This is a genomic window from Micromonospora sp. NPDC005367 (assembly GCF_040606825.1).
In the GTDB taxonomy this organism is placed as follows: Bacteria; Actinomycetota; Actinomycetes; order Mycobacteriales; family Micromonosporaceae; genus Micromonospora.
The window spans coordinates 1-53,591 of record NZ_JBEXFP010000047.1 but is presented as its reverse complement, the minus strand read 5'-3'; the positions used below and the strand labels follow the sequence as shown (position 1 = coordinate 53,591).

At 73.1% G+C, this 53,591-nt stretch carries 51 protein-coding genes and 1 other RNA gene; 16 read left to right on the top strand and 36 right to left on the bottom strand.

Features of this window, described 5'->3' with window-relative positions; translation table 11 throughout:
* Window positions 1-150 precede the first annotated feature (150 nt).
* Both ABZS42_RS25885 and ABZS42_RS25880 read left to right on the top strand, forming a co-directional pair.
* The gene (locus tag ABZS42_RS25885) at window positions 151-537 is read left to right on the top strand and encodes a PadR family transcriptional regulator (RefSeq protein ID WP_355149465.1); all 387 of its coding nucleotides are present in this window, start codon (window positions 151-153) and stop codon (window positions 535-537) included.
* Window positions 534-1,520, top strand: a complete 987-nt coding sequence (locus ABZS42_RS25880) for a hypothetical protein (protein ID WP_355149464.1) — start codon at window positions 534-536, stop codon at window positions 1,518-1,520. Before ABZS42_RS25885 ends, ABZS42_RS25880 begins: the two co-directional genes overlap by 4 nt.
* 51 nt (window positions 1,521-1,571) lie before the next feature.
* Here the strand turns inward: ABZS42_RS25880 and mptB (ABZS42_RS25875) are convergent, their stop codons facing one another.
* Together mptB (ABZS42_RS25875) and mptB (ABZS42_RS25870) are read right to left on the bottom strand one after the other, a co-directional pair.
* Complete coding sequence (gene mptB / locus ABZS42_RS25875) at window positions 1,572-3,215, bottom strand: polyprenol phosphomannose-dependent alpha 1,6 mannosyltransferase MptB (protein WP_355149462.1); 1,644 nt, start codon at window positions 3,213-3,215, stop codon at window positions 1,572-1,574.
* 13 nt (window positions 3,216-3,228) lie between these two features.
* Window positions 3,229-4,644: a polyprenol phosphomannose-dependent alpha 1,6 mannosyltransferase MptB gene (mptB, locus tag ABZS42_RS25870; protein WP_355149460.1), complete on the bottom strand. Its 1,416-nt coding sequence runs from the start codon at window positions 4,642-4,644 to the stop codon at window positions 3,229-3,231.
* Window positions 4,645-4,688: 44 nt separating this feature from the next.
* Between mptB (ABZS42_RS25870) and ABZS42_RS25865 the strand changes: the two genes are divergently transcribed.
* Entirely contained in the window at window positions 4,689-6,338 is a 1,650-nt protein-coding gene (locus ABZS42_RS25865; protein ID WP_355149458.1) for a hypothetical protein, read from the top strand.
* 37 nt (window positions 6,339-6,375) lie between these two features.
* Here ABZS42_RS25865 and ABZS42_RS25860 read toward each other — a convergent pair whose 3' ends face one another.
* Entirely contained in the window at window positions 6,376-9,528 is a 3,153-nt protein-coding gene (locus ABZS42_RS25860) for a bifunctional [glutamine synthetase] adenylyltransferase/[glutamine synthetase]-adenylyl-L-tyrosine phosphorylase (RefSeq protein ID WP_355149456.1), read from the bottom strand.
* Window positions 9,528-10,295, bottom strand: a complete 768-nt coding sequence (locus ABZS42_RS25855; protein ID WP_355149454.1) for a type 1 glutamine amidotransferase — start codon at window positions 10,293-10,295, stop codon at window positions 9,528-9,530. Before ABZS42_RS25855 ends, ABZS42_RS25860 begins: the two co-directional genes overlap by 1 nt.
* A 209-nt stretch (window positions 10,296-10,504) precedes the next feature.
* On the opposite strand from ABZS42_RS25855, the gene ABZS42_RS25850 reads away from it, so the two are divergent.
* A complete protein-coding gene (locus ABZS42_RS25850) occupies window positions 10,505-11,380 on the top strand; it encodes an LD-carboxypeptidase (protein ID WP_355149470.1) in 876 nt (291 codons plus the stop codon).
* Between the two features lie 40 nt (window positions 11,381-11,420).
* On the opposite strand, the gene ABZS42_RS25845 is transcribed toward ABZS42_RS25850, so the two are convergent.
* Together ABZS42_RS25845 and ABZS42_RS25840 are read right to left on the bottom strand one after the other, a co-directional pair.
* On the bottom strand, window positions 11,421-11,942 hold the full coding sequence (locus ABZS42_RS25845) for a hypothetical protein (RefSeq protein ID WP_355149452.1): 522 nt from the start codon (window positions 11,940-11,942) through the stop codon (window positions 11,421-11,423).
* Window positions 11,943-12,048: 106 nt separating this feature from the next.
* Window positions 12,049-12,309 (bottom strand): hypothetical protein, encoded by a 261-nt coding sequence (locus ABZS42_RS25840; protein WP_355149450.1) that lies wholly within the window; start codon window positions 12,307-12,309, stop codon window positions 12,049-12,051.
* Window positions 12,310-12,551: 242 nt separating this feature from the next.
* Between ABZS42_RS25840 and ABZS42_RS25835 the strand changes: the two genes are divergently transcribed.
* Window positions 12,552-13,058: a hypothetical protein gene (locus ABZS42_RS25835; RefSeq protein ID WP_355149448.1), complete on the top strand. Its 507-nt coding sequence runs from the start codon at window positions 12,552-12,554 to the stop codon at window positions 13,056-13,058.
* Window positions 13,059-13,279: 221 nt separating this feature from the next.
* Here ABZS42_RS25835 and ABZS42_RS25830 read toward each other — a convergent pair whose 3' ends face one another.
* The 4 genes from ABZS42_RS25830 to glnA all read right to left on the bottom strand — a co-directional run bounded on the left by ABZS42_RS25830 (window position 13,280) and on the right by glnA (window position 19,282).
* Window positions 13,280-13,660: a VOC family protein gene (locus ABZS42_RS25830; RefSeq protein WP_355149446.1), complete on the bottom strand. Its 381-nt coding sequence runs from the start codon at window positions 13,658-13,660 to the stop codon at window positions 13,280-13,282.
* Between the two features lie 43 nt (window positions 13,661-13,703).
* Window positions 13,704-17,057, bottom strand: a complete 3,354-nt coding sequence (locus ABZS42_RS25825) for an AAA family ATPase (RefSeq protein WP_355149444.1) — start codon at window positions 17,055-17,057, stop codon at window positions 13,704-13,706.
* A 139-nt stretch (window positions 17,058-17,196) separates the two neighbouring features.
* A complete protein-coding gene (locus ABZS42_RS25820; protein ID WP_355149442.1) occupies window positions 17,197-17,889 on the bottom strand; it encodes a YafY family protein in 693 nt (230 codons plus the stop codon).
* Between the two features lie 43 nt (window positions 17,890-17,932).
* Window positions 17,933-19,282, bottom strand: a complete 1,350-nt coding sequence (gene glnA, locus ABZS42_RS25815) for a type I glutamate--ammonia ligase (protein ID WP_355149440.1) — start codon at window positions 19,280-19,282, stop codon at window positions 17,933-17,935.
* A 248-nt stretch (window positions 19,283-19,530) separates the two neighbouring features.
* On the opposite strand from glnA, the gene ABZS42_RS25810 reads away from it, so the two are divergent.
* The gene (locus ABZS42_RS25810) at window positions 19,531-21,291 is read left to right on the top strand and encodes an NAD+ synthase (protein ID WP_355149438.1); all 1,761 of its coding nucleotides are present in this window, start codon (window positions 19,531-19,533) and stop codon (window positions 21,289-21,291) included.
* Window positions 21,292-21,422: 131 nt separating this feature from the next.
* On the top strand, window positions 21,423-22,268 hold the full coding sequence (panB, locus tag ABZS42_RS25805; RefSeq protein ID WP_355149436.1) for a 3-methyl-2-oxobutanoate hydroxymethyltransferase: 846 nt from the start codon (window positions 21,423-21,425) through the stop codon (window positions 22,266-22,268).
* Window positions 22,269-22,316: 48 nt separating this feature from the next.
* On the opposite strand, the gene ABZS42_RS25800 is transcribed toward panB, so the two are convergent.
* The 5 genes from ABZS42_RS25800 to ABZS42_RS25780 form a co-directional block, all read right to left on the bottom strand.
* Complete coding sequence (locus ABZS42_RS25800; protein ID WP_355149434.1) at window positions 22,317-22,760, bottom strand: VOC family protein; 444 nt, start codon at window positions 22,758-22,760, stop codon at window positions 22,317-22,319.
* Window positions 22,761-22,788: 28 nt separating this feature from the next.
* A complete protein-coding gene (gene npdG, locus ABZS42_RS25795) occupies window positions 22,789-23,487 on the bottom strand; it encodes an NADPH-dependent F420 reductase (protein WP_076468125.1) in 699 nt (232 codons plus the stop codon).
* A gap of 137 nt (window positions 23,488-23,624) precedes the next feature.
* Window positions 23,625-25,055, bottom strand: coding sequence for an RNB domain-containing ribonuclease (locus tag ABZS42_RS25790; RefSeq protein ID WP_355149432.1), 1,431 nt, complete (start codon window positions 25,053-25,055; stop codon window positions 23,625-23,627).
* 222 nt (window positions 25,056-25,277) lie between these two features.
* Window positions 25,278-25,976 (bottom strand): histone, encoded by a 699-nt coding sequence (locus tag ABZS42_RS25785; protein ID WP_355149431.1) that lies wholly within the window; start codon window positions 25,974-25,976, stop codon window positions 25,278-25,280.
* An 82-nt stretch (window positions 25,977-26,058) separates the two neighbouring features.
* Window positions 26,059-26,262, bottom strand: coding sequence for a hypothetical protein (locus ABZS42_RS25780; protein ID WP_355149429.1), 204 nt, complete (start codon window positions 26,260-26,262; stop codon window positions 26,059-26,061).
* 236 nt (window positions 26,263-26,498) lie between these two features.
* Here ABZS42_RS25780 and ABZS42_RS25775 point away from each other — a divergent pair, with 236 nt between their 5' ends.
* The gene (locus ABZS42_RS25775) at window positions 26,499-27,002 is read left to right on the top strand and encodes an NUDIX domain-containing protein (RefSeq protein ID WP_355149427.1); all 504 of its coding nucleotides are present in this window, start codon (window positions 26,499-26,501) and stop codon (window positions 27,000-27,002) included.
* Between the two features lie 57 nt (window positions 27,003-27,059).
* Here ABZS42_RS25775 and ABZS42_RS25770 read toward each other — a convergent pair whose 3' ends face one another.
* Window positions 27,060-27,443 (bottom strand): VOC family protein, encoded by a 384-nt coding sequence (locus ABZS42_RS25770; RefSeq protein ID WP_355149425.1) that lies wholly within the window; start codon window positions 27,441-27,443, stop codon window positions 27,060-27,062.
* A 27-nt stretch (window positions 27,444-27,470) separates the two neighbouring features.
* Between ABZS42_RS25770 and ABZS42_RS25765 the strand changes: the two genes are divergently transcribed.
* Window positions 27,471-27,890 (top strand): hypothetical protein, encoded by a 420-nt coding sequence (locus tag ABZS42_RS25765; RefSeq protein ID WP_355149423.1) that lies wholly within the window; start codon window positions 27,471-27,473, stop codon window positions 27,888-27,890.
* 49 nt (window positions 27,891-27,939) lie between these two features.
* On the opposite strand, the gene ABZS42_RS25760 is transcribed toward ABZS42_RS25765, so the two are convergent.
* The 4 genes from ABZS42_RS25760 to rnpB form a co-directional block, all read right to left on the bottom strand.
* A complete protein-coding gene (locus ABZS42_RS25760; RefSeq protein ID WP_355149421.1) occupies window positions 27,940-28,425 on the bottom strand; it encodes an FBP domain-containing protein in 486 nt (161 codons plus the stop codon).
* A gap of 66 nt (window positions 28,426-28,491) precedes the next feature.
* Complete coding sequence (locus ABZS42_RS25755; RefSeq protein ID WP_355149419.1) at window positions 28,492-28,701, bottom strand: hypothetical protein; 210 nt, start codon at window positions 28,699-28,701, stop codon at window positions 28,492-28,494.
* Window positions 28,702-28,769: 68 nt separating this feature from the next.
* A complete protein-coding gene (locus ABZS42_RS25750; protein WP_355149417.1) occupies window positions 28,770-29,204 on the bottom strand; it encodes a VOC family protein in 435 nt (144 codons plus the stop codon).
* A 62-nt stretch (window positions 29,205-29,266) separates the two neighbouring features.
* Window positions 29,267-29,681, bottom strand: an RNA gene (gene rnpB, locus ABZS42_RS25745) — RNase P RNA component class A.
* 250 nt (window positions 29,682-29,931) lie between these two features.
* Between rnpB and ABZS42_RS25740 the strand changes: the two genes are divergently transcribed.
* Entirely contained in the window at window positions 29,932-30,693 is a 762-nt protein-coding gene (locus tag ABZS42_RS25740; protein WP_355149416.1) for a sulfite exporter TauE/SafE family protein, read from the top strand.
* A 78-nt stretch (window positions 30,694-30,771) separates the two neighbouring features.
* Here the strand turns inward: ABZS42_RS25740 and ABZS42_RS25735 are convergent, their stop codons facing one another.
* Window positions 30,772-32,004, bottom strand: a complete 1,233-nt coding sequence (locus tag ABZS42_RS25735; RefSeq protein WP_355149414.1) for an MFS transporter — start codon at window positions 32,002-32,004, stop codon at window positions 30,772-30,774.
* Between the two features lie 53 nt (window positions 32,005-32,057).
* Between ABZS42_RS25735 and ABZS42_RS25730 the strand changes: the two genes are divergently transcribed.
* A complete protein-coding gene (locus ABZS42_RS25730) occupies window positions 32,058-32,531 on the top strand; it encodes a MarR family winged helix-turn-helix transcriptional regulator (RefSeq protein WP_355149412.1) in 474 nt (157 codons plus the stop codon).
* Window positions 32,532-32,602: 71 nt separating this feature from the next.
* On the opposite strand, the gene mctP is transcribed toward ABZS42_RS25730, so the two are convergent.
* From mctP to ABZS42_RS25685, 9 genes are all read right to left on the bottom strand, one after another.
* Window positions 32,603-34,252, bottom strand: coding sequence for a monocarboxylate uptake permease MctP (gene mctP, locus ABZS42_RS25725; protein ID WP_355149410.1), 1,650 nt, complete (start codon window positions 34,250-34,252; stop codon window positions 32,603-32,605).
* Window positions 34,252-34,494, bottom strand: coding sequence for a DUF3311 domain-containing protein (locus ABZS42_RS25720; RefSeq protein ID WP_355149408.1), 243 nt, complete (start codon window positions 34,492-34,494; stop codon window positions 34,252-34,254). The genes mctP and ABZS42_RS25720 overlap by 1 nt, the downstream gene beginning before the upstream one ends.
* A gap of 306 nt (window positions 34,495-34,800) precedes the next feature.
* A complete protein-coding gene (locus tag ABZS42_RS25715; protein WP_355149406.1) occupies window positions 34,801-37,257 on the bottom strand; it encodes a M14 family zinc carboxypeptidase in 2,457 nt (818 codons plus the stop codon).
* Between the two features lie 114 nt (window positions 37,258-37,371).
* Window positions 37,372-37,452, bottom strand: coding sequence for a putative leader peptide (locus ABZS42_RS25710; protein WP_355149468.1), 81 nt, complete (start codon window positions 37,450-37,452; stop codon window positions 37,372-37,374).
* Between the two features lie 84 nt (window positions 37,453-37,536).
* Complete coding sequence (locus ABZS42_RS25705) at window positions 37,537-38,757, bottom strand: bifunctional RNase H/acid phosphatase (protein WP_355149404.1); 1,221 nt, start codon at window positions 38,755-38,757, stop codon at window positions 37,537-37,539.
* A 5-nt stretch (window positions 38,758-38,762) separates the two neighbouring features.
* Window positions 38,763-39,500 carry a C4-type zinc ribbon domain-containing protein gene (locus tag ABZS42_RS25700; protein WP_355149402.1) on the bottom strand — a complete coding sequence of 246 codons (738 nt, stop codon included), beginning with the start codon at window positions 39,498-39,500 and terminating at the stop codon, window positions 38,763-38,765.
* The gene (locus ABZS42_RS25695) at window positions 39,497-40,363 is read right to left on the bottom strand and encodes a Nif3-like dinuclear metal center hexameric protein (protein ID WP_355149400.1); all 867 of its coding nucleotides are present in this window, start codon (window positions 40,361-40,363) and stop codon (window positions 39,497-39,499) included. Before ABZS42_RS25695 ends, ABZS42_RS25700 begins: the two co-directional genes overlap by 4 nt.
* 79 nt (window positions 40,364-40,442) lie before the next feature.
* Window positions 40,443-41,015 carry a flavoprotein gene (locus tag ABZS42_RS25690; RefSeq protein WP_355149398.1) on the bottom strand — a complete coding sequence of 191 codons (573 nt, stop codon included), beginning with the start codon at window positions 41,013-41,015 and terminating at the stop codon, window positions 40,443-40,445.
* A gap of 16 nt (window positions 41,016-41,031) precedes the next feature.
* Window positions 41,032-42,261 carry a helix-turn-helix domain-containing protein gene (locus tag ABZS42_RS25685; protein ID WP_355149396.1) on the bottom strand — a complete coding sequence of 410 codons (1,230 nt, stop codon included), beginning with the start codon at window positions 42,259-42,261 and terminating at the stop codon, window positions 41,032-41,034.
* Between the two features lie 246 nt (window positions 42,262-42,507).
* Between ABZS42_RS25685 and ABZS42_RS25680 the strand changes: the two genes are divergently transcribed.
* Together ABZS42_RS25680 and ABZS42_RS25675 are read left to right on the top strand one after the other, a co-directional pair.
* Window positions 42,508-43,179 carry a bifunctional DNA primase/polymerase gene (locus ABZS42_RS25680; RefSeq protein ID WP_355149466.1) on the top strand — a complete coding sequence of 224 codons (672 nt, stop codon included), beginning with the start codon at window positions 42,508-42,510 and terminating at the stop codon, window positions 43,177-43,179.
* Window positions 43,180-44,199: 1,020 nt separating this feature from the next.
* Window positions 44,200-44,457, top strand: coding sequence for a DUF3040 domain-containing protein (locus ABZS42_RS25675; RefSeq protein WP_076468156.1), 258 nt, complete (start codon window positions 44,200-44,202; stop codon window positions 44,455-44,457).
* Between the two features lie 72 nt (window positions 44,458-44,529).
* Here ABZS42_RS25675 and ABZS42_RS25670 read toward each other — a convergent pair whose 3' ends face one another.
* The 3 genes from ABZS42_RS25670 to ABZS42_RS25660 all read right to left on the bottom strand — a co-directional run bounded on the left by ABZS42_RS25670 (window position 44,530) and on the right by ABZS42_RS25660 (window position 49,223).
* Entirely contained in the window at window positions 44,530-45,432 is a 903-nt protein-coding gene (locus ABZS42_RS25670; RefSeq protein ID WP_355149394.1) for an SWIM zinc finger family protein, read from the bottom strand.
* Window positions 45,429-48,521, bottom strand: coding sequence for a DEAD/DEAH box helicase (locus ABZS42_RS25665; RefSeq protein WP_355149392.1), 3,093 nt, complete (start codon window positions 48,519-48,521; stop codon window positions 45,429-45,431). Before ABZS42_RS25665 ends, ABZS42_RS25670 begins: the two co-directional genes overlap by 4 nt.
* A 180-nt stretch (window positions 48,522-48,701) precedes the next feature.
* Window positions 48,702-49,223 (bottom strand): DinB family protein, encoded by a 522-nt coding sequence (locus tag ABZS42_RS25660; RefSeq protein ID WP_355149390.1) that lies wholly within the window; start codon window positions 49,221-49,223, stop codon window positions 48,702-48,704.
* A gap of 81 nt (window positions 49,224-49,304) precedes the next feature.
* On the opposite strand from ABZS42_RS25660, the gene ABZS42_RS25655 reads away from it, so the two are divergent.
* Window positions 49,305-49,511, top strand: a complete 207-nt coding sequence (locus ABZS42_RS25655) for a hypothetical protein (protein ID WP_355149388.1) — start codon at window positions 49,305-49,307, stop codon at window positions 49,509-49,511.
* Between the two features lie 67 nt (window positions 49,512-49,578).
* Here ABZS42_RS25655 and ABZS42_RS25650 read toward each other — a convergent pair whose 3' ends face one another.
* The 3 genes from ABZS42_RS25650 to ABZS42_RS25640 form a co-directional block, all read right to left on the bottom strand.
* On the bottom strand, window positions 49,579-50,721 hold the full coding sequence (locus tag ABZS42_RS25650; RefSeq protein WP_355149386.1) for a polysaccharide pyruvyl transferase family protein: 1,143 nt from the start codon (window positions 50,719-50,721) through the stop codon (window positions 49,579-49,581).
* A gap of 69 nt (window positions 50,722-50,790) precedes the next feature.
* Window positions 50,791-51,288 carry a GNAT family N-acetyltransferase gene (locus ABZS42_RS25645; RefSeq protein ID WP_355149384.1) on the bottom strand — a complete coding sequence of 166 codons (498 nt, stop codon included), beginning with the start codon at window positions 51,286-51,288 and terminating at the stop codon, window positions 50,791-50,793.
* A 17-nt stretch (window positions 51,289-51,305) separates the two neighbouring features.
* Window positions 51,306-51,923: a TetR family transcriptional regulator gene (locus ABZS42_RS25640; protein ID WP_355149382.1), complete on the bottom strand. Its 618-nt coding sequence runs from the start codon at window positions 51,921-51,923 to the stop codon at window positions 51,306-51,308.
* A 77-nt stretch (window positions 51,924-52,000) separates the two neighbouring features.
* Here ABZS42_RS25640 and ABZS42_RS25635 point away from each other — a divergent pair, with 77 nt between their 5' ends.
* Together ABZS42_RS25635 and ABZS42_RS25630 are read left to right on the top strand one after the other, a co-directional pair.
* Window positions 52,001-52,594 (top strand): dihydrofolate reductase family protein, encoded by a 594-nt coding sequence (locus ABZS42_RS25635; RefSeq protein WP_355149380.1) that lies wholly within the window; start codon window positions 52,001-52,003, stop codon window positions 52,592-52,594.
* A gap of 164 nt (window positions 52,595-52,758) precedes the next feature.
* Window positions 52,759-53,502 carry an SDR family oxidoreductase gene (locus ABZS42_RS25630; RefSeq protein WP_355149378.1) on the top strand — a complete coding sequence of 248 codons (744 nt, stop codon included), beginning with the start codon at window positions 52,759-52,761 and terminating at the stop codon, window positions 53,500-53,502.
* Window positions 53,503-53,591: the final 89 nt, after the last annotated feature.

The following is a 53,591-nucleotide window of genomic DNA, read 5'->3' as shown; positions in this document are numbered from 1 at the left end:
CTACAAGAAGAACCCTCGCGGGAAGTTCGAACTCAGCCTCCGCTTGCCGAGGGACCCTCAGCTGACCGGCATTTAGGCGTTCGCACTCGGTACACCCCGACTTCTATATAACGGGCACCGGAATACCTTCGCGTCCGATACATTGAGGCGGTGGACACACCACTACGCGAACCCACCTTCCTGATCCTCACCGCGCTGGCCGCCGCGCCGCTGCACGGCTACGGCCTGATCCGCGAGGTCGCCGCCCTCTCCGACGGCCGCGTCACGCTGCGCCCCGGCACCCTCTACGGCGCGCTCGACCGGCTGGTCGACGCCGGCCTGGTCGACGTCGACGGGGAAGAGGTCGTCGACGGCCGGCTGCGCCGCTACTACCGCCTCAGCCCGGCGGGCGAGGCCACCCTCAGCGCCGAAACCGAACGGCTTCGCCGCAACGTGGCGGCGGCCACCGAACGGCTACGCAACCGGGCCACCGATCCCGGCACACCGCGTCGCGCCGCGGGCACCGGCACGCCACGTCTCGCCGGAGGGGCCGCATGAGCGACCTGGAGCGCCGCTACCTGCGCCTGCTGCGCGCCTACCCGGCCGACTACCGCCGCTCGCGCGGCGCGGAGATCGTCGGGACGTACCTCGACCTCGCCGGCCAGGGACAGCGCTGGCCCTCCCCCGCCGACGCCGCGGACCTGCTCCGCGGCGGCCTGCGCCAGCGGCTGCGGGCCGCCGGGGCCGCCGACCTGATCCCGGGGGTACGCCTCGCGGCCCTGTTCGCCTTTCCTGCCGCGACCGCCGTGGCGGGCACCTGGGCGACCGCCGAGACCGCCGCGCCGACCGTGGACTGGGTTGCCTTCGGCCCGTTCGCCACTGTCGGCGTGGCCTGCTGGATCGCGTGGCTGCTTGCGGCCACCGTCGCCGCCGTCGCACCCGTCCGGTGGGCGCGGGTCGCCGTGGGGCTCGCCCTGGCGGTCACCGTGGCGGTGGTGCCGGTCGGCGCGATCGCCGACCTGCCGCGGCCGCCGCTGTTCGTGCTCCTGCCCCAGATGGTCCTGGGCCTGCTGGCACTCGCCCTACCCCCGGACGGCGGCTGGTGGCTCCGGCTGCCGCCGCTCGCGGTCGCGGCTGCGGCCGTGGCCGCGACGGCACACGAGTTGGGTGACTGGTCCTACCGCTGGGGTGACCCGGGAACGGCACTGACCACCTCCGCCCCGGCTGTGCTCGTGGTGGCCATGCTGGTCGCGGTGGCGCTGGTGCTCGGTGGCGACCGGCGGGGTTTGTGGTCCATGCTGCTGCTCATCGCCCCGGTCGGTCTGCTGGCGCTGCGCCCCCTGGACTTCCTGACCGGGAAGGTGCTCGGCTGGAACCCGCAGGACAGCGTTACGTTCGCCGTGACCGCCGGATGGGTCGTCGCGCTGAACCTCACCGTGTTGTGGCTCGCGCTGGCCGCCGGACGCAAGCGCGCCTACCGCCCGACGATCGCCCTACCGGCTCCCCACACCTGCCCCACCTGCGGAGGCACCGGCAGGTGATCAAGAGGTTGGCGGTGCCGTCGAAGATCGAAGACGCCGCCAACCTCTTGATCAACGAGACGGGGCGTCGGGGCGGGTCGGGGTCGGGCGGGTCGGGGTCAGGCGGGCCGGGGTCAGGCGGGTCAGGGCCAGGAGGGTGAGGGCGAGGGCGGTCATCGTGATCGCGCCGGGGGCCTTGGTGAAACGGGCCAGGTTGGTGCCGTCGGGGAGGGTGAGGAACGCTGCGACCGCGCTGGGCAGCACGAACCAGCTGGTCCGCGTCGCGAGGTAGCGCCTCCACGTGTCCGCCCGCGCCGGGACGTCCGGAGAGTGCTCGCCGCCCGCGCCGATCGCGAGCAGCGCCAGCGGCCAGGTGGCGTACCAGGGGTGGAAGACCGGGGCCAGCACCACCGTGGCGGCCAGCGCCAGCCCGGCGGCGTACAGCGTCACCCGGGGACGGGCCGCGGCCAGCCGGGCCACCCGCTGCCGGGCGTCGTTCAGGCGGCGCAACGCCGTCCACGCGCGCCACCAGAGCGCCACCAGCAGCGCCGCGAGCAGCAACAGCGCCACCGCCCGGGCCACCGGCACCGCGTCGGGGTCCCGGCCGAACAGGGCGCCCGCGTAGTCGACGACGAAGCCCACCGCCGTCGGCAGCGAGGTCCACTGCTCGGAGTCACCGCTGTGGCTCAGCCCGCCGACCCAGCCCAGCCCGAGACCGGACAGGAGCGAACTGCCGGCCAGCGCCGCGAGCACCCCGCCGGCCAGCCAGCCGCCGTCGCGCGCCAGCGCGCGTACGGTGTACCGGCCGTGCACCGCCGCCAGCGCGGCGTACGGGAGCACGACCACCGCGGTCGCCTTCACGGCCACGGCCAGCCCCAGCAGCACCCCGGCGACGAGCAGCGCGCCCGGGCGACCGGGCAGGCGGACCAGCACCAGCAGCCCGAGCAGGAGCAGCCCGAGCATCACCGCGTCGTTGTGCGCCCCGGCCAGCAGGTGCACGCCGACCAGCGGGCAGGCCAGCAGCAGCCACGCCGCCCGGCGGGCCGGTACGCCGGCGGCCCGGGCCAGCCCCGGCAGGCAGAGCGCGGCCAGCAGCACCCCGGCCAGCGCGAAGAGCCGCAGCAACACGATGGTGCCGGTCAGGCCCCCGCCCAGCGTCACCGCCAGCGCGGCGAGCAGCACGAAGACCGGGCCGTACGGGGCGGAAGTGTCCCGCCAGATCGGCGATACCGCGTCCACCCATGGGCAGCCCGCCGCGGCCACCCCCGTGACGTACGGGTCGGCACCGTGCGCGTACGCCCAGCCCTGACAGGCGTACGAGTAGACGTCCCGGCTGCCCAGCGGGGCGGTGACCAGCAGCGGCAGCGCCCAGAGCCCAGCGGTGCGGTACGCCCACCCGGTCGACGGCGCGCCCCGCCGCAGCGCCCACCACGCGCCCACCAGCAGGGCGGTGCCGACCAGCCAGGCGCCGAGCACGAGCGGCCCGTGCCGGCCCTGCCAGATGGTGACGGGGGTGACCCGCAGCAGCGGGGCGGACGGCAGCGCCCCACCGAGATACCCGGCGATCGCGAGCAGCAGCGCCCCAGCCAGCCCGGCGTAACGTGCCGCGCGCGCCCGACGCGGCTCGGCCTGCTGTGCGCGGGCGGGGTCGTGACCGGGGCCGCTCGGCGGCTCCGCTCGGCCGGCCGGGTTCGGAGGCGCGCCGGGTTCGGTCACCGGCGGGGCCTCCTCAGTCCGTACCGACGGTCGCGGCGACCGGCTGACGGGCCGCCCGAGCCGAACGTACCAACCGGACCGCCACCACGATCACCAACAGCGTCATGAGCGGAGCGCCGACCGTCTTGGTGTACCGGGGCAGGCCGGTGCCGTCCGGCAGCACCAGGAACGCCGAGACGACGGTGATCGCGGCGAACCAGTTGATCCGCTGCCGTGAGGTGGCCGCGAGCACCGCCAGCGGCCACGTCCAGTACCAGGGGTGGAAGAGCGGGGCGAGCGCGACGGTGGCGGTGAGCGCCAGCGCGGCGTGCCAGAGCGGCTCCCGGTGGCGGGCCCGGAACCAGAGCCACACCAGCAGGATCGCCAGCACGCCCATGCCGATGCCCCGGGTGACCGGCAGCGGATCGCCGTGCCAGCCGAACGGGAGCCCCAGGTAGGCGACGGTCTGACCGAGCGCGGTGGGCGGCGAGGTCCAGGCGACCACGAGGCCGCCCTGCTCCAGGCCGCTGATCCAGCCGAAGTCGAGGCCGGCGGCGAAGGTCGCCCCGACCACTGTCGCGACCGCGCCGCCGACCACCCAGCCGCCGTCGCGGATCAGCGCCCGGACGGAGAATCCGCCGGCGATCGCCGCCAGGGCCGCGAACGGCACCACGACCAGCGCCGTCGCCTTGATGCCACCGGCCAGCCCGAGCAGCACTCCCCCGGCGAGCAGCACGGCGGGGCGGCCCGGACGGGCGGCGACCACGGCCAGCCCGGCAACGAGCAGGCCCACCATCGCGGCGTCGTTGTGCGCGCCGGAGATCAGTTGGACGCCGATCAGCGGGCTGCCCAGCGCCAGCCAGACGGCCCGCCCCGCCGGTACGCCGCAGCGACGGGCCAGCGCCGGGATGCAGGCCGCGGTCAGCACGACACCGGCCACCGCGAGCAGCCGGAACAGCACGATGGCGCCGACGAGCGAGCCGGTCGCCTTCACCACCGCGCCGGCGATCATCACGAAGAGCGGTCCGTACGGCGCCGGGGTGTCCCGCCAGATGAACGAGATGGTGTCCAGCCAGGGGCAGGGCAGCGTGGAGACGCCCTGCTCGTACGGGTTGATCCCGGCGGCGTAGCTGGCGCCCTGGCAGGCGTACGCGTAGACGTCGCGGCTGCCCAGCGGCGGCGTGATCAGCATCGGCAGCAGCCATAGCCCGGCGGTGACCAGCGCCCAGCGGGTCGACGGCACCCCGCCGCGCAGCGACCACCAGGCGTACGCCAGCACGGCCGTGCCGACGGCCCAGCCGATGAGGATCACCGGCCCGTACGGCCCCTGCCAGATGCTGAGCGGGGTCGGTCGCAGATCGCCGTGCGGCATCGCTCCGCCGAGGAACGCGACGACGGCGAGCAGCACGGACCCGGCCAGGCCGGTCCAGCGCGCGAGGTGGTGAGGCACGCCGGACATGCTGCCAGTACGGTGGTCGCGGTCAGGAGGTGGGCATGCAGCGGTCCAGGGTGGTGATGCTGGCGGGTGCCTGCGCGGCAGCCCTCGGAGTGCTGTATCTCACTCTCCCACCGATGGGATCCGACCTGTCCGCCCAGGTTGCCCGGACCGATTTCTTCGCCGCCCACGGGCCGGCCCTGGTGGATCTCCGCTGGTACGGCGGCGTCCACCCGCTCGGCTACAGCTTGATCTCGCCACCGGTGATGAGTCTCCTCGGTGTGCGGATCACCGGCGCTATCGCGCTGGTAGCGGCAGCAGTGGCGTTTGCTGCGTTACTGGTCCGCACCGGGGTGCCACGTCCCGTGCTCGGCAGCCTCGTCGGCGTGCTCACCATCGCCGGAAATCTGGTTTCCGGCCGGGTGACGTACGCCCTCGGGGTTGCCTTCGGGGTTGCCGCCGTGCTTGCGCTCACCCTGCCTCGCAGACCGGCCGAAGCCCATGGCGCGATTACTTCCGGTGCCAGGCCAGGGCGACCGGGCCGCGGATGGGTGAGCGCGGGTCGGCTCCGGGGCCTGCTGCGGCCGAGCCTGGTGGTGGCCGGCGGGTTGCTGGCCTCGGCAACCAGCCCGGTGGCCGGCCTGTTCGTCGGTCTGGCCGGCGCGGCTCTGCTGATCACCCGTCGATATGCCGACGGCGTGTTACTCGGTGTCGGGGCTGCGCTGCCGCTCGGTGCGACCGCGCTGCTCTTCGGCGACGGGGGCTGGATGAACATCAGCCGCACCGACGCGGTCCGGGCGGTGGTGACCAGCCTGCTTGTCAGCGCGCTCGTGGCGTACCGGCCCGTGCGGGTCGGCGCGTTGCTCTCGGCGGCAGGGGTGCTGGCCGCAGCGCTGGTGCACACGCCCGTCGGGCTGAACGCGACCCGACTGGTGGTGATGTTCGCGCTGCCTGTTCTGGCCGCCACAGCTCGGCCGCCCCGGTTCGCGAAGGCCCTACTTCCCAGGAGCCGTCGGGCACTCGGCGCGGTAGCGCTGGCTGCGATGCTCGGTCTGGTGTGTTGGTGGCAACCGCCGGCCGTCTCCGCCGACCTCCGCAGCGCCGCCGATCCGACCAGCAGGTCCGAGTTCTTTGCGCCGCTGAGGACTGAACTGGCTCGCCGAGGGCTGACCGGGCGGGTCGAGGTCCCGCCGACCCGAAACTACTGGGAGGCCGCGCACCTCGGCGATGTGCCGTTGGCGCGGGGCTGGCTACGCCAGGCGGACATCGCTCGCAACCCGCTCTTCTTCACGACGGTCCCGGGGGCGGCCGGCACTGGTGTGCCACTCACCGCCGCGAGCTACCACACATGGCTGGCCGACAACGCGGTTCAATATGTGGCTCTGCCCGATGCCCCGCTCTCGTGGGTGGGTCGGGCAGAGGCAGAGCTGGTGGAGGGCGGGCTACCCTACCTTCACTTGGTCTGGACGAATGAGCACTGGCGGCTCTACGCGGTCGCCGCGCAAACCCCCATCGCGGAGCCGCCCGCGACGCTGATCCACCTCGCTCCAGACGCGATAACCGTCGACGTGCCGTCCGCACAGCGGGTACTGCTTCGCGTCCGGTACAGCCGCTGGCTCACCAGCTCCGCTGGGAGCACCCTCACACCTTCCGACGGCTGGACCGCCCTGCACGTATCACGGCCCGGGAAGTACACCATTCACGGCTGAGTGCGTGGTTCAGACGGCAAGGGTCGATTGACGTCCGTCAGCCGTCGAGGACCCGCTCCATCGCCGCCCGCGAGCGGCGGGCGGTGCGGAGGTAGTCGTCGAGGAACTGGCCTGGGTCGTCGGCACCGAGCAGTCGTACCACGCCGGCCAGTTCCACGCCGTGTCGGGGCAGCTGGTCACCGGCGCGGCCGCGGACCAGCATGAGCGCGTTGCGTACCTGCGCGGCGAGCGTCCAGCCGGCCGCCATCGCCGCGGCGTCCACCGGATCGACCAGGTCCGCGTCCCGGGCAGCCGCGAGCGCGTCGAGGGTACGCGTGCCGCGCAGTGCCGGTACGGTCCCGGCGTGGCGCAGCTGGAGCAGCTGCACGGCCCACTCGACGTCGGCGAGTCCGCCCCGGCCCAGCTTCGTGTGGGTGGCCGGGTCGGCGCCCCGGGGCAGCCGCTCGTGCTCCACCCGCGCCTTGAGCCGGCGGATCTCCACCACCTGCTCGCGGGTCAACCCGTCGGCCGGGTAGCGGACCGGGTCGACCAGCGCCTCGAACTCGGCACCCAGGTCGGCGTCGCCGCAGACGAACCGGGCGCGCAGCAGTGCCTGCGCCTCCCACACCCGGGACCAGCGCGCGTAGTACTGCCCGTACGCGGCGAGGCTGCGCACCAGTGGTCCCTGCCGCCCCTCCGGCCGCAGGTCGGCGTCGACACCGAGCGGCGGGTCGGGGGCGGGCATCCCCAGCAGCCGGCGCAGTTCCTCGGCCACGGCCTGCGCGGCCGCGCTGGCGGCGTTCTCGTCCGAGCCCGGCACCGGGTCGTAGACGAAGAGCACGTCGGCGTCGGAGAGGTAGTTCGACTCGTACCCGCCGAGGCGGCCCATGCCGATCACGGCGAAGCGCAGCCCGGGCTGGGCCGGCTGGGCGGCCCGGGCGATCCGCAGCGCGGCGGCCAGGGTGGCGTCGTTGACGTCGGCCAGCGCGGCGCCGACCGCCCTGACATCGGTCAGCGCGGGGCGGACCGCGCCGTCCGGGCGGGGCGGGGCGGGGGCCAGCGAGCCGGCCCGGCTCAGCACGTCGGCGCAGGCGATCCGGACCAGTTCCCGGCGGCGCAGCGCGCGCACCGCCCGGGTCGCCTCGACCGGGTCGGTGTGCCGGGCGGCCGCGGCCGCGAAACCCTCGTGGAGCACGTCGCGGGGGCGCGGGACCAGCTCGCTCTCCTCGGCCAGCAGCCGCAGCGCCTCCGGCTCCCGGGCCAGCAGGTCGGCGGCGTACCGGGACGAGGAGAGCACCCAGGCCAGCCGGCGGGCGACCGGCCCCTCGTCACGCAGCAGCCGCAGATACCAGGGGGTGCTGCCGAGCTTCTCGGAGACCTGCCGGTAGTTGAGCAGCCCCCGGTCCGGCTCCGGCGCGTCGGCGAACTCGCTGAGCAGCACGGGCAAGAGGGTGCGCTGGATGGCCGCCGTGCGGCTCACCCCACCGGTGAGGGCCTGGAGGTGACGCAGCGCCCCGGCCGGATCGCCGAAGCCGAGGATCTCCAGCCGGTGCCGGGCCGCCTCCGGGGTGAGTCGCAACCCGTCGGCGGGCACCCGGGCGACCGACTCCAGCAGCGGCCGGTAGAGCAGCTTGGCGTGCAGCCGGCGTACCTCGGCGGCGTGGCTGACCCATTCGGCGCGGAACGCCTCGACGGCGCTGCGTCCCGGTGTGGCCGTGTAGTCGAGCGCGGCGGCGAGCCAGCGCAGCGCGCCCGGGTCGGTCGGCACCGTGTGGGTGCGGCGCAGGCCCTGCAACTGGAGCCGGTGCTCGACTCTCCGCAGGAAGCGGTAGCCGCGCAGCAGCGCCTCACCGTCGGCGCGGCCGACGTAGCCGCCGTCGACCAGCGCGCGCAGCGCCGGGATCGTGCCCGGCTCGCGCAGCGACTCGTCGCCCCGGCCGTGCACCAGTTGCAGCAGTTGGACGGCGAACTCGATGTCCCGCAGCCCGCCCGGGCCGCGCTTGATCTCGCGCTCCAACTCCTTCGGCGGCACGTGGTCGATGATCTTCCGGCGCATGGCGCGGACGTCCTCGACCGCCTCGGGTCGTTCGGCCGCCCGCCACACCAGTGGGGCGAGCTGGTCGATCCACTCCTGTCCCAACGCCAGGTCGCCCGCCGCCGGGCGGGCCTTGAGCAGCGCCTGGAACTCCCAGGTCCGGGCCCAGCGTCGGTAGTAGGCGAGGTGGCTGGCGAGCGTACGGACCAGCGGCCCGCGGCTGCCCTCGGGACGCAGCGCGGCATCCACCGGCCAGGCGACCAGGCCGCAGATGTGGATCAGCCGGGTGGCCACGGTGGTGGCGGCGGCCAGGTCGTCGTCGGAGTCGGCCACGAAGATGACGTCCACGTCGGAGACGTAGTTGAGCTCGAACCCGCCGCACTTGCCCATCGCCACCACGGCCAGCCTCGGCCGGGCCGTGCCCTCGGGCAGTTCCTCGACGGCGATCCCGTGCGCCGCGCGCAGGGTGGCGTCGGCCAGCGCGGAGAGCGCGGCCATGGTCTGCTCCAGCTCCCGCCCACCGGTCAGGTCCGCCGCCGCGATCCGCAGCAGCGCCAGCCGGTACGCCTGCCGCAGCCCGGCGACCGGGTTGCCGTCGCCGATCGGTTCCAGTCGCCCGTCGGCGCTCGGCGGCCGACCGTCCGCGCCGGTACGCAGCACGTGCCAGTGGTCCGGGTTCGCCACCAGATGGTCGCCGAGCGCCGACGAGGCGCCGAGCACGGCGATCAGCCGCGAACGCAGCCCCTCGTCGGCGTACAGCTGCTCCAGCAGCGCCGACCCGGCGCCGATGCCGGTCGCGCCCGCTCGCCCGCCGGCTCTAGCTCCCCCACCCGGCGAGCCGGTCGCGCCCGTTCCGGCGGCGGTGAGGCCGGCCGCGCCGGTTCCGCTGACGGCGTTGCCCGCCGCGACGGTTCCGGCGGCCGCGTTGCCGGCCACCCGATGCTCGGCCTCGACGAGACGGTGCAGCTGGCGCAGCGCCAGATCCGGATCGGCCGCCCGGGAGAGCGCCGCGAGGAGGTCCCCCGCCCGCCCGTCGACCGGCTCCTGGCCGTCTGGCCGCCACAGGCCGAGCCCGTCCGGGCCGAGCAGGTCGGCTGCCTGGGCGCCGCCGTCGCCCTGGGCCGTGCCGAAGCCGTACCGGGCGAGCCGGCCCGGCGCGCTGGTCGGCCGGGCCATCAGTGCCCGAGGAGCGGCAGGCTGCGACGTGCGCTGTCGTCGTCGAGCTCGCCGAGGGCCAGCGCCGCGAACCGGGCGGCGAACGGCTGCCAGACCTCCTCGACGTCGGCCATCGCCGCGTCGCAGGCGGCCACCAGCAGCTCCGGGTCGTAGCCCAGCTCCGCCAGCTGGCTGGAGTCGGCCGCCCAGGCGGCGATCATCGCGGTGTCGCACTCGATGTGGAACTGCAACCCCCAGGCCCGGTCACCCATCCGGAACGCCTGGTGCGGGTAGCGGGTGGAGGCGGCCAGCAGCGTGGCGCCGTGCGGCAGTTCGGTGATCTCGTCGGAGTGCCACTGGAGCACGTCCGGGATGAGTGGCACGTACCGGAAGAGCGGGTCCTGCTCGGCGGCGTCCCGCCGGCCCACCACCGTGGGGCCGATCTCCGGCCCGGACGGGCTGCGCTCCACCCGACCGGCATGCGCGCTGGCGAGCAGCTGCGCGCCGAGGCAGACGGCGAGCGTGGGCACCCGGCGCCGGACCGCCTTGCGCAGCAGTCCTTCGAGCGCCGGGAACCAGGGCGCGCCGGGCGAGCCGTCCGGCAGCGGGTAGGCCTGCTGTTCACCGCCGAGCACCACCAACGCGGCGTAGCCCTCCAGGTCGGCGGGGAGCTCCTCGCCGGCGTGCGGGCGCACCACCCACAGGTCGAGGCCGGCCTCGGTCAGCCACTCGCCCAGCCGGCGCAGATCATCGGTCGGGTCGTTCTCGATCACCAACGCGGTTGCCACGCCGTCGAGGCTATCCGGTGCCCCACCGAACCCCGAAGCCCCTCGGCCCGGCACGGCGACGATGTCGGCGCTCGCCCGGCCGGGGTACCCGCTGCCGGGTCCGCGGGGGCAGCGCCGGGGCGCGACGCACGAGGATAGGCTCAGCCGCTGTGACCAGCGCTGCCCTCACCGTCCTCCGGCCACCCGTGCTCCGCCCCGGCGACACGGTGATGCTGGTGTCCCCGTCCGGGCCGACCCGTCCCGAGCGGGTGGCCCGCGGTATCGAACTGCTCACCGGCTGGGGCCTGCGCCCGGTGCTGGCCCCGCACGCGTACGACCGGCAGGGCTACCTGGCCGGCGCGGACGAACTGCGGGCGGCCGACCTGAACGCGGCGTTCGCCGACCCGCAGGTACGGGGGGTGATCTGCACCCGCGGCGGCTACGGCGCACAGCGGGTGGTCGACGCGATCGACATGGACGCCGTACGGCGGGACCCGAAGGTGGTGGCCGGTTTCTCCGACGTCACCGCACTTCAGCTCGCGCTGTGGCGGGGCGCCCGGCTGGCCGGTGTCCACGGGCCCGGGGCGGCGTGGACGGACGAGCGGACGCCGCTGCGCTCCGCCGAGTCGCTGCACGCCGCGCTGATGACCACCGAACCGGTGACGGTGACCGCACTGCCCGAGGAGGAGACCTACGCCGTACGGGTGCCCGGCCGCGCCACCGGCCCACTGCTCGGCGGCAACCTGTGCATGATCACGGCGTCGCTCGGCACCCCGGACATGCCCGACCTGACCGGGGCGGTGCTGCTCGTCGAGGATGTGCAGGAGCCGCCGTACAAGGTGGACCGGATGCTCACCCAGCTGCGCCGGGCCGGGGCGCTCGACGGTCTCGCGGCGGTGGCCGTCGGGCAGTTCACCAACTGCGCCGACGGCTGGTCGGTGACAGTCGCCGACGTGCTCGCCGAGCGCCTCGGTGACCTCGGCGTACCGGTGCTCGGTGGCCTGCCGATCGGCCACGGCGTCGGCCAGCTCACCGTCCCGGTCGGTACCGAGGCCACCCTCGACACCGGCACCGCGACCCTCACGGTCACCCCCGCCGTCCGCTGACCCACCCACCCGGTCGCCCTCACCCCCGTCGACCTGACGATCACGCGTGGGGTGGGGTGAGGCGGGCCAGGCGGCCGATCTCGAGGGCGGCCCAGACGGTGCCGTCGGGAGCGACGGTGAGGCCGTGCGGCTCCGAGTTCGGGGTGGGCAGGTCGTACGTCTCGATCCGGCCGGCGACGTCGACGTGGCCGATCCGGTTACCGCCCCACTCGGTGAACCAGGCACCGCCCACGGCGTCGCCGACGATCGCGTGCGGCCGGGCGGACCGGTCCGGCAGCGGGTACTCCCGGATCCGGCCGTCGGGGTCGACCCGGCCGAGCTGACCCGCCACGATCTCCACGAACCAGAGCCCGCCGTCGACGCTGCCGCTGATACCGACGGGGCCCGCGCTCGGAGTCGGCAGCGGATGCACGGTGACACCGCCGGCCATGTCGACGCGGGCGAGCGCGTTCGCCTGGTTGAGCGTGCACCAGACCGTTTCGTCCGGCCCCGGAGCCATCATCGATGCGAACGCGCCGGCCACCGGCAGCGCAAAGGTGGTCACCGTTGCGTCCGTGGCCACCCGGCCGACGGTGTCGGAGTTCATCCCGGCGTACCACAGCGCGCCGTCCGCGCCGGTGGTGATGCCGCACGGCCCGGTGCCGGGCGGCAGGACGACCGAGCTGAGCTCACCCGATGTGCTGATCCGGCCGATCCGCGCCGGAACGGGTGAACCAGAGCGCGTCGTCCGGACCGGGCGTGATGATCAGCGGCCGGCTCTCCGGCGCGCCCAGCGACCAGGTCCGGACCTCGCCGTCGGCGCTCATCCGGGCGACAGCGCCGGCATGGACCAGCGTCAACCAGGACGCGCCGTCGGGACCGGTGGTGACGCCGTACGGGCCGGCGCCCGCCTCGCTCACCAGGAACTCCTGGATCACAGTGTCGGTCACGCTGCCGCTCCTCGCCATCGCTCCGGCCATGCCTGACGGTGCCGCCCGGTCCGCCGGCCGGGCCTGACGGTGCCGCCCGGTCCGCCGGCCAACCCTGCCGACGATCCGGCACCGGCGCAACCCGTTTGTCCCGTTCCCTCACCGCGATTCCCAGCCGGCTGACAGCCTCGCCACGGGTCCCGCCAAGCCGGCCTGGTCACTGTCGACGGGTCATGGCAACACCACGACGAGATGGAGGACCGATGTCCCGCAGCATCAGGAAGAAGCACCTGCTGGCCGGCCTGGCCACGGCGGGCGTGCTCGGCGTCGGCATCGCCGCGCCGACCATGGCGTTCGCCGCCGACGGTGGCACCCCGACGCCGAGCGCCGGCAGCACCACCACGAACGGCGACGCGCGGCAGAAGGCGGCCGACCGCCAGGGGAAGTTCGCGGAGAAGCTCGCCAAGGAGCTGGGCGTACCCACGAACAAGGTGACCGCCGCCCTGAAGAAGCTGCGTGACGAGCACAAGGCCGACCGGCCGCAGCGCCCGTCCGCCAAGGACCGGCAGGCACGGCTGAAGCAGCGGCTCGACCAGGCGGTGAAGGACGGCAAGCTCACCCAGGAGCAGGCCGACGCCATCACCAAGGCCGTCGAGGCCGGCGTCTTCCCCGGCGGCCCGGGCGGTCCGGGCCGCCACGGCGGTTGGGGCGGTTGGGGCGGTCACCGCGGCGGCGGCAACGGCACGCCCGAGGGCACGACCGGCAGCTGACACCCCGCACGCCCGTCGCCGAACCCCGACCGGCGTACGGGCCGCACGGTCGCCGAACCCCGACCGGCGTACGGCCGCAATGGCACCGTCGCCGGGCCGGGCCGGCATGACGCCCGACGCCCGGGTCGGCGCTCAGCGATCCGAACTCCGGCGGCGTGGCGGTGTCGAACGCGGACACCGCCACGCCGCCGAACCGGGCACGGCGGTGCACACCTGACCGGTCAGGCGCCGGCGGGTCCCGGCGGCGGCGCGAAGACGCCGATGTGATTGCCGGCCGGATCGAGCAGGTGGGCGAGGGTGAGGCCGTTCGGGTTCGTCTTCACCGGCACCACCACCTTGCCGCCCGCCGCCTCGGCGCGCCGGCAGGTCTCCGCCACATCGGTCACCTGCACGTAGAAGATCGCGTAGTTCGGCCCGGTCCCGGCGGTGCCACGGATCGCGCCGCCGATCCCGGCTCCGGCGCCCACGGTCGTCCGGTACGACGTCTCCCCGGTCCCCTCCTCGGCGAAGCTCCAGCCGAAGAGGTCACCGTAGAAGCGCTGCGCCTCGTCGGGCCGCTCGGTGCCGATCTCGAACCAGGTGACGGCGTTGCTGATGGTCATCTGTGGTCTCCCGTTCCACGCGCCGGCCACCCGGCCGGCGCTGTCAGGAGCCAGCCTCGACCTCATCCGCGACACCGTGCTGTCGGCGTTTTCCGGGCAGGTCCGAAACCTCTCGCACAAGCGGGCCCAACCGCCGCACCAGATCGGGGTGCTGCCTGCCGTACCGGGCCTCGAAGACGGTCAGCAGCCCGGGGGTGAGCAACGCCTCGCCGAGCCCACGCTCGTGCAGGCGTACCAGCACGTCGGCGGTCACGTCGTCCAGCGCGACGCCGAGCCGGCCGACGCGGTCGCGCATCAGCGGGTTGACGATCCGGGCGAGCCGCAGATCCGTCACCTCGTTCACGCCCAGCGCCCGCTGAACGCAGCGCAGGAGCGCGAACATCGCCGCCGGTTCCCCGAGTGGTTCGACCGGGCAGGCGGACAACACCTCCGCCATCAGCTCGGCAGAGGCCGCACGGTCCGCGGCGAGCCGGTCGAACAGCAATCCCAGGAAGGCCGCTCGATCCCACTCCGGCACCACCTCGGACACATCCGCCACCAGCCGTACGCAGCGCAGATAGACCTCGCGCCGTTCCCGCTCTGTCGCCGGTCGCAGGGGCAGGAGCCAGGTGTCCACCAGCGCCCGAGCCGCCGAGGCGGAACCGCTCGACCCGTTCTGGAAGACGGCGAGCGCGGTGGTCAGCTTGTCGAGGAACGGCTCGACGGCGTGCACAGCCACGCCGGAGTCCGCATCGCAGGTCAGGTGGGCGTTGCGCCGCAGCCGGGCCAGGAAGTCGCGGGACAGACCCCAGCCACTCCCCGCGCGCAGGGCGGGCAGCCCCAACAGCCATGGCACGTCCGTATCGGGTGGTGCCGCGAGCCCCTGCTGCGTCCAGATTCGGATGTCGCGCCCGCCGCCCTGCCCGAGTCGGTCCAGCGCGAGCAGGTCGCTGAGGCCCTGCCACTCCTCCGGGTCGAGCTGGGAACGCCAGAGCCCCACCTGGGCCCGCCACTCGGCCACCGGATCGGTCGCCTCGGGGAACAGCTGCCGCCCGGTCACCGGCTTGCCGGCGGCGAGGGCGAGCAGCAGCAGGTTGGCGCTGTAGGCGGCGAAGCGGGCAGGCACCCGCAGCCGCCGGGGACGGTAGTCGTCGAACCGCCGCGCCCCGGCGGCGTACGGGGCCTCCCGGAACAGGCGCAGCAGCAGGTCCGCCCAGGCGTCCCGGTGCGCGGTGGTCCGCCCGGCCAGCCCTTCGCCGAGGAAGGCCAGCACGGTGGCCCGGGTGCTCAGCACCGCGTACGACAGCAACGCGTGCAGCAGGTCGTCGTCGACCCCCGGCCCTTCGCGCCAGGACAGGCTGGCCGCGGCGTCCCGGGCGACCAGGTCGTCCACCACCTCCACGGTCAGCCGGGCCACCAGGTACTCGCCGAACGTGGCGTGCAGGAACTCGTACGTCTCGCGCCGCCGCTCGTCGAGGGCGGTGCGGGAGCGGTGGATGAAGAAGAAGCGACCGAGCACCACCTCCGCCGCCGCCAGCGGCGCCCGGAGACCCGGACGCTCCCGAGCCGGCGCCCCGCCCAACGGCAGCGCTGCCAGGTCACTGTCCAGTTCGGTCGCGGTGACCCACTGCGCGCCCCGGTTGAACATGGCGAACGCGACGACGGCGAGCTGGCGCAGCTCAGCCTCGACCGCCCGGCCCAGTTCCTGATCGGGCAGGCCGTCGCGCACCTTGACCACCTCGCGACGGGCGAAGCGGCGCAGCAGCCGCTCATAGAGTTCTCCCCGGCGCAGTTCCCCGGCCTGACGCAGGTCACCGCCCTCCGCGTCGTAGAGCGCCAGCATCAGCAGCAGCAAGGGCTGCGTGGCCAGCTCGCGGTGCGACAGCACGATCTCCCGGTCCAGCGGACGTGCGCCGAGCGCCCGGAAGGCGGCGCGGTTGACCCGGTTCCAGGTCGCCACCCAGGTCCCGACCCGCGGCTCGTCGAACGGCTCCAGCCGGACGGCGATGGTGCCGGGCGGCAACTGGGCCCGGTCGGCCACGCTGGTCCGGCTGGTCACCAGCACCGCCACCGGCCGGCCCTGGTCGGCCTCGCGGCGCTGGAACACGGCCACCCGCCGCAGGTAGTCGGTCTGGCTGACCCCGGTCGCCTGGAGCAACTCGTCGAATCCGTCGAGCAGGACGACCGGAAGCGCGTCGCCCGCGGACCGGGACAGGGCCGGCCAGTCGAGCCGCTCCCCGGTGTCGTTGCGGATCGCCTGCTCGATCTGGTCCTGAAGGTCACCGGCGGCGAAGACGTCGCGGAGCGTCACCCGGACGACGAGGAAGTCGGCCGGCGGCAGCTGCGCGGCGACGACGCGGGTCAGTACCGACTTGCCGGAACCCGGCTGACCGAGCACCAGCAGTGGTGCCCGGGTGGCGCCGGGTGAGGTGAGGTGCACGACGAGCGCCTGCCACAGGTCGTCGCGCACCGGCCGGTCGTCCCACCAGGTCTCGTCACTGGGTCGGGCGTCCGGGCCGAGTTCCGCGATCCGGCAGAGCGGCGGCACGTACGCCTCGCCGAGGGTCGGCACGGTCAGCCCGGCCGGCACGTCGCCGGAGGAGATGATCGGTCGGCGCAGTTCAGCGGCGTACGCGACACCGAGGCCGCTCCGCCGGTCGTCCGGCGCCCGCCCGGTCGAGAACTCGGTCAGCACACGCTGCATCTCGGCCAGCCCGAGGGAGAGGCGATGCACCTCCTGGCGGGTCGCCTCGTGCTCGTGCAGGCCGAGCCAGAACGACACCTCGGGGAAGTCGGCCGCGAGCTGGGTGAGCAGGTCCCGGTGCCGGTCGGCGGCGGCGTCCGGGAGACGGTCCAACGCCTGTTCGGTCGCCCGCCAGCGCCGGTCGAACAGCGTGTCGGCGATCGCCAGGCCGCGCAGGAAGGAGAGGAAGGCCGCCACCAGGTCCTGGTAGTAGCCGACGAGCGCCGATCGCAGGGCGGGGTAGGGCAGGTGCGGCCCGGGGACCGGCGCGGGGGTGGCGAAGAGGGCGGCCGTGAGATCGTCGGCCGGGCGGGCCCCGGCCAGGGCCAGTTGCTCGGACCGGCCGATCCTCAGGTCTCCGACGTCGAACGGCAGGTCCAGTTCGCCCAACTGCTCGAAGAAGGCGGTTACCGCGATGACGGCGTGTGCCGCCTCCAGTCGCCGCGTCCGCGCGTACCGGGACAGTCCGGAGCGCTTCTCCGCGACGCCGCGCACCAGCTCGTGACCGAGCCGGACGAACTCCACCCGGGCGTCGAAGATGCCGAGCAGGGCCGGCACCGGCACCGCGGCCACCAGCAGCGTCCCGGCGGTGAGCTTGTCGAACCAGTCGACGAGGCGGCTCTTCTCACCGCCCAGTAGGCGTACGGCGTCGGCGTAGCCGAGTACGTCGGGCACTGCACGCTCCCCTCGCGTCGGAGCCCCCAGAATGCCGTGCGGAGGCCCCGCCGCGCTGTCCCGGCTCGCCGCAGCGTCACCAGCTTCGCCGCCGTCCACCTCCGCATCCGTTCCGACGTCGGGGTGTGGCCGGCCTCGCTCAGACCAGACTGAGCGGGCGCACCCGCTCGTGGGGGATGTCGAGGTCGTCGAGGCTCAGTTCCCGGGTCACCACCTCGGACAGCGGCTGCACGGACCCGATCCGGTCGGTGCGGAAGGCGCGGACTCCGGCGCGCAGCCGGCACCAGGCGAGCAGATACCAGTGCAGCGGGTTGCCCAGGTAGCCCAACGGCTCCACCTCACGCAGCGAATCGGCGCCGGTGCGGTCGGCGTACCGGATGCGAAGCACCCGCCGCGCGAGGACCGCGTCGGCGACCGCGGCCGGCACCGGCGTCACCGGCCCGTCGCCGATGAGGTGCACCCGGCCGGCCAGCCGGTGCGCCTCGGCGACGTCCGCCGCCGGCATCACGGCGACGAGCTTGCGCAGCGCGGTGGCGGCGGCCGCGACGAACGGCGTGCCGCGCAGCCGGTGCAGCGCCATCGCCATCGCCACGGCCTCACCGGCGGTCAGGTTGACCGGCGGCAGGGTGCGGGCGCGGTCGATCACGTAGCCGCCGGTGCGGCCCGGTTCGGCCCAGATCGGCACCCCGGACTGCTGGAGCGCGCCGATGTCGCGTTCGATGGTGCGGCTGCTCACCTCGAGGCGCGCGGCCAGCCAACGGGCGCTTCGCGGCCGCGGTGACACCGCCCGTAGCTCCTCGACCAGGGCGTAGAGGCGGTCGGTGCGGTTCACGGCGTCAGGCTAGGCCGGGGGTACGACAACCCGTGCGTCCCGCTCAGAGGGACAGGTAACGCTGCCGCTCGTACGGGGTGACCTCGCGGCGGTACTGCTCCCACTCGGCCCGCTTGTTGCGGAGGAAGAAGTCGAAGACGTGCTCACCGAGCACCTCGGCGACGAGTTCCGAGCCGGCCATCACGTCGATCGCCTCGGCGAGGTTCTCCGGCAGCGCCTCGTACCCCATGGCACGCCGCTCCGCGCTGGTCAGCGACCAGACGTCGTCCTCGGCTCCGGGCGGCAGCTCGTAGCCCTCCTCGATCCCCTTCAGGCCGGCGCCGAGCAGCACCGCGAAGGCCAGGTAGGGGTTGGCCGCCGAGTCCGGCGAACGCACCTCGACCCGGGCCGAGTTCGGCTTGCCGTAGGCGGGCACCCGCACCAGCGCCGAACGGTTCAGGTGACCCCAGCAGACGTACGCCGGGCTCTCGGTGATCCGGTCCGGCAACGCCAGCGGGAAGAGCCGCTTGTACGAGTTGACCCACTGGTTGGTGACCGCGGTGTACTCGCGGGCGTGCACCAGCAGGCCGGCGATGAAGGACTTCGCCACCTTGGAGAGCTTCATCGGGTCGCCGCCGTCGTGGAACGCGTTGCGTTCCCCCTCGAACAGCGACAGGTGGGTGTGCATGCCGCTGCCCGGCTGGTCGGTGAAGGGCTTCGGCATGAAGGTGGCCTGCACGCCGGTGGAGAGCGCCACCTCCTTGACCACGTGCCGGAACGTCATGATGTTGTCGGCGGTGGTGAGCGCGTCGGCGTAGCGCAGGTCGATCTCCTGCTGCCCGGGCGCCACCTCGTGGTGGCTGAACTCCACCGAGATGCCGATCCGCTCCAGGGCCAGCACCGCCTGCCGCCGGAAGTCCCGCGCCACCGCGTGCGTGGTGTGCTCGAAGTAGCCGCCGGTGTCGACCGGGGTGGGCAGCGAGCCGTCCTGCGCGCCGTCCTCCAGCAGGAAGAACTCGATCTCGGGGTGGGTGTAGAACGTGAAGCCCTTGTCGGCGGCCCGGGAGAGCGCCCGGCGCAGCACGTGCCGCGGGTCGGCCCAGGACGGGCTGCCGTCGGGCAGGAGGATGTCGCAGAACATCCGGGCGCTCTCGCCGCTGACGCCACCCTCGAACGGGAAGACCTGGAAGGTGGTCGGGTCGGGCATGGCCACCATGTCGGATTCGAAGACCCGGGCGAAGCCCTCGATGGCCGAGCCGTCGAAGCCGATGCCTTCCTCGAACGCGGCCTCCAGCTCGGCGGGGGCGACCGAGACGCTCTTGAGCGTGCCCAGCACGTCGGTGAACCACAGCCGGACGAACCGGATGTCCCGCTCTTCCAGCGTACGGAGGACGAACTCCTGCTGACGGTCCACTTCCACCCCTTGTGACACTCTCCGCCGCCGCCGGCCGGGCCGTGCGGCCCTGACCGACCAGTCTCCACGGGCCTGGTTACGCCGACGTTACGCGACCGGTCGGCACCCGGCCCGAGGTGTACCGGGCAGGGGAACCCGCGGGTCGTGCAGCCACCCGGACGGACGCCCCGGGCGTCCCCGGGCGCGGGCCGGCCGACCTCTCCCACGCCCACGCTGTCGGGCCCCGCGCTCTGGGGCAAGATGGGGTCATGCCCACCCTGCGCATCGCTTTGGCACAGGTCAACCCGACCGTCGGCGATCTCGTCGGCAACGCGCACCTGGTCCGCACCTGGACCCGGCGGGCCGCCGACGCGGGTGCCCATCTCGTCGCGTTCCCGGAGATGATGCTGACCGGGTACCCGGTGGAGGACCTGGTCTTCCGGCGGTCGTTCGTGGCGGCCTCCAAGGCGGCGCTGAGCCGGCTCGCCGCGGACCTGGCCGCGGACGGGCTGGGCGAGCTGCCGGTGGTCGTCGGCTACCTCGACGCCGATGGGCCGCCGCAGGTCTCCGGCGACGCCGAGCCGGGCCGGGGAGCGCGCAACGGTGCGGCGCTGCTGCACCGTGGCGTGGTGGTCGCCACCTACTTCAAGCACCACCTGCCCAACTACGGCGTCTTCGACGAGGACCGCTACTTCGTGCCCGGCGACATGCTGACCGTGGTGCGGATCGGCGGGGTGGACGTGGCGCTGACGATCTGCGAGGACCTGTGGCAGGCGGGTGGCCCGTTCGCCGCGGCCCGCCAGGCCGGGGTGGGCCTGGTGGTCAACATCAACGGCTCGCCGTACGAACTCAACAAGGACGACATCCGGCTGCCGGTGGTCCGTCGCCGGGCCGCGGAGGCCGACGCCACCATCGCGTACGTCAACATGACCGGCGGGCAGGACGAGTTGGTCTTCGAGGGCGACTCGATGATCGTCTCGCCCGACGGTGAACTGCTCACCCGCGCCCCGCAGTTCGTGGAGTACCTGCTGGTGCACGACCTGGAACTGCCCGCCGCCGGAGAGTCGGTCGGTGCGGGCGACCGGGTCGCCGACGGGCTGCGGGTGGTCCGCGCCACCGTGACCGAGAGTCTGCCGGCCCCCGCGGGCCCGCCCGCGGTCGGCGGGACGATCGAGCCGGTCGCCGACGAGGCCGAGGTCTGGCAGGCGCTGGTGCTCGGCCTGCGCGACTACGTCAACAAGAACCGCTTCCCGTCGGTGGTGCTCGGCCTCTCCGGCGGCATCGACTCGGCCGTGGTGGGCGCGCTGGCCGTCGACGCGCTGGGCCCGGAGCGGGTGGTCGCGGTGTCGCTGCCCAGCCAGCACTCCTCCGAGCACTCCCGCCAGGACGCGGCGGAACTCGCCAAGCGCACCGGGCTGGACTACCGGGTCGAACCGATCCAGCCGATGGTGGACACGTTCCTGGCCAACATGTCGATCTCCGGCGTGACGGTGGAGAACCTCCAGGCCCGCGTACGCGGCGTGATCCTGATGGCACTGTCGAACCAGGAAGGCCACCTGGTCCTGACCACCGGCAACAAGAGCGAACTGGCGGTCGGCTACTCGACGCTCTACGGCGACTCGGTGGGCGGTTTCAACCCGGTGAAGGACGTCTGGAAGACGCTCATCTGGCGGCTGGCCAAGTGGCGCAACGCCGACGCGGTCCGACGCGGCGAGACCCCGCCGATCCCGGAGAGCTCGATCGGCAAGCCGCCGAGCGCGGAGCTGAGCCCGGGCCAACTCGACAGCGACACCCTGCCCGACTACGACGTGCTCGACCCGATCCTGATCGGCTACGTCGACGGTGATCTCGGCCGCGACGGGCTGGTCGAGGCGGGGCACGACCCGGCGGTGGTCGACAAGGTGCTGCGGATGGTGGATACCGCCGAGTACAAGCGACGGCAGTCGGCACCCGGTACGAAGATCTCGATGAAGGCGTTCGGCCGGGACCGGCGGCTTCCGGTCACCAACCGCTGGCGCGAGCACGGCTGACCGCACTCCCCCGCACGGTCGGGTCGCGGAGTGAAATCCTCCACTGCGCTCTGCCGCCGTCGGTTCGTCCGGTGCGACGATCGGGGCGGAACCCGGGGACCGCGCACGCGGCCTCGAGGAAGGAGAGAGTCATGGTGGAGTCCACCCCGACCGAGGTGACCGCCCTCTATGGCGGACCGGCGACCCGACGGGTACGCACCCGCGACCTGATCGCCGCCAAGGAACGTGGCGAACGTTGGCCGATGCTCACGTCGTACGACCAGTACACCGCGTCGATCTTCGACCAGGCCGGCATCCCGGTGCTGCTGGTCGGTGACTCGGCGGCGAACAACGTCTTCGGCTACGAGACGACCATCCCGGTCACCGCCGAGGACCTGCTGCCGCTGGTACGTGCCGTGGTCCGGGCCACCCGACAGGCGCTGATCGTCGGCGACCTGCCCTTCGGCTCGTACGAGGAGGGCCCGCAGCAGGCGTTGCGTACCGCCGTGCGGTTCATGAAGGAGGGCGGCTGCCACGCCGTCAAGCTGGAGGGCGGCCGGCGTTGCGCCGAGCAGATCGCCGCGATCACCGGCGCCGGCATTCCGGTGATGGCGCACATCGGCTTCACCCCGCAGAGCGAGCACGCCATCGGCGGTTACCGCGTGCAGGGGCGGGGCGACGCCGCCGAGGAGGTCATCGCCGACGCCCGGGCGGTCGCCGAGGCGGGCGCGTTCGCGGTCGTCCTGGAGATGGTGCCCGGCGACGTCGCGAAGCGGATCACCAACGAGTTGGACATCCCGACCGTCGGCATCGGCGCCGGCCCGGACACCGACGCCCAGGTGCTGGTCTGGCAGGACATGGCCGGCCTGCGCAGCGGCAAGGCGCCGCGCTTCGTCAAGCGGTACGCCGACCTGGCCGGCACCCTCGCCGACGCCACCCGCCGGTTCGCCGACGAGGTGCGCGGCGGCGAGTTCCCCGCCGCCGAACACACCTTCTGACCGTACGCCCGGGCGGTGCGGGCTCGCGTACCGCGCCGCCCGGGCCGGTCAGACCACGCAGAACTCGTTGCCCTCCGGGTCGGCCAGCTGCACCGCGTAGTGGCCGTTGTCGGGGTCGTCCATCGAGCCGAGCACCCGGGCGCCCAGGGCGGTCAGCCGGGCCACCTCGGCGTCGACGCGGGGCCGCCGCTCGGCCACCGGCACCGAACGCCCGCCGCCGACCTTCAGGTCGATGTGCAGCCGGTTCTTCACCGTCTTCGGCTCGGGAACCGCCTGGAACCAGATCCGCGGGCCCGCCCCCGCCGGGTCCTCCAGCCGGTCAATGCCGTCGTCGTCGCCGAGTTCCTCCGGCGGGATGCCGACCGAGAGGTACCAGTCCCGCCAGCTCGGCAGCCCGTCGGGCGGCGGCTGCGCCCGGTAGCGCAGCGCCTCCGCCCAGAACGCGACGAGCCGCGACGGCTCCCGACAATCGATCACCAGTTGCCAATCCACGCGGCGATAATGCCGCGCGGGTACGACATCAGAGATCGGTGACGCGGATGCCGGCGTGGGCCTTGTAGCGCTTGTTGATGGCGATCAGGTTGGCGGTGAACGCTTCGATCTGGTGCGCGTTACGCAACCGGCCGGCGTAGATACCGCGCATGCCGGGGATCCGGGCGGCGAGCGCGGCGACGACACCCACGAGTTCCCGGTCCTCGGTGCAGATCAGAACGTCCAGTTCGATCCGGTCGATCTCCGGGTCGGCCAGCAGCGGCGCGCTGACGTGGTTGAACGCCGCGCAGACCCGGGAGTCGGGCAGCAGCCCGGCCGCCTGCTGCACCGCGCTGCCCTCCTGGACCTGGAGGGGGTACGGACCCTGCTTGTCGAAGCCGAGCGGGTTGACGCAGTCGACGACGATCTTGCCGGCGAGTGGCTCGGCGAGGCCCGCCACGGTGGCCGCGTGGCCGTCCCACGGCACCGCGATGATGACCACGTCGCTGCGCCGGGCCACCTCCTCGTTGTCCGCCCCGGCCACGCTCGTACCGGCCGCTACGCCCGGCAGCGCCGCGATCTCCTCCGCCGAGGCGGCCGCCCGTTCGGCGGAACGCGAACCGATCAGCACGGCCTGGCCCGCCCGGGCGAACCGGTAGGCGAGGCCCCGTCCCTGGTCACCGGTGCCGCCGATGATGCCGACGGTCAGCCCGGACACGTCGGGCAGCGTGCTCGCGTCGTATGCCATGGCTTCATCCTCGCAAACCCGCGGCCACGCCCGGGAAGGCAGGCACCGCCACGCCGGGCGGGTCGCCGGCGTCCGGTCGCGCACCGGCGGTGCGACGGGGGCGGCCCGGACGCGCCGCCGGTGACGAGAGCCACAGGTCAGGCGCGTTCGAAGAGCACGGTCCGGCCGGCCGGATCGGCGGTGACGAGACGGACCCGGATCCGTTCGCCGAGCGGCAGTTCACCGAGGCAGCGGGAGCGGACCGGCGGGGTGTCCAGGGCCACGGTCCCGCCGGGCGGTCGCGGCCGGGAACGGGGGCTCGGCGGTGCGTCGACGTCGAGCACCGCCGCGTCGAAGATCTCCCCCACCCGGTCCGCGAGGAGCACCGCCTCGGTGAGCTCCACGGCGCCACGGGTGGCGGCGGAGGCCATCCGGTCGGTCGTCGCCATCACCTCCGGCAACCGGGGCAACGCCGCACGCACCCAGTCGGGCACCGGCCGGCCTTCGTGCAGGGCCAGGCAGACCTCGGTCGCGTACCGGTCGGCCAGCCGACGCAGCGGGGCCGTGACATGGGCGTACGCGGCCGCGACCCCGCCGTGCTCCCGGCGCTGCGGCAACTCCCCGTCGAAGGCGGTGTACGCCGCGCCGCGCATCAGTTCGGCCGCCTGGTCGATGAACGCCGCCGCCCGCGGCTGTGCGGGGTCGAGCGCGGCGATCACCTCACCGGGGCCGGCACCTTCGGGCCAGTGGACGCCCAGCGGGGCTGCCGCCATGCGCAGCCGTTCCACGGCCTCCGGCTTCGGCGCCGGCATCGTACGCAGCAGGCCGATCCGCCCGGCGAGCATGATGTCGGCGGCGGCCATTCCGGTGAGCAGGGAGATCTGGGCGTTGTGCTCCTCCATCGGCGCCGGGCCGCGCAGCACCAGCCGCCATCCGTCTCCGTCGGCCTCGACGTCCTGCTCGGGCAGGGGCAGGTTGATCGCGCCGCGGTGCAGGCCGCGCGCGGTCAGCCGTACGCCGATCTCGGGAAGCAGGGCGATCGGTTCGGGCAGCCGGCCCGCGTCGGCCTGGGCCTGCACCCCCGCGTAGTCCAGCTTGGCCCGGCTGCGGACGAGCGCGCGTTCCAACTCGACCGCGACCGTCGCGCAGTCGGCGTCGAGGTCGATGGTCCACACGACCGCGGCGCGGTCGACGTCGGGGAGCAGGCTCGCCGCGCCCTCGCTCAGGGTCTCCGGATGCAGCGGCACGTTGCCGTCCGGCAGGTAGACCGTCTGGCCCCGGCGCCAGGTCTCCTCGTCCAACGCACCGCCGGGACGGACGTGTGCGGCCACGTCGGCGATCGCGTACCGCACCCGGTAGCCGCCACCGGGGCGGCGGCTGAGGTGCATCGCCTGGTCCAGGTCACGGGAGCCGGCCGGGTCCACGGTCACGAACGGGACGTCGGTGCGGTCGGCGGCGGGTCGCGGTGGGTCGGCGGCCGCGGCGTCGGCCTCACGCCGCGCCGCGGCCGGGAACTCCTCGGGGAGTCCCAGCTCGCGGCGCAGCGCGGCGAAGTCGATGCGGGGCGCGAGGACGCGTCGGATGACCACGCGCCCATCCTGACAGTGCGACCGGCGATCCGCCCGACCCGGGCGGCCCACCCGGCGTGTGACGGCGGTACGCCGCTACCGCGCGGCGACGTCAGGCAGGTGGCTGTGACGGACCTCCGTGCCGGCTGGACCGGTCGACGGGAACCGGCCCGTCACACGGTGGCGCGTGCGCCGACGGCGAGACCGGGTGCCGCGTACTCCGGAATCGCCGACGGTGCGGGGTCAGGGGGCGGACTTGCGGGCCGCCACCGTGGCGCCGCGGGCGGTGGTGGCCCGCGCGCTGGTCGGCGTGGCCTTGCGGGCCGGCGCCTTCTTCGCCGGGGTCTTCTTCGCCGCCGCCGTCCGCGCGACGCCCGCGGTGGTGCCGGTCGCCTTCCGGGCCGGAGCCTTCTTCGCGGCGGTGCTGCGTGCGGCCGTGGGGCGGGTGGTGGCGGTGGTCCGCTTGGCGGGGGCCTTCTTCGCAGCGGTCTTCTTCGCCGCGCCAGTGGTCCTCTTCGCGGCGCCGGTGGCGGTCTTCTTGGCCGTACTCGTGGACTTGCGGGCCGCCACCGTGGTCTTCCTGGCCGCCGCCGTGGTGGTGCGCTTGGCCGCCGCCGTGGTCTTCTTGGCCGCACCCGTGGTCTTCTTCGCGGCCGTCGGGGCCTTCGCCGGTGCCTTCTTCGCGGTGGCGGTGGCCTTTCGGGCGGTGGTCGAGGCCTTGGTCGCCGCCTTCTTGGCGGGGGCCTTGGCCGCGGTGGTCTTCTTCGCCGGGGCGCGGCCGGCGCCGCCGGCCGTCTTCTTGGCCGGCGCCTTGGCGGCCGTTGCGGCGGTCCGGCGCGCGGGCGTGGTCCGGCCCGCGGTCGTGGTTCGCTCCGCCGCGGCGGTCTTCTTCGCGGTGGTACGTTTCGCGGCCGGGCGGGTGGCCTTCGGTGTTACGGCCATCTCGGTTCCCTCCTTGGGGACGTGCTCTCGCGTGTCTCCTCGCGGAACACTGAGTACCTCGACGCGGGCCGTCCCGCGCCGTCTACCTGTCCTCCCCGGCCCAGCGGGCATCCTCGGCGTCCCACGCTTCGTTTCGCTCCTGCACTCTCTGCAGCGCGTTCTCCGCGTCGGCGGCCGAGGCGTACGGGCCGAGAACGTGCCTCGCCGGACACACATCGGCGTCGGTCTCGACCCGGTGGTGTCGGGTGCACCAGTAGTAGTGCGCACCACGTCCGCTGTCGCTCATGAGAATCACTGTGCACTGCGAACCGCCCGGCCGCCACCGGAACACCACAAGTCACCGACGGCCTCCACAGTAGAGACGTTGCGGTCATCTCGGGTCAGAATCCGACAAAAAAGACACCGAATGATGTTGCCGTCCGCCGTGGCCCCGGCAATCGTGCGGCACGAGCCGGGGCTCACCGTTCGCCGAACAGGCCGTGCCGACCGGACCGGAACGGTCGACCCGGCTAGGGTCGCGGGGTGGGTACACCGGACTACATCCTGCGGATGCGCAAGCACATCGGCCACGACCTGCTCTGGCTGCCGAGCGTGAGTGCGATGGTCCGCAACGACGTCGGCGAGTTGCTGCTCGGCAAGCGGGCCGACGACGGCCGGTGGTCCGTGGTGAGCGGCATCGTCGAGCCGGGCGAACAACCGGCCACGGCGGTGGCCCGGGAGGTCCGGGAGGAGACCGGTCTGGACGTCGAACCGATCCGGCTGTCCAGCGTCGTGTCGCACCCGCACACGTATCCCAACGGTGACCGCTGCGAATACCTGAACCTCGGCTTCGAGTGCCGGCTGCTCGGCGGAGACGCCCGGGTCAACGACGACGAGTCCGAAGCCGTCGAGTGGTTCGCGCCCGACCGGCTGCCCGCGCTCGACGCGCACGCCCGGCTGGTCATCGAGCAGGCGCTGGGTGGCACGGGAGCGACGTTCTACCTGCCCGCCGGCACGGCCTGGGACGACCGGGACGTGCCCCGGTAGTCCCGCCGCCCGGCGACGTACCAGGGCGCGGATCCGCCCATCGGCGCGGTCAGCGGGTCACGGCCAGGTTCTCGCCTCGGCGTCGAAGACCTCCGGAGCGGACTCCACCGGCAGTACGCAGACCAGGTGCCGGCCGGGCGCGCGCAGGACCCGGCACTCCTGCCACTGCGTCACCGGGGTGGCCCTCGGGCCGACCAGACGCGCCGCCTCCGCCGCGACGTCGTCCATCTCGATGTCGCGGTGGAGCCGGGGTGTGTCGTCCACCGCCTGGACGGCGAGGACCAGTCCGCCCAGGGCACCGTGCAGGCTCGTGAACTGCAGCTTCGGCGCGTACGGCTCGGCGCGGACACCGAGCGCCGCCGACCAGAAGGCCGCCGCCGGGCCCGCACGACGAGCGGCATCGACGGGTTGACCCCGCGTGCACAGTGAAGCGGCGGCCACTACCGGATCCCGGCCGGAGGAGGAGCGATGCGCAGAGGTGTCAGGCCGCTGGCGTTGGCGTTGTTCGGCGTCGGTGTCGGCGTCTGGGTCGGCGCGGGCCTCGGCCCGGCCGCCGCCCCGTGGGCCGTCGGCGCCTGCCTGGTCGCCATCGCACTCTCGTTCTTCGGCGCGGAGACGGATCCCGTCGCCGATCCGCGGAACCCAGCCGCTGAGCGGCCGCCCGCCTTCAGGGAGCTGGGTCCGGCCGTCGAGCGAATCCTCCGGCTGGCCGAGGAGCAGGCCGGGGCGGTCGTCGACGAGGCCAGACGTGAGGCGGAGCGGATCGTCGCCGCGGCACGGTCGGACGCCGTCGGCGGCAGCTCGCGCGACGAGGTCGCGGGGCCGGGTACGCGGTTCGAGACCCTGACGGACAACCAGTGGCGCACCGGCGAGGGCGGCCATTCCTGATCGGATCCACATCGTGACGTCGGCCAGGAACGGGGCCGATCGTGAGGGGTCAGCCGACGACCTTGCGTAGCAGGCCGGCGAGGTTGGTCGAGGTGCGCTCGATCTTCTCGGTCAGGGTGATCGACTCCTCGATCCGCCGTCCGGCGTTCTTCTTTCCCCGCAGGTAGAGCGAGCAGGCCAGGTCGGTGCAGATGTAAGCGCCGACGGAGTTGCCCTGCCGTCCTGCCGGACCGGCCTTGCGCGCCGTCATCAGCGACACGCCGTCGCCGGTGTGCGTGGTCAGGCACAGCGAACACATGCTGCGCCGGGCCCGGCCGGTCTGCGGGGCCACCCGCAGCGCCACGCCGACGGGCCCTGATCCGGGCTCGGCGATCAGGTAGGCCCGCTCCGGGGCGGATAGGTCACGCCACCCGAAGAAGTCGAGGTCGTCCCAGGGCCGCTCGGCCAGGTCGATCGGTACCGCCAGACGCTTGGCCTCGCCCTTCGTGAGGTTGACGAAGGCGGCGCGGATGGCAGGCTCGGTCAGGGGCATCATAGGACCAAGCCTAACGCCCTTAGGAAGTGCTTTAAATGTGATAGGTACGGGGTGGCGGGAGGTTGATCAACTGTTGGGAATCTGGCCGCGCCGCCATACCTCGCCCTGGACGACATGACGCTCGGCCGCGTATCGCTCCCGCGCAGCCGTCGCATCACGGGCGGCAGCCGAATCCTCGGCAGAGGAGAGCCGCTTGCGGTCCCGCCAGCCCACGAAGACGAAGACCGCGACCAGCAACGCCACGAACACGACGATGGACACCACCACGAGGGTCATGCCATCGATGCTACTCAGCGTCTACCAGAATGCGAGGCCGCCGAGCACGCGGCACACCACCCGGCGAGTCAGCCGAGACAGAACTCGTTGCCCTCGATGTCCTGCATCACCATGCACGACTCGTTCTCGTCATCGGCAGGCAGCAGCCGCACCCGTACCGCGCCGAGCGCGACCAGCCGCGCGCATTCGGCCTCAAGTGTCGCCAACCGCTCCTCACCCACGAGCCCGGTACCGACCCGCACGTCGAGATGCACCCGATTCTTGACGACCTTGCCTTCGGGAACGCGCTGGAAGTACAACCGCGGCGCCGCCCCCGAGGGATCGACGCATGCGAACCAGGAACCCCGACGCTCGGGCGGCAGCGCGCTGTCGACATCGCCCCAGGTGGCAAACCCCGCAGGTGGCGGCGGTACGACGTACCCCAACACCTCACACCAGAACCGAGCCACCCGCTCGGGCTCTGCGCAATCGAAGGTGACCTGCACCTGCCTGACCGATGCCATCGGTCCACCTTAGAGGCGAGGGCGCTCGCCGGCACCACCGACCTCGGCCGGCTGGTGGGCGACGGACGAGTCGACCTGTACGCCGGATTTTGTGCGCGGCGCGTACCCGAAGGCACGCGCCGGCGGCGGCCATCCATCTCGGCCTACCGTCGCCGGCAGGCTCCAGCGGCCTACCCGCAGACATCGGGCGGGCAGCCCTCGAGCGTCTGCGCGGGTCGTCATCTTGCGGTGACGGCCCTTTCTTGGCCTTGCTCCGGGTGGGGTTTACCGAGCCACCCCGGTCACCCGGGGTGCTGGTGGGCTCTTACCCCACCGTTTCACCCTTACCGTCCCCGATGGGGCCGGCGGTCTGTTTTCTGTGGCACTGTCCCGCGGGTCACCCCGGGTTGCCGTTAGCAACCACCCTGCCCTGTGGAGTCCGGACGTTCCTCGGCGGCGGGGTCGAAACCCCGCCGACGCGACCGCCCGGTCGACTCGTCCGTCGCGCTCTCATCCTAACGACGGCGGGGCGCCACCTATTGCCGGCCCGGCCCGACAAGATCGCCGCCCTTCACCGGTGCTCACCTGCCGCCGGGACCCGCCTGAGCGCGTAGATCGTGCTCGATCATGGATGTAGTGGTCTCGCCCGGCGGCGAAGGGCACTACAACCAGGATCAAGCGCGATCTTGTAGAGAGCGGATGACCGCGGCGGGCGGACGCGCGGGCCGGGTACTAGCCTCGTGGGACCATGGATCTCTCCCACGCCGCGCTGCTGCTCGCCGCCGGCCTCGCCGCGGGCACGGTCAACGCGGTGGCCGGTGGCGGCTCCCTCATCACCTTTCCCGCGATGATCGCGATCGGGCTGCCCCCGGTGCCGGCCAACGTCAGCAACTCGGTGGCGGTCTTCCCCGGGTACGTGGCGAGCGTCGCCGGGAGCCGGATGGACCTACCGCGTCCACGCGCGCTGCTCACGCTGCTGCCCACCGCCGTGCTCGGGACCATCGTCGGATCGCTGGTGCTGCTCGCGACCCCGGCCCGGGCCTTCGAGGTGGTCGTACCGTTCCTGGTGCTCGGCGCGACGGCGGTGCTGGCGTTCCAGGACCCGCTGCGCCGGTTGGTCGGCCACCCGCGCGACCTGTCGCCGCGCCGGCGTACGGTCACGGTGCAGGCCATCGTCGGGCTCGGCGCGGTGTACGGGGGCTACTTCGGCGCGGCGCTCGGGGTGATGCTGGTGGCCGGCCTGGCCCTGGTGCTGGACGCCACCCTGGCCCGGGTCAGCGCGATCAAGAATCTGCTCTCCGCGGTGGTGGGACTGACCACGCTGGTGGTGTTCGCGCTCTTCGGGCCGGTCAACTGGGCCGCCGTCGCTGTGGTCGCACCGGCGACGCTGGTCGGCGGGTACGTCGGCGCGCGGCTGGTGCGTCGGTTGCCCCCGCTGGTGCTGAAGACCCTGATCGTGCTCTTCGGCACGGTGATCGGCCTGTACCTGCTCTGGCACGCCCTCGGCTGACGCGCGCCCGGGACCCGAAATGCGGCACCGCCCCGCCGCAGGGGTGCGGCGGGGCGGCACGGGTTGGGGGACGGTGAGTCAGTACGCCTCGCCGACCGGCTCCTCCGGGGCGCCCTCGGCGCGGGCGGCGGCCCGGTTCCACCGGGACCAGAGCACCCGCTCGCCGTAGCCGGCGGCCATCACGTGGGCGGTGGCGAGGTAGACCAGCACGCCGACGGCGAGCACCGCGAAGCCGACCCAGTACGGCAGGCCCAGCGAGTGCTCGGCGAGCTTGCCGGAGATGATCGGCGCCGGGGCGGCAGCACCCCAGCGGATCAGGTTGAACGCCCCGGTGGCCACCCGACGGTCTGCCGAGCCGAGGCCGAGTGCCAGGTCGGTGAGGTTGGCGTTGGCCAGGCCCATGCAGAGCCCGGAGAGGATCAGCACGATCAGCGACTCGACGGTGCCGGTCGAGGTGGCGAACAGCACCATGCAGACGAGCAGTCCGACGACGGCGACGCCGATGGTCTGCACGGCGCCGATCCGGTGGGCGAGCCGGTGTCCGATCACCAGGATGCCGGCGGCCAGACCGAGGCCCCAGCCGGTGAAGGCCAGCCCGAGGGGTACGACGTCGAGACCCAGGAAGAGCGGCGTGTAGCCGAGGACCACGAAGAACACGAAGTTGTACGCCGCGGTGACCAGGCAGAGCGCGATGAACGCCGGTCGGCGGTAGGTGCCGAAGATCTGTCCCACCCGGACGGGCGCCTGCCGGTTGGCGGGTTCGCGCAGCTTGCGGGCGGCCACCGCCAGGGCGAGCACCATGAACACGCCGCAGACGAAGAACGGCAGCCGCCAGGTGATCTTGCCGAGCAGGCCGCCGATCAGCGGGCCGACCGCGAAGCCGAGGCCGAGTGCGGTCTCGAAGAGCCCGACGACCCACTCCCGGTCGACGGCCAGGTTGACCAGCACCACCATCGCGGTGGCGAAGAACATCGCGTTACCGAGGCCCCAGACGCCACGCAGGATGCTCAGCTGGACGATGTTGCCGCTGAGGGACGCGAGGATGGCGGCGAGCCCGACGACGGAGACACCGGTGATCAGCACCGGTTTGAACCCGAAGCGTCCGCTGGCCAGGGTCGCCGGGATCATGCCGAGCGCCATGACCGCGATGTACGCGGTGAAGAGCAGTTCGACCTGCCAGGCGGTGACCCCGATGGCCTCGCCGATGGCCGGCAGGATCGGATCGACCACGGCGATGCCGGCGATCGCCAGGAAGGCCACCAGCGTGGTGGCGTAGATGGCACTGCGGTTCGGTTCGGCGCGCCGATCCACTTCGCCTCCCAGATAGCTGTATCTTACAGGTACTTATCCTGTATCCTACAGCTATGAGCGAGGACCTCTCCACCGGAGCCAACACCGACGAGGTCACCCTCGGCCGGATCGAGACCGAGGTGGCGCTGCTGATGCGGTTCGGCGAGGCCACCCGGCGCCGCACCGGCGCGGAGCACCGGGTGCTCGACCGCGCCGCGTACGTCATCCTGCGACACCTGGCCGACGCCGGCCCGCAGAACATCTCGGCGCTCGCCACCCGGCTCAACCTGGACGGCTCGACGGTGACCCGGCAGGTCTCGGCCATGCAGCGCGACGGCCTGATCGTCCGGGAGCCCGACCCGCACGACGGGCGGGGAATGGTGGTCTCCCCCACCCCCACCGGGCTGCAACGGATGGCGGCGGTGCAGGCGGCCCGCACCCGGCTGTACGGGGACATCCTGGCCCACTGGGCGCCGGATGACCGGGACACCCTCGCCGCGATGCTGCGTCGGCTCAACGAGGCCCTGGAACACCGCCCCCGCCCCTGACGCGAGCCCGCGCCCCGGTACGAAAAGGTCCTCGGCCGACGCCGGGCGTCGGCCGAGGACCTTGTTCCTCTCTAGGCGACCGGTTCGGGGGCAGCGCCCGCGTCGGTGCGGGTGCCGGGGGTGACCCGGGTGTCGCCCTCGTCGGCGAAGTAGTCGTCCGGCGCGGTGCCGTCGACCCCCTCGGCCACCTTGGCGGCCCGCAGCACCAGCGTCACCAGGGCCGCGACCAGCAGGTTGACCAGCACGGCGACCATCCCGACGTAGATCGTCTTCTGCGTGTCGAAGCCGAACTTCTCCAACGGGAAGGCCGAGCCGGCGAAGTGCTTCCGGGTCGGGCTGGAGATCTGGTAGAGCATCCACATGCCCAGACCCATGCCGGCCACCCAGCCCGCGACCAGGCCGCCACGGTGGAACCAGCGGGTGTAGATGCCCAGCGCCACCGCGGGCAGCGTCTGCAGGATGATCACGCCGCCGATGAGCTGGAGGTCGATGGAGAACTGCGGGTCGAGGAAGACGATGCAGGCCACCGCACCGATCTTGACCACCAGCGAAGTGATCTTCGAGACGTTCGCCTCCTGCGCCGGGGTCGCGTTGCGCCGCAGGTACTCCTTGTAGATGTTGCGGGTGAACAGGTTCGCCGCCGCGATCGACATGATCGCCGCCGGCACCAGCGCGCCGATGCCGATGGCCGCGTACGCCACGCCGGTGAACCAGCTCGGGAACTGCTGGTCGAACAGCAGCGGCACGATGGTGTTGTTGTCCACCGTGCCCTCCGACGCACCGGGCAGCGGCTTCACGTCCGCCGCGATCGCCATGTAGCCGAGCAGCGCGATCAGACCGAGCAGCAGGCTGTACGCCGGCAGCGCGGACATGTTCCGCTTGATGACGTCCCGGTTCCGGCTGGCCAGCACGCCGGTGAGGCTGTGCGGGTAGAGGAACAACGCAAGCGCCGAGCCGAGCGCCAGCGTGACGTACTGGAGCTGGTTGTTGGCGTTGAGCAGCACACCGTCGCCGGGAGCGGGTGACGCGTCGAACTTCGCGTCCGCGGCGGCGAAGATGTCACCCCAGCCGCCGAGCTTGTACGGCAGGTAGAAGATCGCGACCAGGATCACGATGTAGATCAACGAGTCCTTGACGAACGCGATCAGCGCCGGCGCGCGCAGCCCCGACTGGTAGGTGTAGGCGGCGAGAATGGCGAACGCCACGATGATCGGCAGGTGCCGGGCGAGGGCGCCCTCCCCCGTCACACCCATGGCCTTGAGCACCGATTCGATGCCGACCAGCTGCAACGCGATGTACGGCATGGTCGCCACGATGCCGGTGATCGCGATGACCAGCGCCAGCACCGGCGAGTCGAACCGGCTGCGGACGAAGTCGGCAGGGGTGACGAAGCCGTGCCGGTGCGAGACCGACCAGAGGCGGGCCAGCACCAGGAACACCAACGGGTAGATCACGATGGTGTACGGCACCGCGAAGAAGCCCATCGCGCCGGCTCCGAAGACCAGCGCCGGCACCGCGACGAAGGTGTACGCGGTGTAGAGGTCACCGCCGACCAGGAACCAGGTGATCCAGCCGCCGAAGTTCCGCCCGCCCAGCCCCCACTCGTCGAGATGGGCCATGTCCTTGGGCGCACGCCACCGGGCAGCCACGAAACCCATCCCGCTGACCAGCAGGAAGAGCAGGGTGAAGACGATGATCTCGGTGAGATGGTCATGCCACATCAGCGGTCACCCCGCCTCTTGGTGAGCTGGTAGACCACAGTGGTGGTGGTCACGCCGAGGATGATGTAGGCGAGCTGGAGCCAGTAGAAACGCGGGAAGCCGAACAGGCGCGGCGAGTCCCCGTTGAAGAACGCGGGGATCAGCGGCACCACGATCGGGATGAAGAGCAGCCAGTTCCAGGGGCTTTTGTCCTTCGCCCTGGCCGACGCCGTCGGCGGCGCCTCCGGGTCCGGTGCAGCCATGTGACAGACCTCCGGGAAGTCGTAGCACGCGTTGTAACGGCCGGAGGCTACGGCTGTGTGACTGCCGTCACGCGACCCGCGCGGGAGGCGCTGCGCCGAACGGCGCTCGGGCTGCGCCGAACGGCGCGGCTACTCGTCGCCGTCGCCGTCGCGCGGGCGGTCCACCACGGCGTCCCGGAGGTGGGTCGCCACGCTGCCCCGGCCCCGCGGAAACGGACGGGCCCGGGCACCTTCCGGCACCCGGGCCCGTCTACCGGCTCAACGCGCGGCCGTCACGACCGCCCGGTCCTCAGCGCCGCGCGCTCGTCACCGCTGCGCGGCCCAGAGCAGGGCGCGCCCGAACTGTGCCTGCAGGCCCTTTGGGTGCAGGCGGAACGCCGGGTCGGTGCCGAAGAGCACCACCGGGTTGCCGCCGGTGGAGACCCCACGGACGATGCTGGCCCGGCCGGCCGCCCCGGACTGGCCGCCGGCGCCCTCGGTCACCCACCAGCCGGAGAGCAGCGGGTCGGGAGCGTACGACTGCTCGACGGTCACTCCGGAGCCCAGGCCGGTGAACCACACCGGCTGGCTGATGAACGAGTGGCCGGTCGCACCGGCGCTGATCGGACCGCCGGTGTTGACCACGTTCGCCACCCCGCTGGCCAGGCTCGGTCCGGCGGTGGCGGTCACGGTGAGCAGGCCGGCGGCGTTGCTGAAACCCGCCCCGGGGGTACCCAGGCCGACCACGCCACCGCCACGGGCGAGGAAGGCGTCCAGGGCAGCGCGGTTCTCCGCCGACAGGTTCGCCAGGTTGACGTTGCCGGCCACGACCAGCACGTCGACGTCCGCGGTGAGGGTCGTGCCGAGCGTGCTCGTGGTCAGGGCGCGGGCCGCGAAACCGAGCTCGGCCAGGGTGTCCCGCTCCTCGACCGTGCCGAGGTAGCCGACGACGACCTCGTCCAGCCGGGTCCCTTGCCAGCGCTTCGGCGCCGGTTGGAAGGTCACGCCGTGGGCGCGTACCTCGGCGCGGGCCAACTTCCGGTTCCCCGGCGTGCCGGGTACGACCACCGACCCGTCGTCGAGGCGGTGCACCGCGACACCCTTGCCCAGCAGCGAGTTGACCACGAGCAGATCGGCGGCGTCGCGCAGGTCGAGGCGCAGGTCACCGTTGCCGGGCGGGAGATGTCCCTCGGCCACCCCGTCGTACGTCCGCTCCAGGCGCACGTCGGGCAGCTCGTCCCAGAGGGTGTCCACGGTGGCGCCCCAGGTCAGCCCCTGACTCCAGGCGGCCGGACCGGCGTAGAGGTCGTCGACCCGCTCGGTGATGTCGGCGCCCGGCTCCAGCAGCGAGTTGACCAGGCCACGCTTGGGCTGGTGCAGGTCGATCACGTACGAGCCGGCCTCGTAGCGCCTTCCGTCCGCGGTGAACGCCTTCTTCGCCCGCCACACCCGGCCGCCGCTGCCGATCAGCAGGTCGACGAGGCGGGCGGCGGCCGGCTCGGACCGCTGGCCGGTCCCGCTGGGGATGACGTACGCGCGGGGGAAGGTGGTGCGGTAGTCGTCCTCGGGGCCCCAGCCCGGCACGTACCCGTCGGGGATCTCGCGCAGCGGCTCACCGGCCCAGCCACGCCGGTAGACCTCCGCCTGGTCGTGCAGCACCTCCGCCCGGTGCTCCTGGATGTAGCGCAGCGACGTCCGGATCGCCACCTCGTGGACGTCCGTGTTGATGCGTGAGCGGCGTACGCGTTCCTCGGGCGTGAGGTCGCTGCCCCGGGGGTTCAGCGGCGCCTCGATCGTGTAGGGGATGCTGCTCTGCAACATGGCGAAGGACGGCACGTAGATCGGCGGGAAGTCGTCCCACACCCCCGGCTCGTCGCCGCGGAAGGGGATCCGGGCCCGCTGGGTCTCGGCGTACCCGAGGTCGCGCAGGCCCTGCTCGATCGCCAGCGCGTTCGGCAGACCGTGCTTGATGTACAGGTCGTACTCGTTGTTCACGTTGTGCGGCGGCGTGCTGGGGTGCAGCAACGTCGGGTTGACGTAGCCGTGCAGGTCGAGCGTGATGATCGGCTTCGTGTCGACGATCAGCTCGCGGATGAGGTTCGTCTCCGGCTGCGACACGGTCGTGAGGTCACGGTTCAGGTCGTACCCGGCGGCGTTGGCCCGGGTGCCGGCCACCCGGCCGTCCGGATTGGAGGTGATGTTGAAGACCAGCCGGTTGCGCTCCAGCAGCCGCGTCACTTCGGGGCTGGTGTCCGTGGCCAGGTCCTCGATCACCCGCAGCGCGGCGTCGGTGCCCTCCCACTCGTTGCCGTGGATGTTGGCGTTGACGAACAGCGGGGTCTTGTAGCCGGCGAGCAGCGCCGCGTCCTGCCGGGCACGGACCGGCTCGTCCTCGATGCGGCGCTTCCAGATCTCCTGCTGACGGGCTTCGGCGCGGGTCTCCGGCGCGGTCACCGTGACCGCGTACAGGTCGTAGCCGCCGGCGGATTTCCCGGCCACCCGGGCGGAGACCCGACGGCTGGCGTTCTGCAGGGCGTTGAGCTTCGGCGCGATGTCGTCGTACGCGATGACGCCGATCGGGATGGAGGCGTCCGCCGGGTTGTCGGGCCACACCGGCAGGACGCTCTGCCGGGGAAAGCCCAGGATGTGGGACAGGTCGGGGGCGGCCGGTGGCACCGCCGGCAGCGCCGACGCGACGGCCGGCGCGGTCAGCGCCGCCGTGGAGAGGACCATCGTGGTCACCGCGGTGGCGGTGAGCCGGGGAAGGATTTTGCGGACCGACAAGGACACGTCTCCTGTCTGGAGGCGGGGGTGCGCGCAGGCGGACGCACCGCAGGGCCGGAGACCTGCGGAGTCGGGATATCGCCAGCAGCGTGCGAGGAAGGGTGGAACCCGGCGTCAGAGGGAGCGTCGACAGGCGGCGCTGGCGACGCGCAGGAGGTCGATGTGACCCCGCTTCGTCAGGTGAACGCTTCGCACGTAACAGATCTTCGATGTCTCACTGCGTGCTGTCAACAGCCACACGGAACGTGAAGTGTGGCGCGCGACACCACCCGGACGCGGTCAGGCGATCTCGGCCAGGTGAGCGGTGTCGTTGACCAACCGGACCGCCACCCCGCCGTCCGGCCACAGGTCCACCACGGAGATGCCGGCCGCGTCGAGGTAGAGCCGGTGCAGGAAGGCGTCGCCGGCCGCGAGCGCGTCGCGCAGCATCAGCTTGATCGGCGAGACGTGCGAGACCACCACCACGGTCTCCCGGGGATACGCCGCGCAGAGCGCCGCCACCGCCCGGCCGGCCCGCTCGGCGACCTGGACGAAGGACTCCCCGTCCGGCGGCGCGACCGCCGTCGAGGCGAGCCAGGCGTCCAGCTCCCCCGGCCAGCCCTCGCGCACCTCGGCGAACGTCCGTCCCTCCCAGGCGCCGAAGTCGCACTCGATGAGGTCGTCCTCGCGGCGCACCGGCACACCACCGAGCGCCTCGGCGATCGCCGCCGCCGTCGCCGTACACCGGGACAGTGGCGAGCTGACCACGGCGGCCGCGCCCGGTGCCAGCGCGGCCACCCGGGCGGCGGTGGCCCGGATCTGCTCACGCCCCCGTGCCGAGAGCGCGACGTCACCACGGCCGGAGTAGCGCCCCTGCTCGGTGTACTCGGTCTCGCCGTGCCGGACCAGCAGCAGCCGGGTCGCGGTGAAGCTCGGTCGGGGCTCCCAGGAGGCGGGCGCGGCGGTCGCATCGCCGCCGGTGGCACGCGCACCGGCGGCGCTGGTGCCGACCTGACGGGCCCGGTCCCGGGCCGCCGGATCCGGGCCGGCCACCTCGCGCGGCGGCTCGGTGATCCGGGGCGGCTCGACCACCGGCCGCGCCGGCGCGCCGGCGGCCGCGTCCATGGCGGCGTTGGCCAGGGCGTCGGCGTGCCGGTTGCGTTCCCGTGGCACCCAGCTGAACCGGACCGCGGCGAACCGGGCCACCAGCTCGGCGGCCTGCGCGGCGAGCGGGCGGAGCCCGGGGTTCTTGATCTGCCAGCGGCCGCTCATCTGCTCGACCACGAGCTTCGAGTCCATCCGGGCGTCGACCTCGGTGGCGCCCAGCTCGGCGGCGGCCTCCAGCCCGGCGATCAGGCCGCGGTACTCGGCCACGTTGTTGGTGGCCACCCCTATCGACTCGGACCGCTCGGCGAGCACCTCACCGGTCTGCGGATCGCGGACCACCGCGCCGTAGCCGGCCGGACCGGGATTGCCCCGCGACCCGCCGTCGGCCTCGATCAGCACCACCCGTGGAGCCATGGCCGTTACAGACCCGACTCGTTGGTACGCACCATGATCCGCCGGCACTCCTCGCAGCGGACAACGTCGTCCGGGTCCGCCTTGCGGATACGCGCCAGATCCGCCCCGGACAGCTCCAGCCGGCAGCCGCCGCAGCGGCCGGCGGTGAGCAGCGCGGCACCGAGGCCGCTGTCCTCTCGGATGCGGTCGTAGAGCGTGACCAGGTCGGCCGGCAGATCGGCCGCGAGCGGCTGGCGGGAGGTGCGCTTGAACTCCTCCTCCTTGGCGATCTCCGCGAGGCTCTCGTCGCGCCGCTGCTCGGTGGCCGCCCGCTTGTCCCGGGCCTCGGCCAGCCGCTGCTCGACACGGTCGAGGACGCTCTGCGCGGTCTCCCGCTGCTCCATCAGTTCGAGTTCGGAGTCCTCCAGGTCGCTCTGCCGCCGGTTCAACGACACCAGCTCGTGCTGGAGCGCCTCCAGCTCCCGGGCCGGGCCGCTGCCGGCGGCGAGCCGGGCCTCATCCTTCTCCTTGCGGGCCCGGACCTGCTCGACGTCCTTCTCCATCCGGGTGATGTCCCGATCCAGGTCGTCGACGGCCACCTGGGCGCGTACCCGCTCGTCCTCCAGCGCGGAGAGCTCCCGGGCCAGCGCCTCCAGCTCGGCCCGCTCGGGCAACGCGCGCCGGCGGTGGGCGAGCTGGGCGAGGGCGGTGTCGATCGCCTGGAGATCGAGCAGGCGGCGCTGGACCTTCGGGTCAGCCTTCACGTTCGGAGCTCCTTGTCGTCCAGGGCGGGGGCGGAAGCGTGCATGGTCCACGGGTCGGTGTCCAGGTCGGACACCAGCGCCTCGACGCCCGTCGTCTCCCGCAGGAGCGCCGCCAGGTCGTCGAGCCAGGGTCGCTCGGTCGCCCAGTGGGCGGCGTCGAGCAGGGCGGTCCCCTCGGCGGCGAGGTGCTCGCCGGCCGGGTGGTGCCGCAGGTCGGCGGTGAGGTAGGCGTCCGCCCCGGCCGCGGTCGCGTCACCGAGGAAGGCGTCGCCGGAGCCACCGCTGACCGCGAGCGTACGCACCATCCGCCCCGGGTCGCCAGCCGCGCGTACCCCCCAGGATGTGGCGGGGAGCACTGCGGCGGCGTGCCGGGTCAGCTCGGCGAGGGTCATCGGGCCGGGCAGCTCACCGATCCGGCCGAAGCCGCGACCCGGCCCGTACGCGGGCGAGCCGGGCGCGGCCGGGCGGAGCGGGCGCAGATTGGTCAACCCGAACCGGGCGGCGAGGGCGTCGGACACCCCGGGGGCGGCCACGTCGGCGTTCGTGTGCGCCACGTAGAGCGCCACCCCGGCCCGGATCAGCTGGTGGATGATCCGCCCCTTGTACGTCGTCGGCGCGACCGACGAGACACCGCGCAGCAGCAGCGGATGGTGGGCGACGATCATGTCGACGGCGGCATCGAGCGCCTCGGCGACCGTCTCCGGTACCACGTCGACCACACAGAGCACCCGGCGTACGGGAGCGGACGGCTCACCGAGCACCAGACCGACCCGGTCCCAGTCCTCGGCCCAGACCGGCGGGTAGCGCCGTTCCAGCTCGGCGACCACCTCGGTCACCGTCGGCCCTGATCCGGTTGTGCTCACGGCGGGCCAGCTTACCGGCGTGGGCCGCGCCTGGACGCCTCCCCCGCCGGACCGGGCGGTCGGCGTCTGCCGGGGCGGGTCAGACCACTGGGCAGAGCCGGTTGCGCAGCGCGGTGAGCCCGATCTCCCAGGGGAACGCGTGCAGGTGCCGTTCTCCGGTGCCCGGCGCGTGCAGCGGAAAGACGTCGTCGCCGAAGAGCACGGTCACGCCCCACTCGTCCAGCCGGGCGAGGCCGGCCCGGAACGCCGGGTGGGCGGCCATGGCCGCGTTGGTGAACGGGACGGCCACGATCGGCGTGCCGAGGCCCTGCGCCTCCACCAGCAGCCCCAGGGCGAGGGTGTCGGTGATCCCGGCCGCCCACTTGTTGACCGTGTTGACCGTCGCCGGGCAGACGATCATCGCGTCCGCGGGCGGCAACAGGTCCGGGTCGCTCGGCTGCTTGTAGTGCGTACGGACCGGATGGCCGGTCTGCCGGGCCACGGCGGGCCGGTCGACGAACTTGGCGCCGTCCGGCGTGGCGATCACGCAGACGTCCCAGCCGTCCTGCTGGGCCAGGCTCACCAGCCGGCCGACGTGCCGGGCGAGCGGCGAACCACAGGCGATGACGTAGAGCACCTCGCGGCGCCCGTTGACGGATCCAGGGCCGGTCATCAGGCCGACTCCGTGCTCATACTCCTACTCCCATGTGCTCAGCCAACTCCGCAATCGGAGAAGGCGGCGCACCACGTGTGCGACGGAGGATGTCGGACATCACCTCGTGCGCGATCGGCCGGCACCGGATCTCCGACGGCGCGAGCCGGTCGCCGCGTAGCAGCATCTCCCCGGCGTTGGCGACGTCGCCCATCTGGGCGTAGCCCCGGGCGATGTCGAGGAGGTGATGCGCCCGCCGCTCGGGCAGCAGCGCGTTGAACGGCGGCTCCTGGATGCGGTGCTGGTGCACCTCCACGGCCCGGCCACCGTCGCCCAGCTCGACGGCGGCGGCGGCCCGGTGCAGTTCGAGGTTGGTCGGGCCGAACGAGGTCCAGTAGTGGTTGTGGTCGCCGCCGAGCAGGACGGCCGCCTCCTCGGCACCGCTGATCAGGTCGCCGACGGTGGCCGAGTCACCGATGCGGGCGGCCGCCATCGCGCCCTGGAGCAGCAGCATGCCGTAGACGCTGAGCCGCTCGGGGGAGGCGTCGTTGGCGCCGCCCGGCGCGAGCCGGTTGGCGATGGTGACGTTGAGCTCCAGCGCCGGTCGTGGCCGGCCCATGGCGACCAGCGCGTTGCAGACCCGGGTGGTGGCGATACCGGCCAGGAGCTGGTCGTCGGCGCGCTGGGCGACCGCCATCGACCGGTCGGCCGCGAGCCAGGCCAGGTCGCACTCGCCGAGTTTGCGCAGCACCGAGGAGGCGATCTGGTAGACCTGCCCGAGCAGGTGGGCCGCCTCGCGGGCCTCGTCGCCGCGGTAGCCGGCGTCCGCCGCCTGGGCGTCGCGCAGCAGCTTCGGCAGGGCGCGGGTGAGCATCCCGTAGCGGCCGTACTGGTAGGTGAGCCAGGCGTGGTTGACGGCCTTGCGCATGTCGGCCAGCGGCCGTGGGTAGGGCGCGGCGTCGAAGTAGGCGCTCATCGAGTCGTACCGCTCGAGTGCCGCCCGGATCTCCTCCACCTCGACCTGGTCGATGCAGTTGAGCGCGTCGGTGCGCCGCTCCGGGTCCTTGCCCAGCAGCAACTGCACGTCGACCTGGAGGATGTCGGCGATCTCGTACAGGACGGAGAACTTGTCCAGCCGGCGGACGCCGCGCTCGACCTTGTCCACCCAGCTCTTCGACTTGCCCAACCGGTCGGCGAAGACCTGCTGCGACATCTTGCGCCGGCCCCGCCAGTAGGCGACCCGTCGACCTATGGGTAGCTCGTCCATCTACCGATCCCTCCCCTGCTGAGACGCGGGCCGGTGGCCGGTCCGGTTCCTCGCGGTTGCGGGCGCGCGGCACGTCTCAGATTTCCGCTGGTCGCACAGCCTGTACGTCAGCCGTACAGCCAGTCCTCATAGTTTTCGTGCAACTTGCATCAGCCGTTCGTCAACTCAACGATCGCGGGTTACGGCAGTGACGGTGCTCGACGTAATAGGCGGGGCCCGTCGGGCCGACGAGGGGAGATGGCACAAATGTGGGGGAACGTCGGCCCGCGGGTCGCGCAACTGTCGCCTTTGGAGCGGGTCCGGCTGCGCCGGGTCGCGGTGCGCTACGCCATCCACGGGTGGGAGGTGACCCCGGGAGCCTGCCTGGCCCGTAGCCGTTTCGTCTGTGGGCGCGCCGGCTGTCCCACGGTCGGCTGCCACCCCGCGCTGGAGAACTGGGAGCACGCGGCCAGCGCCGACCCGGCCCGGGTGGCGACCTGGTGGCGTACCCGGCCACACGGCGTGCTGCTGCCCACCGGTCGCGCGTTCGACGTGCTCGAAGTCCCCGCCCACCTCGGCCGGCTGGTGCTGGACGCGGTTCAGGTCCACCCGGCCGGCGCCGGCGTCCGCGGGCCGGTGCTGGTCACGCCGACCGGCCGCTGGATGTTCCTGGTCCGCCCCGGCGACCCGCTCCGACCCGAACTGGAGCACTGTTTCCACGTGGTACGGCACGGGCCCGGATCGTGGGTCCCGGCACCCCCCACCCGGCTGCCGGAGGGCGCCGTGCGCTGGGCGGTCGCACCGGAGCAGGCCCGCTGGCAACTGCCCGACTCCTATCTCGTGCAGAACACCCTGATCGACGCGCTCCGAGCGACCGGCATCACGCTCACCTCGGATCTGCTCCCCGGTCATCTGCCCCTCCCCCGTCGCGGCATGTGACCTGGCGGGACCGGTCCGCGACGTCGAGGTGGCCACTGCCTCCTGCCGCGACGGGAAAACGACACCGGCGAGGTCACGGGGCCCGCGGACCCCGAAAACGGCAGCGTCGTGGTGGTGCCTGTCCTCGTTGAGCAGGGCGACGGCGCGGACCCGCGCCGGGAGCGGGGGAACGATGTCCACCGACAACACCGCGCCGTACACCGGCGGCAGCGAGCCGCCCTACCGCAGCCGCCCCCGGCGTCGCTGGGCCGGGACCCGCCCGGCGGGCTCACGTCCCGGCCGGCCCCGGCCGATGGGCTCCCGCCCGGCCGGCACCCACCGCCCGGCGCGCTGACCCGACCGACCCGCCGCCCGGCGTCCCGGTGACCGGCCCCGATAGCCGGTCCTCCCGGTAGCCGTCCTCCCTGCGGCAGTTGCCGGCCACAAGGGAGGCCGAGGCTGATACCTACGGCGGCGGTCCTCGACCTCACCGGCATCGCCGCCGAGGTGCCGGCCCCACGTCCGGGCATTCCTGCCCGCCGGCGTCTGACCTCGCCGGATGGGCGATTCGACCGGTTGGATGCGGGGCCGGACAAGAGGCGTGCTAGACGTTCGGGCGGACAAGTCGCCTCAGCTGCGACTTCCTGCGACGTTTCCGCCTGCTTCCGGCCCCCTGCTCCGCACCGGCGAATGCGGACGCGTCCGGCGTCGACTGGGAGGCTGGGCGTATCGCGCGGCGCGGACGCCATCGGTGTCTCGCGCTGATACCGCTGAGTCATATTTATGCCTCTGTCGTATCACGCCCGATGACAGACCGTACAGATCCACCGGCGAACCTCCGGGTGAGAGTGCTGCCGGCGGTCCGTGCCCCGCTCGTGCCAGGTCCGTACGGCCAGCGCGTGGCACGTCCGGGCGGAGCGCGTAACACGGGTCGCGCGGCAGAGCCGGCCAGGGCAAAAGGACCGGCAGGGGGCGGCGTGAGTCACCGCCGCAGCGGGTATGCCGCCGGACCGCTGAACCGCGTGAGGGGAAGGCACCGCCATGCTCAGCAAAGAGGATCAGCGCAGGTTCGAACAGATCACCCGGCAGCTCCGCGAGAGCGACCCGGCGTTCTTCGCCCGGCTCGACAACCGGGCACGCGGCCGCCGTGGCCGCTACCTGCTGCTGTTGACCATCGTGCTGTGGGCCGCGCTGCCGGCGATGACCGTACTGGCCGGGCGGCTGGCCGGCGCAATCTGCGCAGTGGTACTGGTGGCCAACGCGGTGCTGATGTGGCGCTTCCGGCGCCGTTGGCTATGACCGTCCGCGCCGGCCGGCCCGCGGCTTCGGGAGGACCCGGACCTCGAGCGGGTCGGCGCGCCGGCATCGGCCTCAGCCACCGAAGGCGCGGTAGGCCCGCCGGAGACGTTCCAGCAGACCCGGCCCGCCGATGGCGGGAGCCGGCGGACCCAACTGTCGCAGCAGCAGGTCCGAGCCGGTGGCCAGGGTCGGCGGCCGGTCGGGCAGCGGCACCGGCGGCGACCAGAACCGGTCGGCCGCCTCAGCCATCGGCGTGGCAGGCAGGGTGGCCAGGGCCCGCGCGGCCCCGGCCGGCAGGGCGTCCACCGGCTCGGTGGCGACCGTCATGTCGTCCTGTTCGGACGGTATCGGTGCCACCGCGCCGTTGCTGGTCGCCCGGAGCGCCCGGAGCCGGTCGAGCAGCTCGGTACGACCACGGCCACGCCAGTGCAGCAGCTCGAACGGGTCCGCGTCGAACGCCTCGGCGAGCAGGTAGAACGTGGCCGCGAGATGCTTGCACGGCACGGCGAAGTCCGGGCAGTTGCACCGCTGGGTCAACTCGTCGATCCCGGCCGGAAAGAGTGGCGCGCCCGCCGAGGCGAAGAGTTCCTCCAGTTCGGACGGCAGATCGTCGGCGAGCAGCCGGGCGCTGAAGAACGCCTGGGCGGCCAGCTCCGCCTCGATCCGGTTCCAGAGTTCCGCCGGGAACGGGGGAAACCCGATTTGGACGTCGTACGGACGGGGCCGGGAGCCCTGCACCACGGCGCTCACCGTGCCGGGGGCGATGTCCAGCCGCACGACCTGGCCGGCCCGCGCGTACGACCGGCCGCGGGTGAGCCGGGTGCCGAGGGCGAAGGACTCCAGCACCTCCAGGAACCGGCGTGACCACCAGGACTGCCCGATCGCGCCGCGGGTGCTGCGCGCCCGCAGGCCGCCCGCCACCTTTCGGGGACGGCCGTAGTCGGCGAAGCTGCCGTTGGTCGTCCGCTCGCTCACTCGACCACCGCCCCGGCCTCCAGTGCGAACAGCTCCCGCAGCTGCGCCGTCGACAGCTCGGTGACCCACTGCTCGCCGGTGCCCACCACCCGAGCCGCGAGGCTGCGCTTGTCGGCGATCAGGGCGGCCACCTTCTCCTCCACCGTTCCGGCGCAGACGAACTTGCGTACCTGCACCCGGCGACGCTGACCGATCCGGAACGCCCGGTCCGTGGCCTGGTCCTCGACCGCCGGGTTCCACCAGCGGTCGACGTGCACCACGTGGTTCGCGGCGGTCAGGGTGAGCCCGGTGCCGCCGGCCTTCAACGACAGAATGAAGATCGCCGGGCCGTCCGGGGACTGGAACCGGGTGACCATGGCGTCCCGGTCGGCCTTGCCGACGCCACCGTGCAGGAACAGCACCTCGCGGCCGAAGCGGGCCGAGAGGTGGCCGCGCAGCATGCCGCCGAACTCGGCGTACTGGGTGAAGAGCAGCGCCTTCTCCCCTGCGGCGAGCACCTCGTCGAGGATCTCGTCAAGCCGGGCCAGCTTGCCGGAGCGACCGTCCAGCGGTGAGCCGTCGCGCAACAGCTGGGCGGGGTGGTTGCAGATCTGCTTGAGCCGGGTCATGGTGGCCAGCACCAGACCACGCCGTTCGATGCCCTCACTGGACTCGATCTTGGCGAGCATGTCGTCGACCACCGCCTGGTAGAGCGAGGCCTGCTCGGCCGTCAGGTTGCAGACCACCTCCATCTCCAGCTTCTCGGGCAGGTCCGAGATGATCGAGGAGTCGGTCTTGAGCCGGCGCAGCACGAAGGGGCCGGTGATCCGCCGCAGCCGCTCGGCGGTCTCGGCGTCGCCGTGGCGCTCGATCGGCTCTGCGTACCGCTTCTTGAACGTGGCCGCCGGCCCGAGCAGCCCGGGGTTGACGAACTGCATGATCGACCAGAGGTCGGCGAGCCGGTTCTCCACCGGCGTACCGGTGACGGCCACCCGTTGTCGCGCCGGCAGCGCGCGGACGGCCTCGGCCTGGCGGGTGGCCGCGTTCTTGATGGCCTGCGCCTCGTCCACCACCACCCGGTGCCAGTCGATGCCGGCGAGCGCCACCGCGTCGCGGGCCACCACCGAGTAGGTGGTGAGGACGAGGTCGGCGCTCTGTACGGCCTCGGTGAACTCCGCTCCGCGCGCCCGGTCGGCGCCGTGATGCACGTGTACGCGCAGCTCCGGCGTGAACCGGGCCGCCTCCCGCTGCCAGTTGCCAACCAGCGACATCGGGCAGACCAGCAGCGTCGGCCCGGCCTCCGGCGGGTCCCCGGCGAGCAGCGCGAGCAGCTGCACCGTCTTGCCCAACCCCATGTCGTCGGCGAGCACGCCGCCCAGGCCGAGCGACTGGAGGAAGGCCAGCCAGGCCAGGCCACGCCGCTGGTACGGGCGCAGCACGCCGCGGAACGACGCGGGCGGGTCCAGCGGGGTGAGCCGCCGTTCCACGGCGCCGGCGAGCAGGTCGCCCAGCGCCCCGTCGGCGCTCACCTCCAGCACCGGCAGGGCCTCCTCGTCGTCACCGGCGGTCAGGCCGAGCCGCAGCAGGTCCGCGATGGTCAACTCACCGGACGAGCGGAGCAGGCGCAGCCCGGCGGCGAGCCGCTTCGGATCCAGCTCGACCCAGCGACCGCGCAGCCGTACCAGCGGGGTCTTCAGCGACGCCAGCGACGCCAACTCCTCGGCGGTGAGCGGCTCGTCGCCGAGGGCCACCTCCCACCGGTAGTCGACCAGGGCGTCCAGCCCGACCCCGCCGCCGGTGGTGGCGACGGTGCCCGGGGCGGCGCGTCCGCGAGCGCGTAGCCGGGCGCCGAGCCGGGCCGAGGGACGCTGCCACCAGGACGGCAGCAGCACACCGAACCCGGCGGCGTGCAGCACCGGGGCGCCCTCCCGCAGGAACCGGTGCGCGCCCTCGACGTCCAGTTCCAGCCCCTCCGGCGCCGCCGTACGCAGCGCCTCATCCAGGTCGGGCCAGAGGCGGCTGGCCCGGCCCAGTTCGGCGAGAAGTGTCTCCTGCACGTTCCCGGTCCGGCCGGCGAGGGCGGCCACCGCCACCGGCTCCCGCCAGACCTGCCCGGCGTCGACGTGCAGGCTCGGCTCGTCCGCGGCCTGAAGTCCGAACTCCAGCCGCCACCGGCCCTCGGCGACGGCGGCGGGCCCGTCGTCGTCGGCTCCCGCGCCCGGCCCGCTCACCAGGACCGGTTCGGTGATCTCGTCAGGGGCCGGCTCGACCAACCGGAAGCTGGCCCGGACGCGGCCGCCGGCGGCGTCCCGCTGCCACGCGTCCAGCTCGGCCCGGAGGGTGGCCAACGCGGCCGGGTCGGCGGTGAACTCCCGCTGCGTTGCGGCGAGGGCGGCCAGCCAGGCCGGCACCGGGCCGCCGGGGCGCATACCGCGGGCCAATGCGGTCTCCGCGAGCGCGGTGCGTGCGGCGGCGTCGGTCAGCGCGTCCAGTGCGTCGGCGACCAGGTCGCCCTGGGCCCGGTCGGGGTGGGCGGCCCGGGCGGCCGGCGGCAGGGCGAGCGCGACGGCGCGCGCCCAGCCGGCGTCGGTGCCGGTGAGCAGCGGTCGCCAGACCGCCCGTGCCGGGCGCCCGTCGGCCACCCCGGGCAGAACCCGGCCGCGGGCCACCAGGTCGACGGCGAAACGGGCCAGCTCGGCGAGGTGGCGCAGGGTCGCCCCGGGCACCACCGGCAGTTCGTCCAGGGCGCGTAGCAGGGACAGCGCGGCGTCCGGGGCGTACCGCAGCACGGGAACCCGCCAGCCGGCGAGGGCGAGCCGCCCGCGCGGCGGCTCCTCGACGGCGGGCCGGACCAGTTCCGGCGATTCGATGGGTACGCCGCCGCGGGCGGGCAGGGTGAGCAGCTCGGAGCCGAGCCCGGCCGGCTCGGCCACCTCGGCGAGCGCGGCGGCCAGCGCCGGGTGGTCGGCGGCGAACGGGTGCGGGCGTTCCCGGGGCGGCCGGCCCGGCCGGCGTGGCGCGGCGGGCGGGAGGGCGCTCTGTTCGCCCCAGACGGCGAGCGACGGTTCGCCGGGTGTGCCGGGCAGCCACGACCCGTGGATGACCAGCACGTGCTCCCCCTCGTCGACAGCCCGGCCCAGGATAGGCGAAGCGGGCCGCCGCTCCGGCGCCGCCATGTCAGGCCGCGTGGTGGGCGGCCGCGAGGGTCCACGCTCAGGCGTTCGCCAGGCCGGCCGGAGCGTGGCGGCCGGTCACCACGGCCACCGACCCGGCGGGCGGCGCAGCGCGGGTCACACCGCGCCGGTGCTCCCGTCGGTCAGCTCACGGAGGATGTCGGTGTGCCCGGCGTGCCGGGCGGTCTCCTCGATCATGTGCACGAAGATCCAGCGCAGCGAGACCTGGCCGAGTTGCGGGTGCGGCACCACGTGGTCGAGGTCGAAGCGGGCGGCGACCGCCCGGGAGCGGGCGCACGCCTGCTCGTACGCGGCGGCGAGGCGTTCGACCGTGTCGCCGGGCGCGAGGACGAAGCTGGCCACCGCGTCCTCCTCGCCGGTCAGGTAGACGTCGCCGGGCTCGGGGGCGAGCAGGCAGGGGAACCAGTTGCGTTCGACCATCGTGAGGTGTCTGAGCATGCCGGCGAGGGTCGTCGCGGACGGGACCAGCCGGCGCGCGGCGTCGGCGTCGGAGAGCCCGCGCACCTTGCGCAGCACCACGCTGCGGTGGAAGTCGAGGAACGATCCGAGCACCTCCCGCTCGTCGCCCGTGCTGGCCAGCACCGGGGCGAGCGTGGGATCGATCGATGTCTCAGCCATTTCCGCACCCTAGTCCGACAGGAATCCCCGCGCAGCCCGCTATCCGCTGCGCGGCCCCGCTGGGAAGGGCAGGATGAGCCCATGGCCGCAACGGTAGAGATTCCCCTCGCGGACGGCCCGGCTGCCGGGCAGCGCGTCGTCGTCGAGCTGGACAGCAACGACCGCCCGCCGCTGACCCATCACCATCTCGGCCCCGGCGGGCTGGCCGCGGCGGAGATCTACGAGCTGGAGTCCGCCGGCGAGGAGGCCCGCGACTGGCGCTACCGCTGGCGGGGTCCGGCCGCCTGAGAGGCCGTCGGGAAACCCCGGGGCGAGCGAGGCGGGGCCCAGCCGACGCGGTCGTCCCCGGGCCCGCTCAGGCGCGGGTGAGCGTGTGGGCCCGCAGGCTGTCGAGCACGGCACGGGTGACCTGCGAGGTGCCCCTCGCCTCGTCGCAGACCTGCGCGACCCGGCGTGCGGTGGCCTCCGCGCGTCGCCCCCGCTCGTCCCAGAGCCGGTCGACCTCGGCGAGCAGCGGGCCCTCCACCTCACGTTCCACCCCGCGCAGCGCCGGTACGCCGAGCCGTTGAGCCAGGTCGAAGACCTTGCCCGCGTACGGCAACGGGAGGAACGGCGTACCCACCATCGCGGCGAAGATCAGGAAGTGCAGCCGCATACCGACGGCCAGATCGAAGTGACGCATCAGGCCGAGCACCTGCTGGGGCGAGTACTTGCCGTGCAGGATCCGGCCCCGCTCGGCGGCGATCATGTGTGAGAGCACCCCGTGGGAGTGCCGGATGTCGTCGCGTTCCATCGGCACGAAGAGGACGTACGCGTCGATCCGGTGCACCAGGAAGTCGCCGATCTGGGCCAGCAGCCGGTGGTAGCCGTCCACGTCCAACCGCTCGGCGGCCCGGCCCGGCTCCCGTACGCTCATCCCGACCAGCCGCTTTCCGGCCGGCACACCTTCCCCCCGCAGCAGTTCGGCGGGGAAGTCCGCCGGCTCGAGCAGGAACGCCGGGTCGGCGGTGACCGTGATCGGGTTGACCAGTCCGGCCTCCTCCAGCACCATCCGGGACTCCTGGTCGCGGACGGTGACCTGGGTGGCGCCGGCCAGCGTTTCCCGGACCATGCCGGTGTCCACCCCGTCGCTGAGCGGCCCGACCCCCACCGCGTACGTGATCAGCGGCAGGCCGCGCTCCTGGGCGACCCGGACCACCCGCAGGTAGCGACGTGCCTCCTTGTCGTAGAGGATGCCGCCACCGCCGAGGATCAGCAGGTCGAGCTGGGCGAGCACGAGTGAGGAGTCGGTGCGGCTGACACCTTCCCAGGGCACCGCCTCGACGTCCGGGTGAGCCACTCGGGTGTGTTCCGGGTTCCGAGAGAACACGATAATCCGGGCATTCGGCTCTTGTTCGCGCAGATCGGCCAGCAGGCCGGTGAGGATCGCCTCGTCACCGAGGTTCCGACCGCCGTACGAGCCGAGCACACCGATGGTCAGTCCGGCGCCATGCCTCATCCGTCGCTCCTCCCCGGGTGCGTCGGCGAGGGTTTCCCGTTGGGCCGGTGAACACTCCTGCGCCTCAACTCAGCCCAGGGACGGCTCCGGCGCGCCCGGGGCGAGCTGCTTGGTCATCTGCTGGGCGGCGACCTGGAAACCGAGACTCTGGTACAGGCCGATGGCCACGGCGTTCGAACCGAACACGTTCAAACCCAGCTCGGTCACGCCGAGCCCGGTGAGTTCGGCCTCGATGAGCTGGATCATCCGCCGCGCGTATCCCCGTCCCCGGTGCTCCGGATGCACCTCGATGTTGTGGATCCAGGCCCGCCCCGAGCCGGCCGGCGCGTCGGTCGCCCCGGCGGCGCCGGGCAGGGTCACCCAGATCCAGCCGACCTGGACACCGTCGACCCGGGCGACGCGCAGCAGGACCCCCTCGGTGGCCACGCCCGCGGGCAGCAGGTCGCGTGTCTGGGTGACGGCCCGGTCCAGCGCCGCAGTCGCCGGAATCCCCCGGTGCCGGGTCAACGATTCGGCGTACGACCGTTGCAGCGGCTCGAGCAACGGCGCGAGCTCCTCGGCGGTCATCGGTGCGAGGCTCAGAGTCATTGGGTGGCAGCCCTTTCGGGGTCGGCCCGGCCGGACGGGTGGGACACCCCGGCGACCAGGCGGGACACGAACGCGGACACCACCTCGTCGGCGTCGAAGCCGGCGTCGATGGAGGTGGTGAGCAGGTCGAGCAGGAGCCCGTCCATGGCGTAGTGCAGCAGAGCCACCTCGAACGCGCCACCCGGCAACCCGCCGGCGACGTGGAAGGCGACATCGTCGCGGTAGCCCCGGCGGAGCGTGCCGCCGAGGATTCGGGCCAGGTCGGGACGGCGGACCGCCTCCAGCCGCAGCTCGAACAGCGCGCGGGTCAGCTCGGGCTGGCGGGTGGTGCGCTCGACGATGTAGCGGACGTAGTCGGTGAACAGCTCCAGCGACGGCTCCCGCGCGCCGAGCGCGGCGAGCACCTCCTCGTCCGGCGCGAACCGCTCCATGATCCGCTCGCCGAGCGCGCCGAGCAGGGCGTCGCGCGAGCGGAAGTAGTTCGAGGCGGTGCCGACGGGCACTCCCGCCTCGGCGTCCACCGCGCGGTGGGTCAGACCCCGCGCGCCGGTGGCCGCCAGCACCCGCAGGCCCGCGTCCGCCAGGGCCGCCCGCCGCTCCACGTTTCGCGCCATGACAAGACCCTAGCAAAACCACTACACCTGCTGTACGTTCAACCACGACATCAGTAGTGATTGCAGGGAGATCCCGCTTGCGCAAGCTCGTGTACTACGTCGCCGGCACCCTCGACGGCTTCATCGCAGCACCCGACGGGTCGTACGACTTCCTTCCACTGGAGCCCGACGTGGCGGCCCACCTGGTGGCCACCTACCCGCAGACGCTGCCCACCTTCGCCCACGCGCAGTTCGGCATCGACCGGCCCGAAGGTCGATTCGACGCCGTGGTGATGGGTCGGAGCACCTACGACCCTGGGCTCGCGGCCGGCATCACCAGCCCCTACGCCCACCTCCAGCAGTACGTCTTCTCCCGCTCGCTACCGCCCGCCGCCGAGCCGGAGGTGGAGATCGTCGCCGGCGACGCGGTCGCCTTCGTCCGCGAGCTCAAGACACGGGACGGCAAGGACATCTGGCTGGCCGGCGGCGGGCAGCTCGCCGGGCAGCTCCTGCCCGAGGTCGACGAGCTGATCCTCAAACTCAATCCGGTCGTCGTCGGCAGCGGCGTCCCACTTGTCACCCGGGACTTCGACCCGCGACGGTTCACCCTGGTCGACACCCGACCCTTCCACACTGGAGTAGTGATCCTGCGCTACGTCCGGCCGGAGGGCGGCCCGGGCGGCGAAGGCTGACGATGTTGGCGAGGTGCGGATCGCGCACATCAGCGACAGCCACCTCGTCAACATCGAGAGCGTGGCCATCTTCGATGGCGGAGAACGGACTTGATGGTGGCCCGGGGAACGAGGCGTCCGATCGCCGCCAGACCGGGCCCCTCCCGCGCCCTGAGGATCTGCACATGACGACGACACTCGAGGGCAAGGTCGCCCTGGTCACCGGCGGCGCCCGGGGCATCGGGGCGGGTATCGCGCTACGCCTCGCCCAGGACGGCGCGGACGTGGCACTGACGTACCGCCGGAACGCCGACCAGGCCGCCGCGGTGGTGAAGGAGATCCAGGCACTGGGTCGGCGGGCGCTGGCCGTCCAGGCGGACAGCGCCGACCCGGCGGCGGTCCGGGGCGCGGTCGACCGGACGGCGATCGTGCTCGGCAGGTTGGACATCCTGGTGAACAACGCGGCGGTGTTCCTGGTCGGCGCGGTCGACGAACTGAGCCCGGACCAGCTGGAGCAGACGATCGCCGTGAACGTCCGTGGCCCGTACGTGGCCGCTCAGGCGGCGGCACGCCACCTCGGCGAGGGAGGACGAATCATCAGCATCGGAAGCAACGTGGGTGAACGGGCGGTCTTCCCCGGGCTCGCGCTCTACTCGATGAGCAAGACCGCCCTGGCCGGGCTGACCCGGGGTCTGGCGAGGGAACTGGGCCCGCGCGGCATCACGGTCAACCTGGTCAACCCGGGGCCCACCGACACCGACGCCAACCCGGCCGACGGCCCGAACGCCGCAACGATCGCCGGCTTCACCGCGCTGGGCCGCTTCGCCCGGCCCGCCGACATCGCGGCCACCGTCGCACACCTGGCCGCGCCCGAGGCCGGGTACGTGACCGGCGCGGTGGTCAACGTGGACGGCGGCTTCACCAGTTGATCGACGGCCGGGGGCAAGCGGGCCGGCATCACCGGTATCCACAGCAGCCTATGGACAAGCGTTGTGGACGGCGTTCGCGCGCCTCGACC

What these genes read in the sequence shown, in the direction of transcription:
- ABZS42_RS25880 (WP_355149464.1), top strand. Translation starts at nt 534, where the DNA reads ATGAGCGACCTGGAGCGCCGCTACCTGCGCCTGCTGCGCGCCTACCCG.
- ABZS42_RS25865 (WP_355149458.1), top strand. Translation starts at nt 4,689, where the DNA reads ATGCAGCGGTCCAGGGTGGTGATGCTGGCGGGTGCCTGCGCGGCAGCC.
- ABZS42_RS25860 (WP_355149456.1), bottom strand. Translation starts at nt 9,528, where the DNA reads ATGGCCCGGCCGACCAGCGCGCCGGGCCGGCTCGCCCGGTACGGCTTC.
- ABZS42_RS25850 (WP_355149470.1), top strand. Translation starts at nt 10,505, where the DNA reads ATGCTGGTGTCCCCGTCCGGGCCGACCCGTCCCGAGCGGGTGGCCCGC.
- ABZS42_RS25835 (WP_355149448.1), top strand. Translation starts at nt 12,552, where the DNA reads ATGTCCCGCAGCATCAGGAAGAAGCACCTGCTGGCCGGCCTGGCCACG.
- ABZS42_RS25830 (WP_355149446.1), bottom strand. Translation starts at nt 13,660, where the DNA reads ATGACCATCAGCAACGCCGTCACCTGGTTCGAGATCGGCACCGAGCGG.
- ABZS42_RS25810 (WP_355149438.1), top strand. Translation starts at nt 19,531, where the DNA reads ATGCCCACCCTGCGCATCGCTTTGGCACAGGTCAACCCGACCGTCGGC.
- panB (WP_355149436.1), top strand. Translation starts at nt 21,423, where the DNA reads ATGGTGGAGTCCACCCCGACCGAGGTGACCGCCCTCTATGGCGGACCG.
- npdG (WP_076468125.1), bottom strand. Translation starts at nt 23,487, where the DNA reads ATGGCATACGACGCGAGCACGCTGCCCGACGTGTCCGGGCTGACCGTC.
- ABZS42_RS25785 (WP_355149431.1), bottom strand. Translation starts at nt 25,976, where the DNA reads ATGGCCGTAACACCGAAGGCCACCCGCCCGGCCGCGAAACGTACCACC.
- ABZS42_RS25780 (WP_355149429.1), bottom strand. Translation starts at nt 26,262, where the DNA reads ATGAGCGACAGCGGACGTGGTGCGCACTACTACTGGTGCACCCGACAC.
- ABZS42_RS25765 (WP_355149423.1), top strand. Translation starts at nt 27,471, where the DNA reads ATGCGCAGAGGTGTCAGGCCGCTGGCGTTGGCGTTGTTCGGCGTCGGT.
- ABZS42_RS25760 (WP_355149421.1), bottom strand. Translation starts at nt 28,425, where the DNA reads ATGATGCCCCTGACCGAGCCTGCCATCCGCGCCGCCTTCGTCAACCTC.
- ABZS42_RS25755 (WP_355149419.1), bottom strand. Translation starts at nt 28,701, where the DNA reads ATGACCCTCGTGGTGGTGTCCATCGTCGTGTTCGTGGCGTTGCTGGTC.
- ABZS42_RS25750 (WP_355149417.1), bottom strand. Translation starts at nt 29,204, where the DNA reads ATGGCATCGGTCAGGCAGGTGCAGGTCACCTTCGATTGCGCAGAGCCC.
- ABZS42_RS25740 (WP_355149416.1), top strand. Translation starts at nt 29,932, where the DNA reads ATGGATCTCTCCCACGCCGCGCTGCTGCTCGCCGCCGGCCTCGCCGCG.
- ABZS42_RS25730 (WP_355149412.1), top strand. Translation starts at nt 32,058, where the DNA reads ATGAGCGAGGACCTCTCCACCGGAGCCAACACCGACGAGGTCACCCTC.
- mctP (WP_355149410.1), bottom strand. Translation starts at nt 34,252, where the DNA reads ATGTGGCATGACCATCTCACCGAGATCATCGTCTTCACCCTGCTCTTC.
- ABZS42_RS25720 (WP_355149408.1), bottom strand. Translation starts at nt 34,494, where the DNA reads ATGGCTGCACCGGACCCGGAGGCGCCGCCGACGGCGTCGGCCAGGGCG.
- ABZS42_RS25705 (WP_355149404.1), bottom strand. Translation starts at nt 38,757, where the DNA reads ATGGCTCCACGGGTGGTGCTGATCGAGGCCGACGGCGGGTCGCGGGGC.
- ABZS42_RS25690 (WP_355149398.1), bottom strand. Translation starts at nt 41,015, where the DNA reads ATGACCGGCCCTGGATCCGTCAACGGGCGCCGCGAGGTGCTCTACGTC.
- ABZS42_RS25685 (WP_355149396.1), bottom strand. Translation starts at nt 42,261, where the DNA reads ATGGACGAGCTACCCATAGGTCGACGGGTCGCCTACTGGCGGGGCCGG.
- ABZS42_RS25680 (WP_355149466.1), top strand. Translation starts at nt 42,508, where the DNA reads ATGTGGGGGAACGTCGGCCCGCGGGTCGCGCAACTGTCGCCTTTGGAG.
- ABZS42_RS25675 (WP_076468156.1), top strand. Translation starts at nt 44,200, where the DNA reads ATGCTCAGCAAAGAGGATCAGCGCAGGTTCGAACAGATCACCCGGCAG.
- ABZS42_RS25660 (WP_355149390.1), bottom strand. Translation starts at nt 49,223, where the DNA reads ATGGCTGAGACATCGATCGATCCCACGCTCGCCCCGGTGCTGGCCAGC.
- ABZS42_RS25655 (WP_355149388.1), top strand. Translation starts at nt 49,305, where the DNA reads ATGGCCGCAACGGTAGAGATTCCCCTCGCGGACGGCCCGGCTGCCGGG.
- ABZS42_RS25650 (WP_355149386.1), bottom strand. Translation starts at nt 50,721, where the DNA reads ATGAGGCATGGCGCCGGACTGACCATCGGTGTGCTCGGCTCGTACGGC.
- ABZS42_RS25645 (WP_355149384.1), bottom strand. Translation starts at nt 51,288, where the DNA reads ATGACCGCCGAGGAGCTCGCGCCGTTGCTCGAGCCGCTGCAACGGTCG.
- ABZS42_RS25640 (WP_355149382.1), bottom strand. Translation starts at nt 51,923, where the DNA reads ATGGCGCGAAACGTGGAGCGGCGGGCGGCCCTGGCGGACGCGGGCCTG.
- ABZS42_RS25630 (WP_355149378.1), top strand. Translation starts at nt 52,759, where the DNA reads ATGACGACGACACTCGAGGGCAAGGTCGCCCTGGTCACCGGCGGCGCC.